General features: G+C 72.8%; 55 protein-coding genes and 1 pseudogene (1 of these 56 running past the window's edge). 27 read left to right on the top strand and 29 right to left on the bottom strand.

The features are described 5' to 3' along the window. Together treZ and ACFVGS_RS31915 are read left to right on the top strand one after the other, a co-directional pair. Positions 1 to 178: the 3' portion of a malto-oligosyltrehalose trehalohydrolase gene (treZ, locus tag ACFVGS_RS31920; RefSeq protein ID WP_384420437.1), read on the top strand. The gene continues 1574 nt to the left of window position 1, outside the view; only the last 178 of its 1752 coding nucleotides appear in the window; its start codon lies beyond the left edge, outside the window; its stop codon occupies positions 176 to 178. 259 nt (positions 179 to 437) lie between these two features. Beyond that, a complete protein-coding gene (locus tag ACFVGS_RS31915; RefSeq protein ID WP_384420438.1) occupies positions 438 to 2513 on the top strand; it encodes a restriction endonuclease in 2076 nt (691 codons plus the stop codon). A 109-nt stretch (positions 2514 to 2622) separates the two neighbouring features. Here the strand turns inward: ACFVGS_RS31915 and ACFVGS_RS31910 are convergent, their stop codons facing one another. From ACFVGS_RS31910 to ACFVGS_RS31895, 4 genes are all read right to left on the bottom strand, one after another. After that, a complete protein-coding gene (locus ACFVGS_RS31910) occupies positions 2623 to 3756 on the bottom strand; it encodes a M24 family metallopeptidase (RefSeq protein ID WP_385695404.1) in 1134 nt (377 codons plus the stop codon). Between the two features lie 223 nt (positions 3757 to 3979). Beyond that, complete coding sequence (locus ACFVGS_RS31905; protein WP_384420440.1) at positions 3980 to 4939, bottom strand: hypothetical protein; 960 nt, start codon at positions 4937 to 4939, stop codon at positions 3980 to 3982. 53 nt (positions 4940 to 4992) lie between these two features. Then, positions 4993 to 6087 (bottom strand): LysR family transcriptional regulator, encoded by a 1095-nt coding sequence (locus ACFVGS_RS31900; protein ID WP_385695401.1) that lies wholly within the window; start codon positions 6085 to 6087, stop codon positions 4993 to 4995. Positions 6088 to 6105: 18 nt separating this feature from the next. Further along, entirely contained in the window at positions 6106 to 6765 is a 660-nt protein-coding gene (locus tag ACFVGS_RS31895; protein WP_385695398.1) for a tetratricopeptide repeat protein, read from the bottom strand. 97 nt (positions 6766 to 6862) lie between these two features. Between ACFVGS_RS31895 and ACFVGS_RS31890 the strand changes: the two genes are divergently transcribed. After that, positions 6863 to 7600 (top strand): hypothetical protein, encoded by a 738-nt coding sequence (locus ACFVGS_RS31890; RefSeq protein WP_385695395.1) that lies wholly within the window; start codon positions 6863 to 6865, stop codon positions 7598 to 7600. A 102-nt stretch (positions 7601 to 7702) separates the two neighbouring features. Here ACFVGS_RS31890 and ACFVGS_RS31885 read toward each other — a convergent pair whose 3' ends face one another. Both ACFVGS_RS31885 and ACFVGS_RS31880 read right to left on the bottom strand, forming a co-directional pair. Continuing rightward, positions 7703 to 8302: an isochorismatase family protein gene (locus ACFVGS_RS31885; protein WP_385695392.1), complete on the bottom strand. Its 600-nt coding sequence runs from the start codon at positions 8300 to 8302 to the stop codon at positions 7703 to 7705. A gap of 38 nt (positions 8303 to 8340) precedes the next feature. After that, entirely contained in the window at positions 8341 to 8976 is a 636-nt protein-coding gene (locus ACFVGS_RS31880; RefSeq protein ID WP_385695390.1) for a nucleoside/nucleotide kinase family protein, read from the bottom strand. A 79-nt stretch (positions 8977 to 9055) separates the two neighbouring features. On the opposite strand from ACFVGS_RS31880, the gene ACFVGS_RS31875 reads away from it, so the two are divergent. After that, positions 9056 to 9502, top strand: a complete 447-nt coding sequence (locus tag ACFVGS_RS31875) for a VOC family protein (RefSeq protein ID WP_385695387.1) — start codon at positions 9056 to 9058, stop codon at positions 9500 to 9502. An 87-nt stretch (positions 9503 to 9589) separates the two neighbouring features. After that, on the top strand, positions 9590 to 9943 hold the full coding sequence (locus tag ACFVGS_RS31870) for a hypothetical protein (protein ID WP_384420453.1): 354 nt from the start codon (positions 9590 to 9592) through the stop codon (positions 9941 to 9943). A 170-nt stretch (positions 9944 to 10113) separates the two neighbouring features. Here the strand turns inward: ACFVGS_RS31870 and ACFVGS_RS31865 are convergent, their stop codons facing one another. From ACFVGS_RS31865 to ACFVGS_RS31855, 3 genes are all read right to left on the bottom strand, one after another. After that, a complete protein-coding gene (locus ACFVGS_RS31865; RefSeq protein WP_385695385.1) occupies positions 10114 to 11505 on the bottom strand; it encodes a hypothetical protein in 1392 nt (463 codons plus the stop codon). Beyond that, entirely contained in the window at positions 11502 to 11858 is a 357-nt protein-coding gene (locus tag ACFVGS_RS31860; RefSeq protein ID WP_385695382.1) for a hypothetical protein, read from the bottom strand. Before ACFVGS_RS31860 ends, ACFVGS_RS31865 begins: the two co-directional genes overlap by 4 nt. Positions 11859 to 11999: 141 nt before the next feature. Beyond that, on the bottom strand, positions 12000 to 12755 hold the full coding sequence (locus tag ACFVGS_RS31855) for an SDR family oxidoreductase (RefSeq protein ID WP_384420458.1): 756 nt from the start codon (positions 12753 to 12755) through the stop codon (positions 12000 to 12002). Between the two features lie 197 nt (positions 12756 to 12952). Between ACFVGS_RS31855 and ACFVGS_RS31850 the strand changes: the two genes are divergently transcribed. Beyond that, positions 12953 to 13702 (top strand): class I SAM-dependent methyltransferase, encoded by a 750-nt coding sequence (locus ACFVGS_RS31850; protein WP_385695381.1) that lies wholly within the window; start codon positions 12953 to 12955, stop codon positions 13700 to 13702. An 84-nt stretch (positions 13703 to 13786) separates the two neighbouring features. Here the strand turns inward: ACFVGS_RS31850 and ACFVGS_RS31845 are convergent, their stop codons facing one another. After that, complete coding sequence (locus ACFVGS_RS31845; RefSeq protein WP_384420462.1) at positions 13787 to 14173, bottom strand: DoxX family protein; 387 nt, start codon at positions 14171 to 14173, stop codon at positions 13787 to 13789. A 95-nt stretch (positions 14174 to 14268) separates the two neighbouring features. On the opposite strand from ACFVGS_RS31845, the gene sigJ reads away from it, so the two are divergent. Beyond that, the gene (gene sigJ, locus ACFVGS_RS31840) at positions 14269 to 15240 is read left to right on the top strand and encodes an RNA polymerase sigma factor SigJ (protein WP_384420464.1); all 972 of its coding nucleotides are present in this window, start codon (positions 14269 to 14271) and stop codon (positions 15238 to 15240) included. Positions 15241 to 15342: 102 nt separating this feature from the next. Further along, entirely contained in the window at positions 15343 to 15918 is a 576-nt protein-coding gene (locus ACFVGS_RS31835) for a DUF4291 domain-containing protein (RefSeq protein ID WP_385695377.1), read from the top strand. On the opposite strand, the gene ACFVGS_RS31830 is transcribed toward ACFVGS_RS31835, so the two are convergent. From ACFVGS_RS31830 to ACFVGS_RS31820, 3 genes are all read right to left on the bottom strand, one after another. After that, on the bottom strand, positions 15915 to 16445 hold the full coding sequence (locus ACFVGS_RS31830) for a GNAT family N-acetyltransferase (RefSeq protein WP_385695375.1): 531 nt from the start codon (positions 16443 to 16445) through the stop codon (positions 15915 to 15917). The genes ACFVGS_RS31835 and ACFVGS_RS31830 overlap by 4 nt on opposite strands. 18 nt (positions 16446 to 16463) lie before the next feature. Continuing rightward, positions 16464 to 17156 (bottom strand): DUF4232 domain-containing protein, encoded by a 693-nt coding sequence (locus ACFVGS_RS31825; RefSeq protein ID WP_385695373.1) that lies wholly within the window; start codon positions 17154 to 17156, stop codon positions 16464 to 16466. A 149-nt stretch (positions 17157 to 17305) separates the two neighbouring features. Continuing rightward, on the bottom strand, positions 17306 to 17743 hold the full coding sequence (locus ACFVGS_RS31820; RefSeq protein ID WP_385695371.1) for an ATP-binding protein: 438 nt from the start codon (positions 17741 to 17743) through the stop codon (positions 17306 to 17308). 129 nt (positions 17744 to 17872) lie between these two features. On the opposite strand from ACFVGS_RS31820, the gene ACFVGS_RS31815 reads away from it, so the two are divergent. From ACFVGS_RS31815 to ACFVGS_RS31805, 3 genes are read left to right on the top strand one after another with little or no spacing between them, the layout of a single operon-like run. Beyond that, the gene (locus ACFVGS_RS31815; protein ID WP_385695368.1) at positions 17873 to 18700 is read left to right on the top strand and encodes a helix-turn-helix domain-containing protein; all 828 of its coding nucleotides are present in this window, start codon (positions 17873 to 17875) and stop codon (positions 18698 to 18700) included. Then, positions 18697 to 18942 (top strand): DUF397 domain-containing protein, encoded by a 246-nt coding sequence (locus ACFVGS_RS31810; protein WP_385695365.1) that lies wholly within the window; start codon positions 18697 to 18699, stop codon positions 18940 to 18942. Before ACFVGS_RS31815 ends, ACFVGS_RS31810 begins: the two co-directional genes overlap by 4 nt. Beyond that, a complete protein-coding gene (locus ACFVGS_RS31805) occupies positions 18942 to 19718 on the top strand; it encodes an SDR family NAD(P)-dependent oxidoreductase (RefSeq protein ID WP_384420478.1) in 777 nt (258 codons plus the stop codon). The genes ACFVGS_RS31810 and ACFVGS_RS31805 overlap by 1 nt, the downstream gene beginning before the upstream one ends. Before the next feature lie 70 nt (positions 19719 to 19788). Here ACFVGS_RS31805 and ACFVGS_RS31800 read toward each other — a convergent pair whose 3' ends face one another. From ACFVGS_RS31800 to katG, 6 genes are all read right to left on the bottom strand, one after another. After that, positions 19789 to 20064 (bottom strand): hypothetical protein, encoded by a 276-nt coding sequence (locus tag ACFVGS_RS31800; RefSeq protein WP_385695362.1) that lies wholly within the window; start codon positions 20062 to 20064, stop codon positions 19789 to 19791. Between the two features lie 18 nt (positions 20065 to 20082). Further along, positions 20083 to 20847: a hyaluronoglucosaminidase gene (locus ACFVGS_RS31795; RefSeq protein ID WP_384420481.1), complete on the bottom strand. Its 765-nt coding sequence runs from the start codon at positions 20845 to 20847 to the stop codon at positions 20083 to 20085. 56 nt (positions 20848 to 20903) lie between these two features. Beyond that, positions 20904 to 21932, bottom strand: coding sequence for a TolB family protein (locus tag ACFVGS_RS31790; protein WP_384420483.1), 1029 nt, complete (start codon positions 21930 to 21932; stop codon positions 20904 to 20906). After that, entirely contained in the window at positions 21929 to 23194 is a 1266-nt protein-coding gene (locus tag ACFVGS_RS31785; protein ID WP_384420485.1) for an MFS transporter, read from the bottom strand. The genes ACFVGS_RS31790 and ACFVGS_RS31785 overlap by 4 nt, the downstream gene beginning before the upstream one ends. Positions 23195 to 23302: 108 nt before the next feature. Then, entirely contained in the window at positions 23303 to 24715 is a 1413-nt protein-coding gene (locus tag ACFVGS_RS31780; protein ID WP_385695359.1) for a DNRLRE domain-containing protein, read from the bottom strand. 250 nt (positions 24716 to 24965) lie between these two features. Next, complete coding sequence (gene katG / locus ACFVGS_RS31775) at positions 24966 to 27200, bottom strand: catalase/peroxidase HPI (RefSeq protein WP_384420490.1); 2235 nt, start codon at positions 27198 to 27200, stop codon at positions 24966 to 24968. Between the two features lie 142 nt (positions 27201 to 27342). Between katG and ACFVGS_RS31770 the strand changes: the two genes are divergently transcribed. Continuing rightward, positions 27343 to 27780, top strand: coding sequence for a Fur family transcriptional regulator (locus ACFVGS_RS31770; protein WP_384420492.1), 438 nt, complete (start codon positions 27343 to 27345; stop codon positions 27778 to 27780). Positions 27781 to 27870: 90 nt separating this feature from the next. Here ACFVGS_RS31770 and msrB read toward each other — a convergent pair whose 3' ends face one another. The 4 genes from msrB to ACFVGS_RS31750 all read right to left on the bottom strand — a co-directional run bounded on the left by msrB (position 27871) and on the right by ACFVGS_RS31750 (position 31239). After that, positions 27871 to 28278: a peptide-methionine (R)-S-oxide reductase MsrB gene (gene msrB / locus ACFVGS_RS31765; RefSeq protein WP_384421924.1), complete on the bottom strand. Its 408-nt coding sequence runs from the start codon at positions 28276 to 28278 to the stop codon at positions 27871 to 27873. 10 nt (positions 28279 to 28288) lie between these two features. Further along, positions 28289 to 29680: a UDP-N-acetylmuramate--L-alanine ligase gene (gene murC, locus ACFVGS_RS31760; RefSeq protein ID WP_385695355.1), complete on the bottom strand. Its 1392-nt coding sequence runs from the start codon at positions 29678 to 29680 to the stop codon at positions 28289 to 28291. A gap of 151 nt (positions 29681 to 29831) precedes the next feature. Beyond that, positions 29832 to 30302 (bottom strand): indole-3-glycerol phosphate synthase, encoded by a 471-nt coding sequence (locus ACFVGS_RS31755; protein ID WP_384421928.1) that lies wholly within the window; start codon positions 30300 to 30302, stop codon positions 29832 to 29834. Positions 30303 to 30408: 106 nt separating this feature from the next. Continuing rightward, positions 30409 to 31239 (bottom strand): pyrimidine reductase family protein, encoded by an 831-nt coding sequence (locus ACFVGS_RS31750; RefSeq protein WP_384421930.1) that lies wholly within the window; start codon positions 31237 to 31239, stop codon positions 30409 to 30411. 51 nt (positions 31240 to 31290) lie between these two features. Between ACFVGS_RS31750 and zapE the strand changes: the two genes are divergently transcribed. The 3 genes from zapE (at position 31291) to ACFVGS_RS31735 (ending at position 34408) form a co-directional block, all read left to right on the top strand. After that, entirely contained in the window at positions 31291 to 32367 is a 1077-nt protein-coding gene (gene zapE / locus ACFVGS_RS31745; RefSeq protein ID WP_384421932.1) for a cell division protein ZapE, read from the top strand. A 34-nt stretch (positions 32368 to 32401) separates the two neighbouring features. After that, positions 32402 to 32830: an OsmC family protein gene (locus ACFVGS_RS31740; protein WP_384421934.1), complete on the top strand. Its 429-nt coding sequence runs from the start codon at positions 32402 to 32404 to the stop codon at positions 32828 to 32830. 219 nt (positions 32831 to 33049) lie between these two features. Further along, complete coding sequence (locus ACFVGS_RS31735) at positions 33050 to 34408, top strand: alkaline phosphatase PhoX (RefSeq protein ID WP_384421935.1); 1359 nt, start codon at positions 33050 to 33052, stop codon at positions 34406 to 34408. 7 nt (positions 34409 to 34415) lie between these two features. Here the strand turns inward: ACFVGS_RS31735 and ACFVGS_RS31730 are convergent, their stop codons facing one another. Continuing rightward, positions 34416 to 35348, bottom strand: a complete 933-nt coding sequence (locus tag ACFVGS_RS31730) for an oxidoreductase (RefSeq protein ID WP_384421936.1) — start codon at positions 35346 to 35348, stop codon at positions 34416 to 34418. A gap of 155 nt (positions 35349 to 35503) precedes the next feature. Here ACFVGS_RS31730 and ACFVGS_RS31725 point away from each other — a divergent pair, with 155 nt between their 5' ends. The 4 genes from ACFVGS_RS31725 (at position 35504) to ACFVGS_RS31710 (ending at position 40045) form a co-directional block, all read left to right on the top strand. Further along, positions 35504 to 36109: a TetR family transcriptional regulator gene (locus tag ACFVGS_RS31725; RefSeq protein ID WP_385695418.1), complete on the top strand. Its 606-nt coding sequence runs from the start codon at positions 35504 to 35506 to the stop codon at positions 36107 to 36109. 26 nt (positions 36110 to 36135) lie between these two features. Beyond that, a complete protein-coding gene (locus ACFVGS_RS31720; protein WP_385695350.1) occupies positions 36136 to 37008 on the top strand; it encodes a PPK2 family polyphosphate kinase in 873 nt (290 codons plus the stop codon). A gap of 143 nt (positions 37009 to 37151) precedes the next feature. Then, positions 37152 to 38072 carry a polysaccharide deacetylase family protein gene (locus ACFVGS_RS31715; protein WP_384421940.1) on the top strand — a complete coding sequence of 307 codons (921 nt, stop codon included), beginning with the start codon at positions 37152 to 37154 and terminating at the stop codon, positions 38070 to 38072. A 107-nt stretch (positions 38073 to 38179) separates the two neighbouring features. Next, a complete protein-coding gene (locus tag ACFVGS_RS31710; RefSeq protein WP_384421942.1) occupies positions 38180 to 40045 on the top strand; it encodes a DUF6528 family protein in 1866 nt (621 codons plus the stop codon). 7 nt (positions 40046 to 40052) lie between these two features. Here ACFVGS_RS31710 and ACFVGS_RS31705 read toward each other — a convergent pair whose 3' ends face one another. From ACFVGS_RS31705 to ACFVGS_RS31695, 3 genes are read right to left on the bottom strand one after another with little or no spacing between them, the layout of a single operon-like run. Next, positions 40053 to 40703 carry an ABC transporter gene (locus tag ACFVGS_RS31705; protein WP_384421944.1) on the bottom strand — a complete coding sequence of 217 codons (651 nt, stop codon included), beginning with the start codon at positions 40701 to 40703 and terminating at the stop codon, positions 40053 to 40055. After that, the gene (locus tag ACFVGS_RS31700) at positions 40700 to 41617 is read right to left on the bottom strand and encodes an ATP-binding cassette domain-containing protein (protein WP_384421946.1); all 918 of its coding nucleotides are present in this window, start codon (positions 41615 to 41617) and stop codon (positions 40700 to 40702) included. Before ACFVGS_RS31700 ends, ACFVGS_RS31705 begins: the two co-directional genes overlap by 4 nt. 25 nt (positions 41618 to 41642) lie before the next feature. Next, on the bottom strand, positions 41643 to 42317 hold the full coding sequence (locus ACFVGS_RS31695) for an AIM24 family protein (RefSeq protein WP_384421948.1): 675 nt from the start codon (positions 42315 to 42317) through the stop codon (positions 41643 to 41645). A gap of 72 nt (positions 42318 to 42389) precedes the next feature. On the opposite strand from ACFVGS_RS31695, the gene ACFVGS_RS31690 reads away from it, so the two are divergent. The 5 genes from ACFVGS_RS31690 to ACFVGS_RS31670 all read left to right on the top strand — a co-directional run bounded on the left by ACFVGS_RS31690 (position 42390) and on the right by ACFVGS_RS31670 (position 48316). Further along, positions 42390 to 43082, top strand: a complete 693-nt coding sequence (locus tag ACFVGS_RS31690; protein ID WP_384421950.1) for a peptidyl-tRNA hydrolase — start codon at positions 42390 to 42392, stop codon at positions 43080 to 43082. 96 nt (positions 43083 to 43178) lie between these two features. Continuing rightward, positions 43179 to 44690 carry a DUF692 family multinuclear iron-containing protein gene (locus tag ACFVGS_RS31685; protein ID WP_385695414.1) on the top strand — a complete coding sequence of 504 codons (1512 nt, stop codon included), beginning with the start codon at positions 43179 to 43181 and terminating at the stop codon, positions 44688 to 44690. A gap of 7 nt (positions 44691 to 44697) precedes the next feature. Further along, positions 44698 to 45720 carry a TIGR04222 domain-containing membrane protein gene (locus ACFVGS_RS31680; RefSeq protein ID WP_384421952.1) on the top strand — a complete coding sequence of 341 codons (1023 nt, stop codon included), beginning with the start codon at positions 44698 to 44700 and terminating at the stop codon, positions 45718 to 45720. 49 nt (positions 45721 to 45769) lie between these two features. Then, complete coding sequence (locus ACFVGS_RS31675; RefSeq protein WP_384421954.1) at positions 45770 to 46507, top strand: TIGR04222 domain-containing membrane protein; 738 nt, start codon at positions 45770 to 45772, stop codon at positions 46505 to 46507. 96 nt (positions 46508 to 46603) lie between these two features. Beyond that, entirely contained in the window at positions 46604 to 48316 is a 1713-nt protein-coding gene (locus ACFVGS_RS31670) for an alpha/beta hydrolase (protein WP_385695345.1), read from the top strand. 22 nt (positions 48317 to 48338) lie between these two features. On the opposite strand, the gene hemQ is transcribed toward ACFVGS_RS31670, so the two are convergent. Both hemQ and hemG read right to left on the bottom strand, forming a co-directional pair. Next, positions 48339 to 49052: a hydrogen peroxide-dependent heme synthase gene (gene hemQ / locus ACFVGS_RS31665; RefSeq protein ID WP_384421958.1), complete on the bottom strand. Its 714-nt coding sequence runs from the start codon at positions 49050 to 49052 to the stop codon at positions 48339 to 48341. Positions 49053 to 49069: 17 nt separating this feature from the next. Next, positions 49070 to 50716, bottom strand: a complete 1647-nt coding sequence (gene hemG, locus ACFVGS_RS31660) for a protoporphyrinogen oxidase (RefSeq protein ID WP_385695340.1) — start codon at positions 50714 to 50716, stop codon at positions 49070 to 49072. Positions 50717 to 50859: 143 nt separating this feature from the next. Here hemG and ACFVGS_RS31655 point away from each other — a divergent pair, with 143 nt between their 5' ends. The 3 genes and pseudogenes from ACFVGS_RS31655 (at position 50860) to ACFVGS_RS31645 (ending at position 54017) form a co-directional block, all read left to right on the top strand. After that, the gene (locus ACFVGS_RS31655; RefSeq protein WP_385695337.1) at positions 50860 to 51921 is read left to right on the top strand and encodes a DUF4349 domain-containing protein; all 1062 of its coding nucleotides are present in this window, start codon (positions 50860 to 50862) and stop codon (positions 51919 to 51921) included. A 216-nt stretch (positions 51922 to 52137) separates the two neighbouring features. Then, a pseudogene (locus tag ACFVGS_RS31650) lies at positions 52138 to 53457 on the top strand (FAD-dependent oxidoreductase); the annotation flags it as partial. A 65-nt stretch (positions 53458 to 53522) separates the two neighbouring features. Continuing rightward, a complete protein-coding gene (locus tag ACFVGS_RS31645) occupies positions 53523 to 54017 on the top strand; it encodes a hypothetical protein (RefSeq protein WP_384421966.1) in 495 nt (164 codons plus the stop codon). Positions 54018 to 54161 lie beyond the last annotated feature (144 nt).

Raw genomic sequence — 54161 nt, 5'->3', positions numbered from 1 at the left:
GTTCCGCCGCGGCGACATCAGGGTCGCGGTGAACCTGGGCAACCAACCGGCGGACATCGCCCTGGGCTCCAACGGCCGCGACCGCGTCCTCGCGTCCTGGGACCCCACGAAACCCCCGGGCCGAGACGGCCTGCTGACCTTGCCGGCGGAGTCGGCGGTCATCCTGACGGACGGCTGAACACGGCTCGGGCCGAGCACTGCCCGTGCGCTGAGCGCTGCTCTTACAAAGCAGACGTCGACGGTCCGAAACCGCCCGCGCCCACCAGAGCGAAGGCCCCCAGTCCAGCTGTCCGCACAACGACACCGTCCTGGGGAACCGTCTGTGGCAAGTGGCTGGGCGGGGTGACGGATGCCCACTAGAGTCGTCTCGCTACTGCTGGTTTTGTGGCCAGAACTCCTGGTGACGCTGGGGTTCTGGGGGGAGGGGCCTGTAACGCATGAGTCGTCGCTCTAATGGATTGGTCGGCATTTGGGCTGAGGCTCAGCGCCAACAGCAACGTCAGTTTGAGGCACAGGCCAGACAGCAGCGGGAATTCGAGCGGCAGCAGCGCGCCTATCAGCGGGACCTGGCACGCAGTCATCGCGAACAGCAAGCAGCCTATAGGCAGCAGCGAGATGCCGATGCCAGGCGGCGGACCGAGGAGCTGGAAGCGCGAGTCGAGTCGCTGCAAGGTTTGTTGGCCGCTGGATGTCGGGCACCAGCGTTCAAGGCTGCCGCACTTACCCGTCGCGAGGAGATCGAGCCGTTCTCCCCAGGACAACTCGCCCACCCGGTGCGGATGCCAGATCCGAATCAGTACCAGGCCCAGAGCGGTTGGACGGCCAACCGACGAGCTCAGGCCCAGGCGGAAGCGCGGGCCCGGTTCGAGCGCGACTGGCAGGCCGCACAGGCTGCGGAGACACAGCGTCAACAACAGCTGGCGGCCTATCAGCAGCAATACAACCAGTGGGCCGAGTCCCAGATGGCGGAAATCCGTCGGCACAACGACGGAATCGCCGAGATGACAGCGGCACTTCGCAATGGTGATGCAGACGCCGCCGTGGAGTACTTCTCGGCTGCTCTCTACTCGTCTGCTGCCTGGCCGGAAGGCATGCCTCGACAGCTTTCCGCTGCATACGACTCGGCCGCGCGTCAGCTCGTACTGAACTGGGAGCTGCCCAAATTCGACGTCGTTCCCGAAGCGAAATCGGTCCGCTACATGCCATCTGCGGACCAGGACAAGGAGACTGCTCGTCCCGCCGCCCAGCGTCGAGCGCTCTATCGGGACGTGCTCGCGCAGTGCATGCTCCTTGTCCTGCACGACCTCTTCGCAGCCGATGAGTTCGGCGCTCTGGAATCGGTTGCCCTCAACGGCTTCGTGGACGACCACGACCCGGCGACGGGCAGGCAAGCACAGCTTTTCCTGGCCACGGTCATGGCTTCGCGTGCGACGTTCACAGGTCTCCACCTGGAGCAGGTGAATGCTCACGATTGCCTAGTGGACGGTCTCCGAGGCCAGCTGTCCACCCGCCCCGATCAGCGAGCAACCGTGCGACCCGGCCGAGTGCCTGAGGAGGTCGGCAACGGCGTCGTCACACACGGCGGAGACGAAGAGCCGGATCTGTACGAAATGGATCCGATTGCTTTCGAGTCGTTGGTCGCCGACCTGTTCCGCGCCATGGGTATGCAGGCTGTCACGACTCAGCGGTCAAACGACGGCGGTGTCGACGTCGACGCTCTGGACCCGACTCCGATCCGGGGTGGAAAGATCGTCGTGCAAGTGAAGCGCTACCGAAGCACCGTGCCACCCACAGCGGTGCGCGACCTGTACGGCACGGTTCAGGACGCCGGTGCAAACAAGGGCGTGCTGGTCACCACTTCCGGATTCGGCCCCGGCTCGCAGACCTTCGCCAACGGCAAGCCCCTGGAGCTGGTGTCCGGCAGCGAATTGGTCGACCTGCTCCATCGACACGGGCTGCGTGGGCGACTCGGCAGCGGGGGACGCTCCGTTCCTGCCCAGCGAACCGAGCCGACTCCTGCGGCCGAGTCAGACCACAACATCCTGGGAATGTCCTGGTCGGGAAGCGTCGCATTGGACGTGTGCGCGCTCGTCTGCCGTGGCAACCGGGTTCTGGACGATGACCATTTCGTCTTCTACAACAACCCCCAGACACCGGACGGCACTGTCCGCGCGTGCTCTGCTGTCACGCCGGACAAGGCTGCGATCCAGGTGTCCTTCGATGCGCTGCCCGAGAGATCCGATCGACTCGTCCTCGTAGCTGCGATCGACCCCGCTGTGAACCCCGACGCGGACCTGTCCGGGTTCACCGAGGCCTGCATCCGACTGTTGGGCCCGTCGGGGACCGAGCTCGGCAGACTAGAGGTGTCCGACGGCCGCCCCCACGAGACGGCCTTGGTGCTCGGGTCCTTCCGACGCCGCTCGAGCGGAGACTGGGAATTCGTCATCGGAGGCAAGGGGTACAGAGGCGGTCTCGAGGAGCTGATCCGGGAGTACGGCATCGACGTGGCCTGACAGCGGCTCGCCCTCGTGGCCGATGGGCCAAAGGCTGCCACGCAGGGGGCGTCTCGACGACACGGCTTGTGGCGCCGGCAGAGATGCGACTGAGTGCGAGAACGGTCACTCACTCCACGATCGCCATCTCGCGTGGGGTGTTGTTGAAGCGGTGGCCCATGCCGGCTTCTGTCAGGGTGACGATGTCCTCGATGCGGACGCCGAAGCGGCCCGGGAGGTAGACGCCCGGTTCGATGGAGAAGCACATGCCGGGGACGATGGGGCGGGTCTCGCCCTCGATCATGTACGGGGGTTCGTGGGTGGTGACGCCGATGCCGTGGCCGGTGCGGTGGATGAAGTACTCGCCGTAGCCCGCGTCCGTGATGACCTTGCGGGCCGCACGGTCCACGTCCTGGCAGGCGGCCCCGGTGCGTACGGCCTCGAAGCCGGCCTGCTGGGCCTCGCGGACGAGGTCGTGGACGCGGCGCTCCTCGTCCGTCGGCTCGCCGACGTGGACGGTGCGGGTGGTGTCGGAGCCGTAACCGTGCTTGAGGCCGCCGAAGTCGAGGACGACCATGTCGCCGTGCTCGATGGTGCGGTCACCGGCCTCGTGGTGCGGGTTGGCGCCGTTGGGGCCGGAGCCGACGACGGTGAAGTCGACCTGGGAGTGGCCGAAGTCCAGCAGCAGCGCGGCCAGGTCGGCGGCCACCTCGGTCTCCTTGCGGCCGGCGAAGCGGACCTTCAGGATCTCGCCGTACGCCTGGTCGGCGGCGGCTCCCGCGGCGGCGATCCGGGCCAGTTCGTGCTCGTCCTTGACGGCCCGCAACATCGGCAGCGCCTCGGTGAGCGAGACGTACGAGGTGCCGGGCAGGGTCTGCTGGAGGCCGAGCAGGTGCATGGCCCAGGCGTTGTCGCTGACGCCGAAGCGGCCGTCCACGTCGAGCAGCGGGGCGGTGACGGCGTACGGGTCCTTGCCGTCGGTCCAGTCGCGCAGGGTGAGCGCCGCGGCGCCCGCGGCCTTCTCCGCGTCCGGCGCCTCCAGGGTGGGGACGACGAGGACCGGGTCCTGGCCGGGGGCGATCACGAGCACGGTGAGCCGTTCGGTGATCGCGGTGGGCTGGTAGCCGGTGAGGTAGACCAGATCGGGGCCGGGCGCGACCAGGACGCCGGCGAGCCCGGCCTCCGCGGCGGCGTCGGCCGCGCGGGCCATCCGGGCACGGTAGTCCTCGGCGGTGAAGGCGACGGGCGTGGCGCTCTGGGACATGGTGGTCTTCTCCTCCTCCTCGACGTACAGCATCCTGCCGGGCGCGGGTACCGGCCGCGACCTGCCGGGGGCCCGCAGTTGCCGGGCGGGGGTCCGTGACCTGGCGGGAGGGGTGCATGACCTGGCGGGCCGGGTCGCGACCTGGCCGGGCCGGGTCGCGACCTCGCCGGCGCGGGTAGGGCCGACCGCTCGGCCCTTGTCGGGCTGCGGTTCCCGCCCTGTCTCAGCCCTGGTCCGGGTTCCGGACGATGAGGCGTTCGAGCAGGGCCTGGAACTCGTCGCCGACGACGATCCGCAGCTGGCCGTCCTCCTCGGCGTGCTCGCTGAGCTGGGTGAGCGTGCCGGCCCGCCACCAGAAGACGTACGGGCTGATGGCGCCCGGCGTGTCCTCGTAGCCGGAGGCGGCGAACGACGCCATCGCGCCGAGCGCGGGCACGATCGTGGTGTCCCGGATGGCGTGGAAGGCCAGCTGGTGCCGGAACGGCATGGCCACGAGGGCGCCGTCCTCGGTGAGCGGTCGTCCGGTCACACGGCGGACGACGGCGTCCAGGTCGAGGACCCGGCTCGCCGTGTAGAACGAGTCGCCGAGGATGACCTCGAAGCGCATGCCGTCGGCGTCCTTGACGGTCTCGTGGCCCTCGACGGGCAGCCCGCGCAGGTTGTCGATGGCCCGCTCCCGCAGTCGTACGGGGTCCCCGAGCCGTTCCAGCGCCTCGTCAGTGAGCGTCATGACGCTTTCCGGCAGATCGAGGGCGAGGACCTCGTAGAGGCCGGGCGCGACGGTCCGCGCGTAGCCGAACGTGCCGGGGTCGATGCCCTCTCCGCTGACGACCCGCGGGTAGAGCTGGGCGCGGATCTGTTCGGGCGGCAGGGTGTCCAGGGCGGAGGGCCCCTCCAGGGCGCGGACCACGAGCCGCACGTGACGGTCGATCAGCCGCGGCCAGATGCGGGTGCCGCGCGGGTCCTGATGGCAGACGGCGGCGAGGTTGCCGAGTCCGAAGCGGCGGCCGGCGTCGTCGGTCACGGAGTCGGCGTAGACGGTGACCTCGAGGCCGAGCTCGGCGAAGGCCTCGCGGACCTGCCTGCGGAAGAGCGCGGCCTCGCGCTCGGAGAAGTACGTGAACTCGGGGTCCCGCGGCGCGTCCTCGTGGTCGCGCCTGGGCCCTCGCCGGAACCACCCCACGTCGTCCCGCCTTTCGTCGCCGTTCCCGCCGTTTCGGTCCCTGGGTGGCCAGATTAGCGACCGGCCGCCGTACGGGTGCCGAGTCGCCGGGCCAACTCGGCTGCGGGCCCGGCCGGTTCGCGCCCACCGTGCAGCAGCTCGGTGCGGTGGACCAGACGCGGCGCGGCGAGCGGGACGAAGGCGGCGCCGGGGACCCCGAGGCCCGCGGCGGAGGCCGGCAGCAGGGCGAGGCCGTGGCCCGCGGCGGCCAGCGCGGTGAGGGTACGGGCGTCGGTGCCCTCGTAGCGCAGTGCCGTGCGGAAGCCGCGCCCGGCGGGGCCGCCGTGGGCCGCGCGCAACCGGTCGAGCGGGAAGCCGGCGTCGGGTGCGTCGAGCCAGCGGGCGTCGACGAGGTCGGCCAGGTCGAGGCCGGGGAGGCCGGGGAGGGCGGGGAGGGCGTCCGGGAGGCCGGGGACGCCCGGGTCGCCGGAGCTGCTGGAGGTGGTGGAGGTGCTGGAGCGCACTGAGGTGCCCGAGATGCTGTCCGAGCTGCTAGCCGAGCTGCTTCCGTAGCTGCCCGAGCCGCTCTCCGAGCTACCCGCGCGGCCTGCGCCGCCCGGGGCGCCGGCGCCCCCGCGGCCCGCGAGCGGATGGTCCGCGGGCAGGACCACCACCAGCTGCTCCTCCGCGACCGGGCGGGCCGTGAGCGGGGCGACGTCGGGGAGTCGCAGCGGGTCGCTCGGCGCGGTGAGGCCGTCGACCAGGCCCAGGTCGGCGGCGCCGGTGGCGACGGCGGCCGGCACTTCGTCGCGCGGCAGCGTGCGCACGGTGACGCCCGTGGCGGGCAGGGCGGCGAGGATCCACGGGTGGAGCGCGAGCGGCGCTGCGGCGAGGGTGAGCGTCTCGCGCGGCGGCGCGGCGAAGCGGGCGAGGTCGGCGCGGGCCGCGTCGAGCCGCAGCAGCAGCGAACCGGCGTGTTCGAGCAGCCGCTCGCCGGCCGGGGTGGGCGCGACGGGCCGGCGGCTGAGCAGCGGCATGCCGAGGTCGGCCTCGAGCGCGGCGACGTGCTGGGAGACGGCCGACTGGGTGTAGCCGAGTTCCCGGGCCGCCGCGGAGAAGGAGGCCAGCCGGGCCACGGAGACGTACGTACGGAGCAGGTGCGGGTCCACCGGTGGAGTCAGACCTCCTCAGGAGCCCTGTCGGGTCTTCAGCAGGTCCTTGGCATAGAAGGCGAGGGACCGGTTGTAGCGGGGCAGCAGCGGGGCGAGGGCGCCGAGCGCGAGGGAGGCGGCTTCGCGGTCGCGGCCGGTGTCGGCGAGGGCGAGGGCGAGGAAGGCGTCGACGGCGGAGGTCAGGGCGGTCTCGTCGGCGTCGAGCCGGTCGGCGGGGATCGCCCGCTCCTCGGTGAGGAGTTCGACGCTGACATCGGGCCGGCCCAGGTTGCGCAGGCTGCTGGCGAGCTGGATGACGGCGCGGCGGCGGCGCAGTCCGGTGAGGCCGCCGTCGAGGGCGCGGCGGTAGAGGCGTACGGCCTGCTCGGGCTCTCCGGTGGAGTCGTGGGCGGCGCCCTGCTCGAAGAGGGCGACGGGGTCGTCGGCGGGGCGTTCGGCGGCGAGCTCCGCGATCCGGGCGCGGAAGCCGGCGGGGTCGCTCTCGTAGGAGTCGAGCTCGGCCCAGGCGGCGGCGAGCCGCAGTTCCCAGTCGCTGGCGGTGCCGGTGCCGGTGGTGCCGGCACTGCTGCCGGTGCCGGCGCTGCTGTCGGTGCCGGTGGTGCCGGCGCCGCTGCCGCCGCCAGCGTGACCGCTCGTCTCGCTGCTGCTATCGCTGCTGCTATGGCTGCTGCTCATGGCGGCACCCTACTCCCGTAACCCATAAGCATTCGCGATGGATAGTCCATGAATCATCGTTGGACGTGAACGGCCGGGGCTGCCCAGGATGGTCGGCATGAACACGCACATCCCCCGGATCGCCCTCGTCGGCGACCGTTCCCCGCACGTGAAGTCCCATGTCCGTATCCCGATGCTGCTCGACGCCCTGGCTGAGCGGGACGGACTCGTCCTCGACGCGTACTGGATCCCCAGCGGCAACGCCGAGGCGCCGGACGCGGTCAAGGGCTTCGACGCCGTGTGGCTGCTGCCGGGCAGCCCGTACGCGAGCGAGGCGGGCGCGCTGGCCGCGATCCGTACGGCGCGCGAGGACGGGATCCCGTTCCTCGGGACCTGCGCGGGCTTCCAGCACGCGCTGCTCGAGTTCGCGCGGGACGTCTGCGGCCTGGAGCGGGCGGCGCACGCCGAGAACGACCCGGAGGCCGACGAGGCCGACCTGCTGCTCGCGCCGCTCGCCTGCTCGCTGGTGGGCCACGAGGGCGGGGTACGGGTGACCCCGGGCTCCCTCGCGGAGTCGGTCCTGGGCGCCGAGCTGACGACCGAGCGCTACCACTGCAACTACGGCCCCGACAGCCGCCATCTGGACACGCTGGAGGCGCACGGCCTGCGGTTCACGGGCGTGGACGAGGACGGCCAGGTACGGATCGCGGAACTGCCGGGCCACCCCTTCTTCCTGGCCACCCTCTTCCAGCCGGAACTCGCGGGCGACGGCACGCGCCCGCACCCGATCGTCCGGGCCCTGGCGCGGGCGGCGGTCACACGGGCGGACGTCACGCGGACGGCGGGTGCCGCGTAGACGGCGGAGGCCGGCTGACGGCGGCGGACGCCGCTGGACGGCGGGTGCCGTGGGGGACGGCGGCGGACGCCATGCGGCATGACGCCGCGTAGGCCCCGGCGGTCACGAAGAAGCGGCAGGCCTCATACGGACACCGGACGCCGGACGCCGCGCAGGCGGCGGCCCGAAGTCCACGTCGGCGCCCGGCAGTACGCGGATGCTGCGGCCGGGGAAGTCCAGGTTGCGGAAGATCTCGTTGTGATGGGCGACGGACGCGTCGGGCTCGGCGTAGGGGCCGCCGCCCGCCTCCCGTACGGACGTGGTGTGACCGTCGGCGACGAGGACGAGGTCGTAGCGGCGGCTGAGGGCCTGGCGGGCGGTGGTGTCGACGCAGATCTCGGTGGCGAAGCCGGTGACGAGGAGTTCGGTGGTGCCGAGGGCGGTGAGAGCGCCGTCGAGGCCGGTGTCGAGGAAGCTGTCGGCGCTGGTCTTCGCGATGACCGACTCGCCCTCGGCAGGGGCGAGTTCGGGGACGACGCGCCAGCCGTCGGTGCCGGGTTCGAGGCCGTTGCCGTGGTGCTGGACGGTGATGACGGGAACGCCGGCGGCGCGGGCGCGGGCCTGGAGCCCGGCGATGACGGCGACGGTCTCGCGGGCCCGGTGGGCGAAGGCGGCGAGGGCGTTCTGCATGTCGATGACGAGGAGCGCCGGCGCGTGCTTCATGGCGCACACGCTAGCCGTCCCGCTTCCGGCGGGGCGTGTCAGTCCATCCGTACGACGAGATGGGCGCGGTCCCGGCCGAGTGCCACGAGACGGGCGTTGGCCTCGTCGGACTCGGCGACCCAGCGTTCGGCGTGGGCCTGCTCCTTGCCGAAGCGGACGTGCCGCGCGACGAGCCGGGGCACGCGGCGCCGGTCGTCGAGGTCCACGTACCAGGCCTCGTCGAGGAGCGGGCGGACGGCGGCCCACGGGCCCTCGTCGTGGAGCAGGTAGTTGCCCTCGGTGATCACGAGCGGGACCTCGGGCGGTACGGGTATCGCGCCGGCGACCGGCTCCTCGAGGGCGCGGTCGAAGGCGGGCGCGTAGACGGTGACGCCGGGTTCGGCGGCGCGCAGCCGCGCGAGCAGGGCGGTGTAGCCGGCGGCGTCGAAGGTGTCGGGCGCGCCTTTCCGCCCGGCGCGCCCGAGTCGTTCCAGCTCGGCCTGCGCCAGGTGGAAGCCGTCCATGGGGACGAGCGTGGCGAGCCCGTCGAGCCGCGCGACGAGCCGCGCGGCCAACGTCGACTTCCCGGCCCCGGGCGGCCCGGCGATCCCGAGCACGCGCCGCCGCCCGTCCGCCACGAGCCCCCGCGCCCGCCCGACGAGCCGCTCCACTTCCCGCGCGTCCATGCGAGGCATTCTCCCACCGGACCGCCGAGCCGGGCAGGCCGCTCGACATCCGTTGGCGCCGCACCGTCATACGTATTACGTTGATCCCATGTCCGCCACTCCCCCGCCTCCGCCGCAGCCCGGGCCGCAGCCCACCCGGCCCGCGCTTCCCGCACTCGCGCTCGTCACCCTCGTCGTGCGTGACTACGACGAGGCCGTCGACTTCTACACCCGCGCCCTCGGCTTCGAGCTCGTCGAGGACACCGACCGGGGCGACGGCAGTCGCTGGGTGGTCGTGCGGCCGCGGGGCGGGGCGGGCGGCACCGGGTTGCTGCTCGCTCGCGCCAAGGGGGAGGCGCAGGTGGCGGCTGTCGGGGCGCAGACCGGCGGGCGGGTCGGGTTCTTCCTGCACACCGACGACTTCGCGCGCGACCACGCCCGGATGACCGCCGCCGGCGTGCGCTTCCTGGAGGAGCCGCGCCACGAGCCGTACGGCTCGGTCGCCGTCTTCGAGGACCTGTACGGCAACCGCTGGGACCTGCTCCAGCCCGCCTGAAAACCCGTGGCCCCGCACCCGGGGCCGCCGATACGGTCACGGCTCCGACTTCCGGACTCCGTCTTCACGGCAAGAGAGAGCGAAGCCATGACCAGCCGCCGCGCGACCACCACCCTCTGGCGACCCACCGGTCCCGAGGAACTGGAGCTCGTGCGCGCGGCGGAGTGGCGGGCGTGGCCGCCGCGGCTGCCGGAGCAGCCGATCTTCTATCCGGTCCTCGACGAGGACTACGCGATCCGGATCGCCCGCGACTGGAACGTGAAGCACAGCGGCGTCGGCTACGTGACCCGCTTCGAGGTCGACGCCGCCTTCCTGGCCCGCTATCCGGTCCGGCAGGCCGGCGGCCGGACGATCCTGGAGCTGTGGGTGCCTGCAGAGGAGCTGGACGAGTTCAACTCCCACATCGTCGGCACCATCGACGTCGTCCACGAGTTCCGCTAGGCGGACGTCGTGCAGCGGCTCCGGCCCCCCGCACCCGGCCCAGCACCCGGTCCCCGCACCTGCACCCGTACCCGGCCCCCGATCCCGGTCCCAGCACCCGGCCCCCGCACCCGGCCCCCGCACCCGGTCAGGCCCCCCAATCCCGGCACCGGGGCCAAGACGGAGACGGATCACGGTCCGTTCAGTGCCTGCCTCGCCTCGTCCAGAGTTCTCGCGAACCGTCCTCCGTACGCCTGCGCCTCCTCGCTCCGCCAGTTCGGACCGCCGTTGTAGCGGGCAGCCAGTTCCCGGTACTGCTCGGGCGTCATCTGCTCGGGCGGTACCAGCGCGAACTCACTCTCCGCCTTCAGCTGCGCCAGATACTCGGCCGCGATGTAGATGTTGGTGCCCGGGTTCTGGGTGGCGCGCTCGATCTCCGCGCGCTGGGTCTCCGTCAGATTCTGCGGGTCGTAGCCGAGGACTTCCGCCGAGCGCCGGATCTGGATGGCGATCGGACCCATCGACGTGGCGTCCGCCTCGCCGCCCATCCCGAGCTTCTCCGCCGCCCACCGGACCCAGGGGGTGAAGCGCTCCTGGTTCTGGCGGTAGGTGTCGGCGATGTCGTCCACGATCTTCGGATCGCCCTCGACCTCCTGCCAGGCGATGCCGGCCAGCACGTCCGGCGGGATGCCGGTGGAGGCGGCGGCGTCCAGCAGGTAGCCGCGGTTGGCCTCGATCCAGTCGCGTCGCCTGTCGTCGGAGGCGGACGGCCACCACTTGTTCTGGTCCTTGGCCGACGGCAGCCCCAGCCCGTCGATCCGGGCCCGGATCTCCGCCAGCTTCGGGGACACCTTGTCGGTGCCCGGGAGCGAGGAGATGTCTTCCGCCTTCGGCCCGGTGCCCGCCAGCTGGACACGAGGGTCCAGCCGGGCCTGCGCGGCCTCGGCGGCGAAGGAGGGCATCCCTGCGAGCAGGGTCGCCGGGTCGGGAACCGCGCCCCGGTAGACGGGAACGGACGTCCGCGCCTGCCACAGGTCGGCGACGCAGAACGTCCGCGCCTCCCGCTCGATCCGCTCGGCGTCGCCGTACGCCTGCCGGGTCTGCGCGTAGTAGCTCTCCGCCTCGTCCCGGATGGAGTCCACGTCGGCGGTGGCCTCGGCGATCGTGTCGAAGATGCCGGTCCGTTTCCGCAGGTCCTCCCACTGCCGCAGCGGCTCCGCCCGGCGCGCCCGGTCGGTACCGGCCTCGGCGACCCGGGCCATCGTCCCCGACAGCAGCCCCTCGGTGTGCCGCCCGTCCTCGTAGCGGCGCTTCGCCGAGGCCACGGCATCGGCGTACGTCACCAGCGCCTGCCAGGCGGTCTTGTACGCGCCCAGGAGCGACGTGAGCAGGTCGTGGGCCTCGCCGAGGCGTTTCCCGTACCGCTCCGCCGCCTGGCTGTCCCAGGAGCTGCCGGACGCTTCGAGCATGCCGCCGTCCACGGAGGCGATCAGCAGGTGCATGCGGCGGAACTCCTCCCCGTTCTGCTCGATCAGGGCCGGGTTGCACAGCTCCAGGAACTCCACGTCCTCCCGGTACGTCATGGTGTCGGCCTCCACCTGTCAGGGGCGGGAACGTACGTGCCGATGTCCAGAAGCGCGTCCAGCGCGGCCCTGGTCTGGAGGTCGACCTCGACGTACGCGCCTTTGGCGACGCGGAGTTTGGTGGAGAGGGCGGCGATCAGCGAGATCGCCCTGAGGAACTGGTCCCGGCTGTCGCGCGCGAAGAACTCCACGGCGTGCCCGACCTCGTAGTGGGCCCTCGGCTTGCGGGCCAGGACCGAGAGCTCTCCGTCGGGCCTGCCCTCGTGGAGCAGGACGGCGATCTCGAACAGCAGGTGCGCACTTCTGTCGAGCGAAGCGGGCTGAACTCCGTATCCCTCACCGTCGATTGTCATGTCTCCCCCAAGCAGACAGTCCTCCGAGCATAGGGCCGCGAGGCCGTCCGCATCAGAGGGCGAACGGGGGCGAACGGGGCGGCCTGGCCCGGTCCGACCGGCGCCCGGCGTCCAGGGCGCGGCCACGAGGGGGTCAGGGGGTCAGGGAGCCGAACGCGCCGTCAGGAAGTCCTCGAACGAGGTGCGGCCCACCGCCCGTTCCGGTGCCAGGTGGCCGCCCTCGCGGAAGCGCGCGAAGGTCCTGCCCGGGAGACGTACGGGCAGGAGGGTGCGGCGGCGGCCGGTCGCGGTCAGGTAGGTGCGGGCCAGGTCGGTGAAGGTGCGGATCTCGGGGCCGCCCATGTCCGGGACCCGGCCCGCGGGTTCGGCGGCGGCCAGTTCGCAGAGGCGGTCGGCGACCTCCGCCACGTCGATCGGCTGGTCGGAGACCCCGGAGGGGACCGGCATCAGCGGGACCTTCGCCAGGGTCTCCAGGATCTGGACGACCAGGTCGTGGAACTGGGTGGTACGCAGGATCGTCCAGCCGAGGCCCGACTCCTCGACGATCCGCTCGACGGCGAGCTTCGCCCGGTAGTACGGGAGCGGCACCCGGTCGACGCCGACGATCGAGATGTACACCAGGTGCCGCACCCCGGCCCGGCGGGCCGCGTCGACGAGCACGCGCGCCGCCTTCTCGTCCCCTCCGCTCGGCGTGGACGCGCAGTGCAGGACCGTGTCCACGCCGTCCATCGCCGTGTCGAGGACCCGCCCGCCCTTTCGCAGGTCGACCGCGTACGGCTGGGTGCGCCTGCTCAGCACCCGCACCTGGTGCCCGTCCCCGCGCAGCCGCTCGGTGACGAGCCGGCCGAGGGTGCCGGTGCCGCCGGTCACCAGGATCGTGCTCGTGGTCGTGGTCATCGTGGATCGCCCCTTTCCTTCTCTCGCGGCGTCGGGCCGCCGAGAAGGGACGGACGCGAGGGCCCGGACTGTGACATCGCCACGGGCGACCTCCGGATCTTCGTGTCTTCTGCCAGTACGGGCGGTCGCCGCGGCACGTAGAGACTGCCGACACGAGTCGGACACGACCCGACGACCGAACACGGGGAGGCGGCACCATGAGCGTGCAGCAGTACGACGAGATCGGTGAGGCGTTCGAGGGCTTCAAGTCCCTGCCACTGACACAGTACGGGGAGGTGCCGAGCTTCCTCGCGATGGTCGGGGACGTGCGCGGCAAGTCCGTGCTGGACCTGGCGTCCGGCACCGGCTTCTACAGCCGGGAGTTCAGGCGGCGCGGCGCCACGGAGGTGTTCGGCGTCGACATCTCCGGTGAAATGGTGGCCGCGGCACGGGCGTTCGAGGAGAGCGAGCCGCTGGGCATCACCTACGAGGTGGGCGACGTCGCCGAACTGCCCACCCTCGACCGGGCCTTCGACATCGCCCTCGCCGTCCAGTGTCTCAACTACGCGCCGGACGTCGCCGCCATGGAGCGGATGTGCCGCAACGTGTACAAGAACCTGAGGCCCGGCGGCGAGTTCTTCGTCTTCGCCCAGTCGCCCGACTTCCGTTTCGACGGGCCGCCGCTGGACAAGTACGGCTTCCGCTGCGAGCCGACCGGCGAGGCGATCGAGACCGGTCCGCGCGTGCGGATCACGGCGCTCCTCGACCCGCCGATCTCGTTCGTCGGCGCGGCGCCGCGCCGCGAGGTGTACGAGCAGAGCCTGCGCGCGGCCGGGTTCACCGACCTGACCTGGGTCCCGCTGACGATCTCCGAGGCCGGCGTGCGCGCGTACGGCGAGGAGTTCTGGGCGGACTTCCACGGCAACCCGCCGCTGGAGATGCTCCGCTGCCGCCGCGCCACCGCCTGACGGACTGCCTACGGCCCGGGCCGTGCGGGGCCCCCGGCGACGAGCCCCGCACCACCCCACACCGCCCCCGCCCGCGGTCCGGTCTCACGCTACGAAGGACTCCGGTCCGAAGCGGCCCCACGCCACGAAGAGCAGCAGCACCAGGTACACCACGTCCACCACCACCAGCCGGTACTCACGCCGCCGCAGACGTACGACCGCCGCTCCCACCATCACCAGGGCCAGCCCGGTCGCCGCCACCGGTACGAGGCCCGGGGCGATGTCGAGGACGGCGGGGAGGATCAGGCCCAGCGCGCCCAGTACCTCCAGGACGCCGATGCCCTTGATGCTCGCCGCGGCGAAATCCTCGACCCACGCCGCGGAAGGCCCCTGGGCGGCTATCTTCTCCTTCGTCATGATCAGCTTCAGACCGCCGCCGAAGAAGAAGGCGGTGGCAAGCAGTCCGGTCACGATCCACAGTGCGATGTTCATGGGAGTCCACTCTCTTCCGGAGCCGTTGTCGCCCTTACAGACAGAGCAGCCCCGCGCGTTGTGACAGATCGAGCCCCGAGATGAGGAAAAAAGTGGTGGAGACGAAGCACGACACGGCCGTGGCGGCGGCCGCCGGCTACCGGCCGCTGTTGTTCTCCCTCGCCTACGGCATGACCGGCTCGGTCGGCGACGCCGAGGACATCGTCCAGGACGCCTTCCTCGGCATGACCCGCGCCCACAACGCCGGCACGGCCATCGCCGCGCCCAAGGCGTATCTGACGACGGCCGTGACCCGCCTCGGCATCAACCACCTCGGCTCGGCCCGCGTCCGCCGCGAGACGTACGTGGGCGACTGGCTGCCCGAGCCGGTCGTGGTGCCCGCCGACGGGACGGCCGGCGGCCAGGGACCGGCCGAGCACGCCGAGTTGGCCGACTCGCTCTCCCTGGCCTTCCTCGTGCTCCTCGAAGCGCTCTCGCCCGTCGAACGGGCGGTGTTCGTGCTGCGCGAGGTCTTCGGCCACGACTACGCGGACATCGCCCGCATCACCGACAAGTCCGAGGCGAACTGCCGCCAGATCTTCGCCCGCGCCCGCCGACGCATCCCCGCCGACGCCGAGGCCCGCGCCCGGGCCGGAGAGGGCGCGGCACTCCCCCGCGAGCGAAGGGCCGAGGGCGCCGAACTGGCCCGCCGCTTCTTCACCGCCGCCCAGGGCGGCGACCTGGACGCGCTGCTCGGCATGCTCGCCCCCGACGTCGTCTTCCACGGCGACGGCGGGGGCAAGGCTCAGGCCATCAGCCGTTCGGTGCGCGAGGCCGAGCAGGCCGCCCGGCTGCTGCTCGGCGGCTTCCGCCGCATCCGCTCGCTCGGCGCGAGTCTCCGGCCCGCGTGGATCAACGGCAACCCCGGTGCGGTCCTCCACGACACCGAGGACCGTGTGCTCAGCGTCATCGAACTCCACGTCGTGGACGGCGAGATCCGGACGATCCACTCCCTCACCAACCCCGACAAGCTGGCGCACCTGGGCCCGGTCTCCGACCAGGGCCTGCTGCCGGGCCACAGGGCCTGAGCCGTGGCCGCCTGCCGGCGCGTGCGAACCGGCCTCCCGCCGGGGGCGGGTAAGACGAAATCCGCTCGCCGCGCCGGCGGACCGGGTGGCAGGGTGCGGCGCATGACGCCGCAGTATCAGATCCGTGCCGACTACGACGCTCACACGATCGTGGTCTATCAGGCGTACGCGCCTGCCATCGCCGACGCGGCACTGCGGGCGGGCCGCTTCGTCACGCCGTTCTCGTTCGGCCGGATGACGTGGATCAAGCCGTCGTTCATGTGGCTGATGCACCGCAGCAACTGGGCCCGCAAACCGGGCCAGGAACGTGTTCTCGCGGTGCGGATCACCCGGGAGGGCTGGGAGGAGGCCCTGTCCCGGGCCGTGCTGACGACCGCCGACCCGGCGGCGCTGGCCCAGGCGGCCGTACACGTCCAGTGGGACCCGGAGCGCTCGCCGCGCGGAGCGGCACTGAACCACTACAGCGTCCAGGTCGGCATCGGCCGCCACCTGATCCGCACGTTCACCGACGACTGGATCGTCGGTCTCACCGACCTGACCCCTCAGGTCCGCAAAGCCTCGGCACTGATGCAGACCGGGCACCTCGCCAAGGCCCAGCGGCTGTTTCCCACGGAGCGCGCCTACCCGCTGCCGCAGTCACTGCAGAACGTCGTTTCCCCGGGCAGACACCTGGCCTAGGACCACACCCCGAACCACTGGTCGGCGCCGTACTCCTCGAACCTGTCCGCCTCCGCGAACCCCAGCTTCGCCGCGAGCCGCATCGCCCGGTCGTTGGCGAGCCGGGTGGTCAGCACCACGGGCTCGCCGGGCCGCGCGGCGGCGAACCAGTCGAGCACCGCCGCGCACGCCTCGGCGGCGTAGCCGCGTCCCCACGCCTCCGGCAGGAACATGTAGCCGAGTTCGGCCTCGCCGCCGTCCGGCCGGACGTGCCCCGGACGCCCGGCGTCTCGCCGGTCGAGCGTGATCATGCCGATCATCGCTCCGTCGAGTTCGGCCACGAAGAGCCCGGGGCGTCGCCCGGGCACCTCGGGCATCGCGCGTTCGAGCTCGTCGCGCGGCCGCGCGCCACCGACGTGGGCACCCACCTCCGGTGAGGCGAACAGCGCGACGAACGCCGCGCGGTCGCGGGCCTCGGACTCGCGGAGCACGAGCCGTCCGGTCTTCAGCGGAGCAGGGGGCCAGACGTCCGGGCCGAGTTCGGTCATGGCGGGCAAGCTGTCCCGTCACCTGGACATGATGAAGTCGAGGGCCGCGCCCTCCGCGGTCGTCCAGTACGTGACGAGCTGGCCGTCGTCCGCGTACAGCTTCGCGACGGGCATCGGCACGTCGATCGGCTTGCTCGCCTTGGTGCCGGGCTTGCGGCCCTGGAGGGTGAGCGTGATGCTCCGCGCCTCGTACTCGTCCCGCTTGCCGCCGGCGACGAGGAAAGCGGCGTACGCCTCCTCGCCGGGTGCGATCGTGACGGGCCTGCCCGGGTCCGGGTCGCTGTCCTTGATGACCGGAGCCGTGGCCTGGGCGTCCGCGCCGACCAGGACGTACGGGAAGTTCCAGAGGTTGCACTTCTTGTCGCCGGCGTTCTGGACCGTGATCAGGAGGTGCCGGGACTCCTTGCTGTCCGCGGGCTCCTTCACGGCGGAGACCCCGAGGTCGGCGGCCGTGCAGTCGGCGACGGTGTCCGGCTTCGACGACGCCGTCGCGCCCGGCTTGGACGAGGGCGTGGCGCTCGGCGCGTTCGACTCGGACGGCGCCCCGGACGGCGTCGCGGACGGCGAGCCCGTCGTCGGCACCGACGTCGGCGCCGTCGTGGGCTTGCCCTCGCCCGCTCCCTCGTCGCCGCTCGGCCCGCACGCCGTGGACGTGAGCAGCGCGCCGACCACCGCGGCGCCCGCCATGTAGGACTTCCAGCCAGTGTTCATGAATGTTTCCCCCGTCAACTCTTGCCTCGAGCAGAGTGTGCACCGGGAACTCCCCTGGAATTCCTGCCGTACGGAGCTGTTACGGAGCAAATACAGGGAACGGTCGATTCCGGCCGCCGACGCGCGACGGCCGCCCTCGTGCGGGGCTCCTAGAGGTCGATCTCCGCCCGGACCGTCTTGCCCACGGGCAGGCGGTCCACGACGTCCCAGCGGCTCGCGAGCGCGTTCACCAGGAGCAGTCCGCGACCGGTGCCGGAGAGCGGGGCGGTGGGCGGTACGAGGGCGGGGCGGCGTTCGGTACGGGTGTCGGCGACGTCGATGCGGAGGCGGACGCCCGGCTCGTACGCGAGCGTCAGCTCGAAGTCCCGGCCTGGCACGCGGCCGTGGGTGACGGCATTCGCGGCGAGCTCGGCGACGATCTGCGCGACCGTGTCGGCGAGCTCGCTGCCGTACGGCGCGAGGCCCCAGCGTTCGAGCTGGTGCAGGGCGAGCCGGCGGGCCAGGCGCGCGCCGCGCGGCGTCGAGCTGAAGCGCTGGGTGAACACACGTACGGTGACTGACACTTGAGGGGCCTGAGGGGGAGTCATGGGGCCAATGTGGCGGCCCCGAGGGCCGGTTCCCAGGTCAGAAACTCGTACGCTCCGTAAGCGTACGAGCTCGGAGGGTGGACAGTACTCGTCACCGCCCGTGACCATGCGGGGTGGGAGGTGTGCGTGATGACATCGGACGACAACACGGAACCGGAGACCTCGGACAGCCTGAAGGCGTTCGGGGAAGTGCTCAAGGCGTTCCGCAGGCGGGCGCGGCTCACCCAGGAGGAGTTCGCACCGGCGGTGGGGTACTCGGTGGAGACGATCTCCTCCGTCGAGCAGGGCCGGCGGTTCCCGTCGCCGAAGCTGGTGGAGAGGTCGGAGGAGGTCCTGGACGCGTTCGGGGCCATCAAGGGCGCGTCAAAGCATCTGTCGCGGGAGCCGGGCCTGGCGAACTGGTTCCGGCGATGGGCGGCGCTGGAGAAGAACGCGCTGTGCCTCTACACGTACGAGAACCGGCTGGTCCCCGGTCTGCTCCAGATCGAGCCGTACGCGCGGACGCTCTTCGAGGAGCAACTGCCGCCGATGGGCGACGCGGAGATCGAGGAGAACCTGGTCGCCCGCATGAAGCGGCAGAAACTGCTCACCGAGCGGCCCAACACGTCGTACAGCTTCATCATCGAGGAGCACGTGCTGCGGAAGGGGACGGGCGGGCCGGAGGTTCACCGGGCGCAGATCGAGCACATTCTGCGGATGTCGGAGCGGCGCAACATCGAGATCCAGGTGATGGAGCAGAGGCGGGGGCATCACGCGGGTCTCGACGGGCCCATGCGGTTACTTGAGACTCCCGAGAACCGCTGGTACGGCTACGCCGAGGGACAGGAAAGCGGCGTGCTCATCTCCGACGCCAAAGTCGTCGGCATCCTCAAGATGCGGTATGCCAGGATGCGGTCACAGGCTCTTACCCTGGAAGACTCCCAGAGCCTGTTGCGGCAGATGCGAGGAGCTACATGAGCACCACAGACCTGGCCTGGTTCAAGAGCAGCTACAGCGGCGGTTCCGGCGACGACTGTGTCGAAGTCGCCCTCTCCTGGCACAAGTCGACCTACAGCAGCGGCGACGGCGACGACTGCGTCGAAGTCGCCGCCTGCCCCACCACCGTCCACGTCCGCGACTCCAAGCGGCCCGAGGACGCCCGGCTCGCGCTCGCTCCGGCCGCCTGGCGTGCGTTCGTCAGCGGTTGCGAGCAGCTGTAATGGCCTACCTGGACGACCTGTTCTCCCTCTCCGGGCGCAACGCCCTCGTCACCGGTGGCAGTTCGGGGATCGGCAAGGCCATCGCCCGTGCGCTCGCCCGGGCCGGTGCGTCCGTCGTCGTCGTCGCGCGGCGCGAGGCGGAGTTGAAGGAGACGGTCGACGAGCTGACCGGGCTCGGTGCCACGGCGGCCTGGGTGAGCGGGGACCTCTCCACCCGGGACGGCGTACGGGCGGCCGCCGAGGGAGCCGTTCGGGCGCTCGGCGGCGCCGAGCCGGACATCCTCGTCAACTCGGCCGGGATCAACCTGCGTCCGCCGCTCTCCGAGCTCACGGACGACGTGTGGGACCGGACCATGGCGGTGAACCTGGAGGCGCCGTTCCTGCTCGGGCAGCGCTTCGGGCCGGGGATGGCCGAGCGCGGCTTCGGGCGGATCATCCACGTGACCTCCCAGCAGGCGCACCGCGCGTTCGTGCAGTCCGGGGCGTACGGGGTGTCGAAGGGCGGCCTGGAGTCGCTGGCGCGTTCGCAGGCCGAGGCCTGGTCGCCGTACGGCGTGACCGTGAACACCCTCGTGCCCGGCTTCGTGATGACGCCGCTCAACGAGCGGCTGTCCTCCGATGCCGCCAGGGTCGCCGAGCTGGCCGCCCGCACGATGGTCGGGCGGAACGGGCTCGCCGAGGACTTCGAGGGCGCGGCCGTCTTCCTGGCGAGCCGCGCCTCGGCGTACGTCACGGGGCAGGCGGTCTTCGTGGACGGCGGCCTTTCCGTCCACTGACAACCCCGAAGGCCGTCCACTGACAGCCCCGAAGGCCGTCCAGTGACGGCCCCCGCGGGAGCCGGTGGTGCTACTGCCCCGGCTCCCCCGGCCCCGCCCCGCCCGAGAACCACTGCTCGCCCGCCGCGTCCGCGGCCTCGTGGGCGGCGTCCTGGGCGGGCGTCGCCTCGACCGGCATCTCCTGGGGCGGGACGGCCTGCGGGGGCACGCCCGCCGGCACGGCGAGCCGGGCCTTGAGGGCGGAGTTCTCGGCCTCCAGGTTCGCTATGCGCTTGCGGGCGAAGTAGAGCTCGACGACCGCGTCCTGGAACTCGGCGATCAATTCGTCCGGGGTGAGCTGCACCATCTGTGCGGTTTTCCTCTCCTATGCGGGGGCGATACGGGTGGGGGTTCCGGCGCCGCCGCGCCACCACAGTTCGCCGTTCACGGCGTACAGGGTGCCACCCCCGGCCGCGGAGACCGTCTCGGTGGGTGGGGTGGCGGTGTTGCCGATCTCGACGGTGCCGTCGACGAGGAGGCCGGGCTTCGCGGTGCGCTGCACGATGTGGACCTGGCCGCGCGGGGTGGCGCCGCGGTCGATGCCGATGCCGATGAGGCCGGTGCCCTTCACCGTGAGGTCTTCCAGGCCCGCGTTGTTGCGCAGGACGAGCAGGGCGCCGGAGGTCGGGCCCTGCGTCGCGGTGAGGTAGATGCCCTGGGAGGCGGTTCCCTTGGTCTGGAGGTCGATGGAGAGCGCGGAGGCGCCGGTGTCGGAGCCGTCGGCCTGGCCGACGTGGGCGATCTTGAGGGTGCCGCGGCTGGTGCGCTCCTTGCCCCTCAGGTACATCGCGGAGCTCTCGGTGTTGTCCGAGATGACGTTGAGGGCGGAGCCGCCGCCGGTCGCGGCCTCCAGGTAGACGGTCGCCGCGTGGTCGACGGTGTTCGTCGACTTCACGTACAGGCCCTCGCCGGTCGTCGACGCGTGGAACCGGGGCGCCGTCACCTGCCCCTGGGCGACCACCGGGCCCGGGAACGTCGTCGTCTCCCCCGCCGCCTCGGCCGCCTCGGCCGCGGGCGAGGTCGCCCCGACGGCCACGGTCACGGCCCCGGCGGTGAAGCCGCCCATGAACAGTCTCCTGCTGACGCCCATGCGTCGCCCCTCCCCTGTCGACGGGACGATCGGCTGATCGTTTCCCGGGGCGTCATTCAAGCAGGGGGCAGCACCGACGGGGAGTTGGCCCCCGGGACCAGCATCCGCGGGCGGCCGGTGCCGTCCGCGGCGACGGTCCAGACGTCGTTGGTGCCGTCGCCGCGCTGGAGGGCGTACGCCACGGTGCGGTCGTCCAGCCAGGCCGCCTGGTCGTCGACGTTCCGGGTCTCGGACAGTTCCGTGCGGCGGAGGGTGGCCAGGTCCAGGACGGCGAGCCGCCAGCCCTTGGCGGGGTCGGCGCCGACGGCCTGCTTGAACGCGATCCGCCTGCCGTCGGGCGACAGCGAGGGGCACTCGACGTTGTCCGCGAGCGTCCGCAGGGTCCCGGCGGCGAAGTCGCCCTCCACCAGGGAGCGGACGCCGGCGCTGGACACGGTCGCGTAGAAGCGGTTGTCGTCGGCGGCGAAGGTGACGCCCCAGACGTTGATGTCCGCGGCCCGGTAGCGGCGGCCCTGCTTGTAGACGGCGAACTCCTCCAGGGAGGTGACGAGTCGGCCGGTGCGCGTGTCGAGGATGCCGGTCCGGGTCGAGAAGCCGCCGCCGGCGTACGAGTCGCCGCCCACGAACAGGGTCCAGGCGATCATGCGGCCGTCGGCCGAGACCCGGGTCCGGTTGGGCAGGCCGGTGAGCGGGACGGTGCGCCGGGTGCGCCGGTTCTCGTCGAGGACGAGGAGGCGGGGGCCGCTGAGCGCGCCGGTGGGCGTCAGGCAGGCGGTGGTGCCGCCCGCCGTGTAGGCGCGGTCGCAGCGCTGCTCGGTGACGGTGCGCGGACCGGTGGGATCGGCCAGGGACAGGGTGGAGAGCAGGCCGTTGCTCAGCACGCGCAGGCGCGGCCCCGCGGCGGGCTTCCGGCCGGCTCCGTCGGCGGGGCCCGCCGGGTCGGCGGCGACCGTCGGCGCTCCGGTCTCGCCGGAGGCGGCGCGGGCCCGTACGACGGCGGTCGTCGCCAGGGCGGCGAGCAGGACGGCGGCGATCACGGTGACGAGGATCTTGGTGCGCGGGGAGGTGTCGTGCGAACCGTTCACGAGGACGTACCGGTTCCTTCCTTGTCGAGGCCGAGCAGGAGCACCGTCGTCACGGCCGCCGCCACCGCGACGCCGGCCGCGACCAGGACCGCCGTCCCGGAGCCCCAGATCTGCCAGGCGACGCCGAACAGGGCGGAGGAGCCGAGGTAGGCGAGGGCCTGGCCGCTCTGGACGAGGGCGATGCCGGTGGTGCGGAGCCGTTCCGGCAGGACGGGGCCCGCGAGGGCCAGGAGGACGCCTTCGGTGGCGGCGTAGAAGAAGCCGTAGAGGCCGAGGACGGCGACCAGCAGGCCCGTCCCGTGCAGCGGGCCGTCGAGGAGCAGGTAGACGAGGACCAGGGCCGCGTAGCCGCCGAGCATGACGGGCACGCGGCCGATCCGGTCGGCCAGGGCGCCCAGCGGCGCGGCCAGGATCAGGTAGGCGAGGCTGGTGCCGACGGCGAGCAGCGGGAACCAGCCGACGGACAGGTCCTCGCGCCGCTGGAGCAGCAGGTAGACGAAGCCGTCGCCGATGGTGGCGAAGCCCAGGAGGCAGGCGGCGCCCACGAGTCGGCGTACGGGCGCGGTCCGCAGCAGGCCGCCGACGGCCTTGGCCGAGACGCTGCCGGCGGGTGGCCGTGGGCCCCGGTGGTCGCGGACGAAGAGGAGGAGGATCACGACGCCGAGTGCCGCGACGGAGAAGCTGGTGACGAAGACGGCGTCGAAGGACTGCCCGGCGAGCGCGAGCACGGCGAGCGCGGCCAGCGGGCCGGCGAAGGCGCCGACGCTGTCCATGGCGCGGTGCACGCCGAAGGCCCGGCCGAGGGCGTGGGCGGGCGCCGACAGGGTGATCAGGGCGTCGCGGGGCGCGGTGCGCAGGCCCTTGCCGGCCCGGTCGGCGGCGAGGACCAGGGCGATCGGGGTGGCGGAGCCGCCGGCCGCTGGCAGGGCGAGCTTGCAGAGCGCCGAGAGGCCGTAGCCGACGGCGGCGACCGCCTTGCGCCGGCTGATCCGGTCGGCGACGTATCCGCCGACGATCCGGAGCAGGGCCGTGGCGCCGGTGTGGAGGCCGTCGAGGACGCCGTACGCGGCCGGGGACAGGCTCAGGCCGACGACGAGGTAGAGCGGGAGGACGGCGGTGACCATCTCCGCGGAGACGTCGGTGACGAGGCTGACGGTGCCGAGGGCGAGGACGTTGCCGCCCACCGCCTTCCACCGGCCCCGGCGGCCCGGCCCGGCGGGGCCGGCCGGGGAGGCCTGCCTGCCGATGGTGGAGAGATACACGGGGAACGACCTCCGGACGGGGGCGCCGGGACGCCGCCCCGGCCGCGTGGTGAGGCGGCGGGGCGGCGTCCTGGCGGAAAGGCCTGGCGGAAAGGGGATGGCGGTGGCTCAGTGGCAGGTGCCGGTGCCGCTGTCGTTGTACGTCTTGCCCGACTGCGGGACGAACTGCCAGTCGTAGCTGCCCGCGTGGAGGGTGAGCTTCAGGACGCCGAAGGTGTCGTTGTTGCGGGCCTCGCTGTTCGGCTGGATGGTGCCGAAGCCGTAGAGGCTCGCGCCGCCCATGCCGGCGACGAACTGGCGCAGGCCGCGGGCGGTGTCGAGCTGTCCGCTGGGGTTCTGCGGGGCGAAGCGCTCGTACTGGTGGTTGTGGCCGGTGAGGATGACCTCGGCGTTGTTGTCGTACAGGGCCTGCACCAGCGGCCCGGTGGAGCTGTCGGGGCCGTGGGCGGAGCTGGACGTCCAGCGCGGGCGGTGCCAGTAGGCGAGGGTGCAGGACTTGCCGCTGGCGGCGAGGTCGGCGCGCAGCCACTGCTCCTGGGCCGAGCCTGCGGCCATGCTGATCTCGGAGTTGAGCGCGACGACGTGCCACGCGCCGAGGTCGTACGAGTAGTAGCCCTTGCCGGCGGTGCCGGCGTTGGCGCCGAAGTAGCTGTAGTAGGCCGAGGCGCCCGAGGTGACGTAGTCGTGGTTGCCCGGGGCCGGCCTGGTGCGGGCCTTGTGGCGGCCCCAGGTCGGCTCGTAGTACGTGCTGAAGTCGGAGGCGCTGCCGTTCGGGTAGGCGTTGTCGCCGATGGTGAACACGGTGCCGGGGATGCCGTCGAGCAGGGTGGCGGTGGCGCTGTCGCCGGAGCCGGAGGTGGCGATGTCGCCGGCGCCGACGAGGACCGGGTCGCCGGTCGGCGGCGGCGTGGTGGTGGTCGGGGTGGGCGTCGGTGTGGGCTCGCCGCCGGTCTCCAGGACGAGCTGCGGCCCGGTGGCGCCGGTCTCGCGGGAGTCGTAGTCGGCGCCGTTGCTGCTGGTGGACGTGACGCCGATGCTGAACGTGCCGTTGCCCTTGACGTACGAGGTCACGTCGACCTCGTACCAGGCGTTGCGGGCGACCGAGCCGAGCGAGCCGAGGACGGCCCCGTCGATGGCCGGTTTGTTGTTGTACGTGACGGACGTCTCGGACCAGCTGGTGTTCGACATGGCCCGGAAGGTGCCGCCGCTGCTGCTCTCCGCGCCGGACACGTCGTCGGTGTGGAGGCGCAGCGTCGCCCGGGTCACGGCCTGGGTGACGCCGGAGACGTCGAACTTCAGCAGCGTCTGCTTGACGGGGCTGTTGTCGACGCCGAGCTGCTGCGAGGCGCCGTAGTTGGTGGAGGCCAGGCTGCTGTCGACGTGGGTGTCGGCGGTGGCCGTGAACGTGGTGCTCGCGGCCGCGGCCGTGGGTGCCACGTCGGTCAGTGCCGTGGCGACCACGGCGGCCGAGGTGAGCACGCCGAGCAGGGCCACCGTGGTGGTGGCCTGACGAGTGGGCATGAGATCCCCTTCTCATGAGGGACGAGGGCGCCACGCAAGGTAAGGGTGCCGGGGTGCCGTCGCGTGTTGCCCCGACGTGGTGGGGGTTGCGTGCCGGTGAACGTCTGGCCATGAGCACATCAAGACGATTCCGGCCACCGCATCCTGACGACCCGTCATGCCTCCCGGAAGGCGAAAACGCGCCAGCCCCCCGGCGGAATACCGCCGGGGGGCTGGCAGAGGGCAGCGAGAGCCGGTCAGCTCGGGCGCATCAGCGCAGGTCGAACCGGTCCAGGTCCATGACCTTGGCCCAGGCCGAGACGAAGTCCGACACGAACTTCTCCTTCGCGTCGTCCGAGGCGTACACCTCGGCGACGGCGCGCAGCTCGGAGTTCGAGCCGAAGACCAGGTCGGCGCGGGTGCCGGTCCACTTGACCGCGCCGGTGGCCAGGTCGCGGCCCTCGAACGTGGTCTGATCCTCGGAGGTGGACTTCCAGGCGGTGCCGAGGTCGAGCAGGTTGACGAAGAAGTCGTTCGTCAGCTTGCCCGGGGTCTCGGTGAACACGCCCAGCGAGGTCTGCGGCTGGGTCACGCCCAGGGCGCGCAGACCGCCGACGAGGACCGTGGTCTCGGGCGCGGAGAGGGTGAGCAGGTTCGCCTTGTCGATCAGCAGGTACTCGGCGGGGAGGCGGTGGCCCTTGCCCAGGTAGTTGCGGAAGCCGTCGGCGGTGGGCTCCAGGGCGGCGAAGGACTCGACGTCCGTCTGCTCGGCGGAGGCGTCCACACGGCCGGCCGAGAACGGCACCTCGACGTCGAAGCCGGCGTCCTTGGCCGCCTTCTCGACGGCCGCGCTGCCCGCGAGGACGACGAGGTCGGCGAGGGAGACCTGCTTGCCGTCGGTGCGGCCCGCGTTGAAGGACTCCTGCACGCCCTCCAGGACGCGCAGCACCTGGGCGAGCTCGTCCGGGTTGTTGACCTCCCAGTTGCGCTGCGGCTCCAGGCGGATGCGGCCGCCGTTGGCGCCACCGCGCTTGTCGCTGCCGCGGAAGGAGGAGGCGGCGGCCCAGGCGGCGGAGACCAGCTGGGTGACGGTGAGGTCCGAGCCGAGGATCTGCTCCTTGAGGGAGGCGATGTCCGCGGCGTCCACGAGCTCGTACGTGCGGGCCGGCAGCGGGTCCTGCCAGATGAGCTCCTCGGAGGGGACCTCGGGGCCCAGGTAGCGCACGACCGGACCGAGGTCACGGTGCGTCAGCTTGAACCAGGCGCGGGCGAAGGCGTCCGCGAACTGGTCGGGGTTCTCGTAGAAGCGGCGCGAGATCTGCTCGTAGACCGGGTCGAAGCGCAGCGACAGGTCGGTGGTGAGCATCGTCGGACGGTGCTTCTTCGACGCGTCGTGGGCGTCGGGGATGATCTCCTCGGAGTCCTTGGCGACCCACTGGTGGGCGCCGGCCGGGCTCTTGGTGAGCTCGTAGTCGTACTCGAAGAGGTGCTTGAAGAAGTCGTGGCTCCACGCCGCCGGCGTGGTGGTCCAGGTGACCTCGAGGCCGGAGGTGATCGCGTCGGCGCCCTTGCCGGTGCCGTACGAGTTCTTCCAGCCGAGGCCCTGCTGCTCCAGCGGGGCGGCCTCGGGGTCGGCGCCGACGTTGTCCGCCGGGCCGGCGCCGTGCGCCTTGCCGAAGGTGTGGCCGCCGGCGATGAGGGCGACGGTCTCCTCGTCGTTCATCGCCATGCGGCGGAAGGTCTCGCGGATGTCGCGGGCCGCGGCGACCGGGTCCGGGTTGCCGTTGGGGCCCTCCGGGTTGACGTAGATGAGACCCATCTGCACGGCGCCGAGCGGGCTCTCCAGCTCGCGGTCGCCGGTGTAGCGCTCGTCGCCGAGCCAGGTGGTCTCGGGGCCCCAGTAGACGTCCTCGTCGGGCTCCCACACGTCGGCGCGGCCGCCGGCGAAGCCGAAGGTCTTGAAGCCCATGGTCTCCAGGGCGACGTTGCCGGTGAGGATCATGAGGTCGGCCCAGGAGATGTTCTGGCCGTACTTCTTCTTGACCGGCCACAGCAGACGGCGGGCCTTGTCGAGGTTGCCGTTGTCCGGCCAGCTGTTCAGCGGGGCGAAGCGCTGCTGGCCGGCGCCGGCGCCGCCGCGGCCGTCGCTGATGCGGTACGTGCCGGCGCTGTGCCAGGCCATACGGATCATAAGCGGGCCGTAGTTGCCGAAGTCGGCGGGCCACCAGTCCTGCGAGGTGGTGAGCACCTCGGCGATGTCGCGCTTCACGGCCGCCAGGTCGAGGGCCTTGAAGGCCTCGGCGTAGTCGAACTCCTCGCCGAGCGGGTTCGCCACGGCGGGGTTCTTGGCGAGGATCTTCAGGTTGAGGCGCTCCGGCCACCACTGGCGGTTGCCGCCGCCCTGCGTCGGGTGCGCGGCGCGGCCGTGCGCGACCGGGCAGCCGCCCTTGCCTTCCGCCGCCGCCTCGTCCTCGGTGACCAGGGGATCGTGCTTCTGCTCAGACATCGGTGTTTCCTTCCGCGCCCTCTTGGCTACTACTGGAGTCGATCCTATGGTGGACTCAGTCCAAGTCAATACGACAGCCGGACTCGTACGGAATACCGCACGGAGTACTCGAAGGCTTACTCGCACAGCAAGGCTGGTGACCATGAGCGATCTGCTGGAACGGCTGCGCCGACGCGGCTGGCGGATGACCGCGCAGCGGCGGGTGGTCGCCGAGGTGCTCGACGGCGAGCACATCCACCTCACGGCGGACGAGGTGCTGGCCCGGGCCACCGCGCGGCTGCCGGAGATCTCGCGGGCGACGGTCTACAACACGCTGGGCGAGCTGGTCTCGCTCGGCGAGGTGATCGAGGTCTCCAGCGTGGGCCGCGCCAAGCGCTACGACCCGAACGCGCACCGGGACCACCAGCACCTGGTCTGCGCGGGCTGCGGCACGGTCCGCGACGTCCACCCGGAGGGCGACCCGCTGGCGGGCCTGCCGGAGGAGGAACGCTTCGGCTTCACGGTGACGGAGGTGGAGGTCACGTACCGGGGGCTGTGTCCGGTGTGCGGCGCGGCGGAGGCGGTGGCCGGAAACGACTGAGCCGGACGCGGCGGTGGAGACCGTGGCCGGAAACGTCCGAGCCGACCGGCGCGCCAGGCGCCGGTCGGCTCGGGTGGTGGAGCGGGAGGCTCAGCTCTCGTCCGGCTCCAGCCGCAGCGAGATCGAGTTGATGCAGTACCGCTGGTCGGTCGGGGTCGGGTAGCCCTCTCCCTCGAAGACATGTCCGAGGTGGGAACCGCAGCGTGCGCAGCGGACCTCGGTGCGGATCATGCCGTGGGAGGTGTCGGCGACCAGCTCGACGGCGGAGCTGTCCTTCGGGTCGTAGAAGGACGGCCAGCCGCAGTGCGACTCGAACTTCTCGCGGGACGTGAAGAGCTCGGCGCCGCACGCCCGGCAGGAGTAGACGCCCTTGGTCTTCGTGTCCGTGTACTCACCGCGGAAGGCGGGCTCGGTGCCGGCCAGCCGGAGCACCTGGTACTCCGACGGGGTCAGCTCGGCCTGCCATTCCTCGTCGGTCTTCTCGACCTCGTACGCCATCGCTCGCTCCTCAGCTCGACAGGCGGGCCAGGATCTCCGGACCCAGGTCCGTGACGTCGCCCGCGCCCATGGTGAGAACGAGATCGCCGGGCTTCGCCATTCCCGCGATCACGTCCGCCACCTCGGCCTTGTCGTGGACGGCGGTGACGTCGGCGCCGGCCGCACGGGCGGCCTCGATGATCAGCTCGCTGGTGACGCCCGGGATCGGGTCCTCGCGGGCCGGGTAGATGTCCAGGACCACGGAGCCGTCGGCGAGTGTCAGGGCCTCGCCCATCTCGCGGCCGAGCTCCTGGGTGCGGGAGAACAGGTGCGGCTGGAAGACGACCAGCAGGCGCGAGGCCCCGGCGGCGCCGCGCATGGCCTCCAGGTCGGCCGTCATCTCGGTCGGGTGGTGCGCGTACGAGTCGATGACCTGCACGCCCGCGGCCTCGCCCTTGAGCTGGAGGCGGCGGCCGACGCCGGTGTACGCGGTGAGGGCCTGGGCCAGCTCGGCCGGGTCGACGCCCGCGCGGGCACCGGCGGCGAGCGCGGCGGCGGCGTTGTGCGCGTAGTGGCGGCCGGGCACGGAGACGGTGAAGACGTGCTCGACGCCGTCCATCACCACGGCGACCTCGCTGGTCATGCCCTTCGGCGTGATCCGGCGGATCCACACGTCGGCGGCCTCGTCCTCGCCGACGGTCAGCACGAGCAGGTCCTTGTTCCCGGAGACCCGCCCGGCCAGCTCGCGGGCGCCCGCGTGCTCGCCGACGACGAGGGTGCCGCCGGGGCGGATCTTGGCGGCGAAGGCCTCGAAGGACTCGTAGATCTCGTCCATGGAGGCGTAGTTGGCGTGGTGGTCCAGCTCGACGTTGAGGACGATCGCCACGGCCGGGTCGTACTTCTGGAAGCTGCGGTCGCTCTCGTCGGCCTCGGCGACGAAGATCGCGCCCTCTCCGTGCCGGGCGTTGGTGCCAGGGCCCGCGAGGTCGCCGCCGATGGCGTACGAGGGGTCGAGGCCGAGCTCGCCGAGCGCGACGGCCAGCATCGAGGTGGTCGTGGTCTTGCCGTGCGTGCCGGCGACCGCGACGGCACGCAGGCCGTCCATGAGCGAGGCGAGCGCGTCGGAGCGGTGCACGACCGGGATGCCCAGCTCGGCGGCGCGGGCCAGCTCGGGGTTGTCGGCGCGGATGGCGCTGGAGACGACGACGGCGGACGCGTCGTCGGCGAGGTGCTCGGCGGCGTGGCCGATGTGGACGGTGACGCCGAGGGCGCGCAGGGACTCGGCGGTCGCCGACTCCTTGGCGTCGCTGCCGGCGACCTTGGCGCCGCGCTGGGCGAGGATCTTCGCGATGCCCGACATTCCGGCACCGCCGATGCCGATGAAGTGCGGCCGTTCCATGGCGGCAGGGATGGCGGGTGCCATGCGGTTCTCTCCCCTGGTACGTGACGGTGGTGAGGCTCCAGCCTAGTGGTTCGGTCCGGCCGGACCGGGCACGGCGCCCGGGCCGGCCGGACCGTGGCGGGTCACGCGCCGCGGGTCGCCCGCGGCGTCGCCCGAGGCGACACTCGCGGCGTCACTCGCTGTGAGCGAAGAGCTTCAGGACGGGCACGCCGACCTTGTGCCGGGCCCGGGAGGCCCAGTCCCGGTGGAAGAACTCCTCCACGTAGTGCGGCGCGGTCAGCACGATCACCTCGTCGGCGTCGGACTCCTCGACCACGGTCTTCATCCTGTCCAGCGGATGGTCCTCGACCACGTGTCCGACGGCCTCGCAGCCGGCGTTTCTCAGTGCCTGCAGGGAGACGTCCAGGGCCTGCTCGGCGAGCGGCCTGGCCTCCTTGCCCTCGGGCTCGTCACCCTCGTGGGCCGCTTCCTTCAGCTCACCCATGGCGACGTCGTCGATGGCACGCAGCAGTACGTCCGCCTGGTCACCACGCGGCTGCATCAACACGATGAACGCGACCCGCTCGTCACCGTGCAGGGTGGTGACGAAGTCCACGTCGACGGACGTGAGGGGCTTCTCGATCATCAGAACGCTTGTGAACACCTCAGGAGCCCTTCTGCGGAAACCATCCTTCCCCGTGGCCCCACGGGGACTGCGAGAGTAAGTGTGCCCAGCGGACGCTAAGCGGAACGACAAATTCCGCCGATTGTCAGATCCGACGGTAGCGGGTGAAGAGGAAGCCGTCCTGCTCCAGCACCGACGCCACGGCGAAGCGCTTCGGAACCTCCACCGAGGGCCCTCCGGCGATCCGCTGCGCGGTGCCCGCCGTCATGGTCGGAGACACCGTCAGACACAGCTCGTCGAGCACGCCCGCGGCCACGAACTGGCCGAGGAGACGGGGCCCGCCCTCGGTCAGCAGGCGCCGCATTCCCCGCTCGGCGAGGGCCGCCACCGCGCGCTCCGGCTCCACGCCCGGCCCGTCGCCCGCGATCACCACCTCCGCGCCCGCCCGCTCGGCCTCCGCCCGGCGCTCCGGGGAGGACGCGGCGCCGGTGAGGACCAGGGTCGGCACCGGCGCCTCGGTGAAGAGCGGAAGCGAGAAGTCCAGGTCCAGCGAGGCGGTCACGACCGCCATGGCGGGAGCCGGGGTCTGCCCCGCCGCCGCCCGGCGGGCCGCGAAGACCTCCCGCTCCCGGGCCGGGCTGTAGTCCTCCAGCCGTACCGTCTCGGCGCCGACGACGACCACGTCCGCGAGCGCCCGCAGGGTCCCGAAGATCCGCATGTCGGTCTCCGAGGACAGCGGCTGGGAGTGACCGCCGTGCTGGCCGGCCCCGTCGAGCGAGGAGACCATGTTGGCCCGCAGCCAGGGCCCGGACTCCGCCTCGGGCGGGTAGGCGTAGGCGTCCGCCAGCTCGTCGAGGGACCACTTACGGTCCGAGGTGTCCATGGTCGGGTCCGGGTCCGCGTCCGGGTCCGTGCCCGCCGCGCCGCGGGCACGGTGGAGGGCTGTCATGTCCGTCACAGGGAACAGGCGTCGCATCCCGGCAGTCTGACACGGCGCTTACAGTGGATAACTGTGTCGACCCGTGCCATGACCCAAGCGGCTTCCACCGGAGCCGCCCCGCTCTCGCTCTGCTCCCGAGAGCCCCACGTCCCCGCCGACCGTCTGGTGGCGGAGATGGTGCCGCCCCCGCGGTTCGACTCCGTGCGCTTCGACACGTACATACCGGACCCGAACCAGCCCAGCCAGATCGACGCCGTCAAGGTGCTCGGCGGCTTCGCCGAGACCCTGGGCGGCGCCCACGCCACCGGCGCGGGCAAGCGCCGCTGGTTCTCCAAGGCCCCCAAGAAGACGGTGCCGGCGGGCCCGCGCGGCGTCTACCTCGACGGCGGCTACGGCGTCGGCAAGACCCACCTCCTCGCCTCCCTCTGGCACGCCACCCCGGCCGAGCCCGCGCTCAAGGCCTTCGGCACCTTCGTGGAGCTGACGAACCTGGTGGGCGCCCTCGGCTTCCAGCAGACCGTGCAGACCCTCAGCGGACACCGGCTCCTCTGCATCGACGAGTTCGAGCTGGACGACCCGGGCGACACCGTCCTCGTGTCCTCGCTGCTCAGCCGCCTGGTCGAGAACGGCGTGGCGCTCGCCGCCACCTCCAACACGCTGCCCGGCAAGCTCGGCGAGGGCCGGTTCGCCGCCGCCGACTTCCTCCGCGAGATCCAGGGCCTGTCGGCACACTTCCGGCCGCTGCGCATCGACGGCGAGGACTACCGCCACCGCGGCCTGCCGGAGGCCCCGGCCCCGTACGACGACGAGACCGTCGCCAAGACGGCGTACGCGACGCCCGGCGCCTCCCTCGACGACTTCCCGCACCTGCTCGAACACCTGGCCAGGGTTCACCCGAGCCGGTACGGCGCGCTGACCGACGACCTGACCGCGGTCTGCCTGACCGACGTCCGGCCGGTCCCCGACCAGTCGACGGCGCTGCGGCTCGTCGTGCTCGCCGACCGCCTCTACGACCGCGAGATACCCGTGCTCGCCTCCGGCCTGCCCTTCGACAAGCTGTTCAGCGACGAGATGCTGAACGGCGGGTACAAGAAGAAGTACTTCCGGGCGATCTCCCGGCTCACCGCCCTGGCGCGGGACGCGAAGGGACTCGTGGAGCAGTAGCTTGGGGGCCATACCCGATCGAAAGGGATGCACCATGGCCGCTACGCGTACCGCCCACAACGTCTGGCAGGGCGACCTGCTCAAGGGATCCGGCGTCGTGTCGCTCGACTCCTCCGGCATCGGCTCGTACCCGGTCTCCTGGCCGGCCCGCACCGAGGAGCCGAACGGCGTGACCAGCCCCGAGGAGCTGATCGCCGCCGCGCACTCGTCCTGCTACAACATGGCGTTCTCGAACATCCTCGCCAAGAACGACACCCCGCCGACCCGTCTTGAGACCAAGGCCGAGGTCACCTTCGTGCCCGGCAAGGGCATCACGGGCAGCCACCTCACCGTGCGCGGCGAGGTGCCCGGGGTGGACGCCCAGCAGTTCCAGGCGCTCGCCGAGGACGCCAAGAAGAACTGCCCGGTGAGCCAGGCGCTGACGGGCACGACGATCACGCTGACGGCCGAGCTGGCTTCCTGAGCCGCTTCCCCGTCCCGGGGTCCTCCCGCTCCACCGGTTCCACCAGCTCCACCGGCTCCTCCCGCTTCTCCTGAGGCAACGTGGACCCGCATGGTTCACGCGTCACCACCGTGCGTGATACACACATGCGGGTCACACGTCACACCACACATGCAGTCCTGGAACATCCGGTCCTGACACATGCACAGTCCTGTCCGCCAGCAGGAAGTGGGTTGCCTCATGTCCGCAACACGACGTCAGATGCTCGCCGCCACCGCCGGCATCGCCTTCACCGGCGCGATATCCGAACTCTTCACGGGAAGCGCCGCCGCCTCCGCCGCGCTCGGCCGCCACGCCGGGTACGGCCCGCTCGTCCCCGACCCGCACGGGCTGCTCGACCTCCCGGCCGGCTTCCGCTACAAGGTCCTGTCCCGGCAGGGCGAACCGCTGCGCTCCGGCGAGGGCCTGGTCCCCGGCAACCACGACGGCATGGGCGCCTTCGCCGGCCGCGGCGGCCGGGTGCACCTCGTGCGGAACCACGAGAACCGCGTCACCGGGAAGATCGGCGTGCCGGTCGTCGACGGGCTGACCTACGATCCGGCCGCCAAGGGCGGCTGCACCGCCCTCACCCTCGACCGCCGGGACAACGTCCTCGACGAGCGCGTCGCCGTCGCGGGCACGGCCGTCAACTGCGCGGGCGGGCCCACCCCGTGGCGCACCTGGCTGACCTGCGAGGAGACCGAGGACAAGGCCGGCACCAACGGCTACACCAAGGACCACGGCTTCGTCTTCGAGGTCGACGGCGCCGACCCGCGCCGCACCGGGGCCGTCCCGCTCACCGCGATGGGCCGCTTCCAGCACGAGGCCGTCGCGGTCGACCCGTACAGCGGGATCGTGTACGAGACGGAGGACGCCTTCCAGCATCCCTTCGGCCTCTTCTACCGCTTCCTGCCCGAGAAGCCGCTCGGCGGCACCGGTTCGCTGCGCGCGGGCGGTGCCCTGGAGGCGATGCGGGTGCCGGGCGTGCCCGACCTGTCGGTGGTGCAGGAGGCGGGCACGCGCTTCGAGGGCGTCGAGTGGGTGCCCGTACCCGACCCTTCGGCGGCCGTGACCCCGATCAGACTTCAGGACTTCGGCCCGAAGGGCATCACGCACGCGCAGAAGCTGGAGGGCTGTTACTGGGGCGGCTGTTCCGTGTACTTCGTGTCGTCGTTCGCCCGCGTCAAGGACGGCTCGGGCGCCACGCACTTCGGCCAGGTGTGGAAGTACGAGCCGGACCGGCGCCGCCTCACGCTCGTCGTCGTCTTCGGCCCGGACACCGACCTCCAGCTCCCGGGCGAGTCCCCGGACAACATCTGCCTGGCGCCGACCGGCGGCCTGATGGTCTGCGAGGACGGCGACGGCGCCCAGCACGTCTTCGGCGTGAGCCGGAAGGGCGAGGTGTACGCGGTCGCGCGCGGGGCTCAGAACATCGGCACCCCGGAGGCGCCGGAGTGGGGCGAGTTCGCGGGCGTCACCTTCTCGCCGGACGGCACGACGATGTACGTGAACTGCTACACGCCGGGCACGACGTTCGCGGTGCGGGGCCCGTGGCGCTGATCCGCGGTCAGCCCAGCTCGTAACGGACGTCGGTGAGCCGTTCGGACAGCTCCCACAGGCGGCGGCCGGTCTCCGGATCGGTCGCCGCCGGCGCGTACCGGACCGGCTTCGGCGCGCCCTTCAGCTCACCGGGGCCGTCCGGCCCGAAGAAGGCGCCGCCTTCGACGCCCGGTGCGGTCGCCGCGTACAGCTGGGGCAGGGCACCGTCCTCCGGGGCCTGGGCGAGCAACGGGCCGAGCACGCGCCCGAACACCCAGCGGACGAGGGCGACCGGCGTCTCCTTCTGGAGGTTCGTGCTGGTGTAGCCGGGGTGCGCGAGGACGCTGCGCACGGGACTGCCCGCGGCGGTCAGGCGCCGGTGCAGCTCGTGGCCGAAGACGGTGTTGGCGAGCTTGGACTGGTTGTAGAACCGCATGGGCGCGTAGCGGCGGGCCCCGTGGATGTCGTCGAAGCCGATCCGGCCCTTGCGGTGCTGGAGGCTGCTGACCGTGACGACCCGCGGGTCGCGCCCGGCGGCGAGGCGGTCGAGCAGGAGCCCGGTGAGGGCGAAGTGCCCCAGGTGGTTGGCGGCGAACTGGAGCTCGTGGCCCTGGGCGCTGAGGGTGCGGGGCGGCGCCATGACGCCCGCGTTGTTGACGAGCACGTCGAGGCGCGGCTGCTCGGCGCGCAGTCCGCCGGCGAACTCGCGTACGGAGTCGAGGTCGGCCAGGTCGACCCGCCGCACGTCGAGCCGGGCGCCGGGCACCTCGGCGGCGATGCCGCTCGCGGCCGTGCGCCCCTTCGCCTCGTCGCGGACGGCGAGGACGACGTGGGCGCCGTGGCGGGCGAGTGCGCGGGTGGTGGCGAGGCCGAGGCCGCTGTTGGCGCCGGTGACGACGACGGTCCGCCCGGTGAGGTCGGGGATGCGGTCGGCGTTCCACTGCTCTGTCGGGTGCGTCATGTGGCACACGCTGCCGTGCGTGTCACTCGGTGTCAAGCTGTTCTCCGGGTGACAGGCTCGGGGACTACCATCGCCCCATGACCACCGATTCCACCGACGCCACCGACTCCGCCGACTCGACCGGCTCGACCAGCTCTTCCGGCGCGTCGGGAACGATCAGCCTGGCGGAGCGCAAGCGCCTGCTCGTCGCGACCGAGCTCACCGAGTCGGCGCTCCAGCTCCTGGCGCTGCGGGGCTTCGACGCGGTCACCGTGGACGAGATCGCCACCGACGCCGGGGTCTCGAAGCGGACCTTCTTCCGCTACTTCGCGTCCAAGGAGGACGTGGTCGTCCGCTTCCTGTCCGGGATGGGCAGCGACATCCACGCCGCGCTCGCGGACCGCCCGGACGGCGAACCCGTCTCGGCCTCGCTGCGGCACGCCGTCGCCGTACCCCTGCTGGCCTGCACCGAGCAGCACCCGGACCACGCGGCCCGCGCGCTGCGGGTGGTCCAGCTGATCCTCCGCACGCCCGCGCTGCTCGCCCGCCTGCTGGAACGGCAGGCCGAGTGGCGTGAGGCCCTGGCCCGGGAGCTGGCCCGCCGACACGGCCTCGATCCGGCGGCCGACCTGTATCCGCGCCTCGCGGCGGGCACGGCGCTGGTCGCGTTCCACACGGCGCTGCAGCGCTGGAGCGACAGCGACGCGGCGGAGGACCCGCTGGAGCTGCTCGACCGGGCGTTCGCGGTGGTGCGACCGGCGCTGGACGCGCAGGATCGATAGCAGGATCAGCGGCGGGAGGCGGGCGGATGCCGAAGAAGAAGCGTGCGGGCGAGGCGGGGCGGCAGTCGCTGCGCAAGCTGCTGCGGCTCCCCGTCGGCGAGCCCGTCGACCTCTCGGCGTACGACGCCGCCGGCACGCCCGGCGGCCCCGCCGACAAGAAGGCCGGCCTCGCCGCCGTCGCCGGCTTCGCCCCGCGCCTGGCGGACCTCCAGGAGCGGCTGTACGCGGCAAGCACGGCGGGCGACCGGCGCCGGCTGCTCCTCGTCCTCCAGGGCATGGACACCAGCGGCAAGGGCGGCACGGTCAAGCACGTCATCAGCCACTTCAACCCGTCGGGCTGCCGCATCCGCGCCTTCAAGGCGCCGACGGAGGAGGAGTCGGCCCACCCCTTCCTGTGGCGCGTCGCCCGGGCGCTCCCCGAGCCGGGCGAGATCGGCATCTTCGACCGCTCCCACTACGAGGACGTCCTGATCGCCCGGGTGCGCGAGCTGGCCCCGCGCACCGAGATCGAGAACCGCTACGGCGAGATCGCCGGCTTCGAGAAGTCCCTCGCGGACGGCGGCGTCACCGTCGTGAAGGTCTTCCTCCACATCTCGTACGAGGAACAGCGCGCCCGCCTCCTCGAACGCCTCGACAACCCGGAGAAGCACTGGAAGTTCAACCAGGGCGACATCGAGGAACGAGCCCTGTGGCCCGCGTACCAGGAGGCGTACGAGATCGCCCTGCAACGGTGCGCGACGGACCGGACGCCGTGGTACCTGGTCCCGGCGGACCGGAAGTGGTACCGGAACTGGGCGATCAGCAGACTGCTGCTGGAGCACCTGGAGGAGCTGGATCCGGCGTACCCGAAGGGGAACTTCGACGTGGCGGAGTCCCGGGCGAGGCTCCTCGCCACGTGAGGCGCGCCGGCCGGTCGGCGTGCCTTCCGCGCGACCGCGCCGCGCATGCTCAGGCCATGGTGCGTCAGCTCACGGCGTGGACTCGGGCGCTGCTGCTGTCGAGCCGCGAACGATAGGCCTATCTGATCGGATATTTTCCGTGGGTGACCATTCCTGCACGAAAGCTGTCGGCGCTCGCTCTGCTGGGCGCCGTACTCGTCGGCTGCGGCGGGGGCGCGGCCGACTCACCGGCGCCCGCCACGCCCGCCTCGCCGGCCTCGGCGAAGCCCGCCTCGCCGGCGAAGCCCTCCTCCGCCGGGCCCGGCGCGCAGCCCGCGCCGCCCGCCGCCGGCCACCAGGCCGCGCCCGCCCGGCCCGCCCGCAAGGCGCCGCCGACGCTCGCCCCGGCCGCCGGCGGCCTCACGGCCGTCTACAGCCACCGGGCGAAGAGTGCCGAGAAGGTCGTCGCGCTCACCTTCGACGCCGACATGACCGCCGACCAGGGCCCGCGCGCGGCCCGCGGCGAGCGCTTCGACAACCCGCAGCTCATCGCGACGCTGCGCCGGCTGAAGGTGGACGCGACCGTCTTCATGACGGGACGGTGGGCGGAGGAGTACCCGGACCAGGCCCGGTCCATCGGCAACGACCCGCTCTTCGAGATCGCCAACCACTCCTACAGCCACTACGCCTTCGCCGAGCCCTGCTACGGGCTGCCGACCGTCGCCCGGCCCGACATGGCGGCCGACGTCCAGCGGGCCTTCGACGCCTTCCGCGACGCCGGCGCCACCAACGTCGTGCCGTACTTCCGCTTCCCCGGCGGCTGCTACGACGACGACGCCCGCCGCGCACTGGCACCGGCCGGCGTCACCGCCGTCCAGTGGGACGTGGTCAGCGGCGACGCCTTCGCGAAGGACGCGGACGCGGTCGCCGACCAGGTCCTCGACGGCGTCAGGCCCGGCTCCCTCGTCGTCATGCACTGCACCCGCAGCGCCGCCCCGGTGACCGAGCAGGCGATCCGCCGCATCGTCCCGGAGCTCCGGGCGAAGGGCTACCGCTTCGTGAAGGTCTCGGAGCTGATGTCCTGACCCCGCCGCACGTGTGATCGAAACCCGCTGTACAAGTCCGGGCCCCGGTGTGAGGGTGTTCCCTCTTCACTTCCGACGAACCGAGAGCTCGAAAGGCGGACCTTCACGTGCGTCGCTCCACCCGGCCCCTCTTCACGAGGGGCCTTCTGGCGACCGGGGGCGGGGTGGCGCTCCTCGCGTCACTGCTCGTCCCGTCCTCCCAGGCCGCGATACCCGGGGAGACCGCTCCCCCGCCGGCCGCGGTCACCACCACCGAGGCGCCCCCGGCGGTCTCACCCATGGCGCAGACCGGGCCGCGCAACATCATCAAGCGGCTGTCGGACACGTACATCAAGAGCACGGACACCGCGAACCACTCGCAGGAGCACCTGCTGCACGTCGGCACGCCGGACAACGGCGCCACGAAGTACCGCAGCTTCCTGCGCTTCGACGTGTCCAAGCTGCGCGGCGCACCCATCAAGAGCGCTTCGCTGCGCGTCTACAACTCCTTCGTCTCCGACTGCGCCGCCAAGGCCGGGATGAGCGTCGAGCCGGTCAGCGAGGCGTGGGACCAGGCCACGATCACCTGGGCCAACCAGCCGGCCGTCGTCGCGGGCCGGAGCTACGAGTTCGGCCTCGGCCACCCGACCTGCCCGGACGTGCCGAACAAGACCAACCCTGCCGCGTCCAACGGCATCTACCGCATCGACGTCACCGACTGGGTCACGGGCTGGGCCAACGGCACCCTCCCCAACCACGGCGTTCGCTTCAGCGCGCAGGAGACCGGCTCGTCGAGCTACAAGGACTTCTGCTCGATGAACCCGGTGTCGACGGACTACGCGTGCCACGCCGCGTACAACGCGCCGACGCTCGAGGTCGAGTTCAACGACGGCCACACGCCGATCGTCACCGGCAACTCCTACGGCCCGGCCTACCCGAACAACTACCCCACCGCGCACGCGGCGCTGGAGTTCTTCGACTCCACCAAGCCGTCCGTCTGGCCGGGGTCCGGGCCGTACCAGCGCTGGATCCCCGACGCGTACCACTCCGTCTTCGACACGAGCCTGAAGGGCGACACCTGGGCCGGCGGCACCTCCCACAAGCTGCGCCCCGGGGGCGTCTACGGCGACGGCAGTGTCCTGGTCACTGGCGACGGCGCCAGCGGCTTCGTCGGCGTGATCCCCTACCCGTCCCTCGCCGGCTACCACTGGGCGATCAACGTGGGCCCGGGCGACCTCCACGGCGTCGAGCTGCTGGACGACGGGAACGTCCTCGTCGCCTTCGCCTCGCGCAAGCTCAACGGATCCCCCACCGTCACCGGCGGCCTGGCGCTCTACACCAAGGCCCAGGGCACGCCCGGTTCCTGGAACGCCACGCCCGCCCAGGAGATCCCGCTCGGCGAGGCCCACGAGGTCCTCTACGACCCGGCGGCCAAGGCCGTGTGGGCCATCGGCGGCAAGGAGCTGGTGAGGTACCCGTACGTCGCCGGCAGGCTGGACACGGCCGCCGCCCAGGCCTTCCCGCTGCCCAAGCAGCAGGTGAGGAACGCGGACGGGACCTACCGGGACGCGGAGGCCTGGGGTCACGACCTCTCGCCGGTGTACGGCAACACCGACCGCCTCTGGGTGGGGACCAACGGCGGCATCATCCAGTTCTCGAAGAGCGCCGCTGCCCCGTGCTACACCGACAAGGGCCGCTGGCCGCTCGGAAAGTACGTCACCGGAGCGGCGCAGTCCCGGTGGTGCAACGACTTCACCAACGAGCCGACGATCAACAGCCGCCCCATGATCAAGAGCATCGGCAACGACCCGCGCACCGGTACCGCGGCCTCCATCTGCGCGCAGAGCTGCAGTGAACAGCCCGACATCAACGACTACACGTCTCCGTACATCCGGTTCATCACCACCGCCACGGAGAACGCCGAGTCCCTGGGCAGCGCGAACTCGGCCGACCAGCACTACCGCGCCACCTGGGCCGTACCCGCCTACAAGTAGGACGGGTTCAGCCGCGCCAGGCCGTGGCCCTGCACGCCAGGGCCACGGCCGCCGACGTGAGGGCCACGGCGCCCGCCAGGGCGGGCCAGGGGTACGGGACCGTGCCCGAGCCCGCGGCCGTGACCAGGGACGAGACGGCCGAGGCGGCCGGGGAGCCCGTCGTCACCAGGCCGAGGAGCGAGGCGAGGAGCAGGGTCGTCAGGGACCAGCCGCGGGCCCGGATCAGCGGACGGGTGGTCAGGGCGCCGACCGCCGTGCCCGTCAGGACGCACACGGTCGCGCCCAGCACGCCCGCCACTGCGGCCGGGAGCGGCGCGACCTGGCGGTGGTCGCTCATCCCCGTGACCGCGAGGACGGCGATGACGGCGACGAGGAACGTGGCGCCGACGGCGGTGAGGACCGCCGCCAGATGAGCCCTGGCGCGGCCGGCCGCCGCCGCGGTCACGGCGCGGGCGGCCGGCGGCTCCTGGTTCAGACAGACGCGGACCGCCCAGGCGGTCACCGGGACCAGGCCCGCCACCGCGTAACCGAGGGCGCCCAGGACCGGTTCGCCCGCCTGGACGCCGATGCCGACGAAGACGGCGTAGAGGAGGAAGGGCGCGAGCCAGCGCTGGGAGCGCAGCAGCAGCGCGGCCTGGTAGCGGAGCAGCGCCGTCATCTCCGTACGCCTTTCGTGACGCGGGCGGTGCCGTCGGCAGGGCCGGTGACGTCGGCAGGTCGGGTGCCGTCGGCAGGGCCGGTGCTCTCGGTCGCCCGCAGGTCCTCGACGTGCCAGCCCGCGTCGAGCAGCGACCGCAGCACCGCGTCGGAGCGGGCGGCGTCGGCGGTGACGGTCAGCCGGCCGTCACCGCCCGGATGTCCGACCGCGAGGTCACCGATCCCCGGAGGCGGCTCGGTGCCCCCGGACGCGGTGATGCGGACCCGGGGGCGCGGAGGTCCCGCGACCGGACCCGCCGTCGGTTCCGCTCGTCGCACGCGGCCCGCCGCGACGGCGAACTCCGCGTCCGCCTCGCCCGCGAGCCGTCGTGGGTCGTGGTCGACGAAGACGACCCGGCCGCCCGCCGCGACGCGCTCGCGCACCGCGCGGTCGAGTTCGGCGCGGGCTCCGGTGTCGAGGCCGGTCCAGGCCTCGTCGAGGACGAGCAGCCCCGGCGCGGCGAGCAGCGCCTGCGCGACGGCCACCTTCTGGCTCGTGCCCTTGGAGAGTTCGGCGAGCGGCGTGTCCCGGTACGCGGCTGCGCCGAAGCGCTCCAGCCACTCCCCCGCCCGCGCCCGGGCCTCCCGTCCGCCGAGGCCCTGGATCCGGCCGAGGTGGACGAGGTAGCCGGCCGCGGTGAGCGGCAGCGCGGCGGGAAAGCGCTCGGGGACGTACGCGGTACGGGCCGGGCGGCCGCTGATCCGGCCCGCGCTGGGCGCGTCGACGCCCGCGACGAGACGCAGCAGGGTCGACTTGCCGGTGCCGTTGCCGCCGGTGAACCGGGCCAGGGTGCCCGCGGGCAGGGTGAGCCCCACCTCGCGCAGCACCCATGGCCCGCGCGGGCCGTAACGCCGGCCGACGCCTTCGAGGATCATGCCGGGTTCCGGTCCGGTGCCGCGGTCAGTTGGAGACCTTCTGCGGGACGGCCTCGCTCGGGCGGACGATGACGAAGCCCTGGCCGTCCAGGCGCAGCTGGACCGCCTCGCCGGAACCGCCGCGCATCATCGAGCCGAAGGACTGCGAGCGGTGCAGCGAGGTCTGGAGCTGGGCGCTCCAGCCGACGACGGCGTCGGTGTCGACGCACACCGGGGCCTGCGGGCTGACCGGTATGACGATCGGGTTGCCCTCGCACATCAGGGCGAGCTTGCCGTAACCGGTGAAGACGCTGTTGAACAGACCGCCGCCGGTCATGCCGGCGCCCTTCACCGTCTTGATCTCGTAGTGCAGGGTCGGGTCGAAGCAGAGCACGTTGCGGCCGTTGACGGTCAGCGCGTCGCCCTGCTCGATCTCCACGATGAAGCAGTTCTGCGCCTCGTGCGCGAACCACGCCTCGCCCTGGCCGCGCACGGCCATCAGGGCCAGGCCCTCGCCGGTCACCGCACGCTTGAGCAGGCCGCCGAGGCCCTGGCTCTTGTGCTCGAACTGCAGGTTCCCCCGGAAGGCGATCATCGAGCCCTGTCGGGCGTGCATCTCCCCGTTCACGGTGTACTTGACCGACTTGGCGTTCTGGAGGGTCATCCCCGGTACCGGCGCCGCCTCGGCGAGGTGTTCCTTGTTGAAAAGATCGCTCTTCATGAGGGGCATCCTGTCCCGGAAGGTCCCGTTCCGACAAGGAACGCGTCTCCGGGGCAATGGCAGACTTGCCGGGTGAGCAGCAACGACCCCCGTGACGAGAAGCCGCAGTACGTCCTCCCGCTCGTGGTCCGCATCGAGCGGGCCGCGCCCCCGGCCCGTACCGACGCCCTGGAGACCGCCGCCCGTGCGGTCCTGGAGATCCTGGCCGACGAGCGGTCCCTCGGCGAGGGCGAGTGGGCGCAGGCCATGACGGACTGGCAGGACGCCCGGATCCGCAAGGTGGTGCGGCGGGCGCGCGGCGCGGAGTGGCGCAGGGCCTCGGCGCTCCCCGGCATCACGGTCACGAGCCCCCAGGACACGGAGGTACGGGTCTTCCCGCCGGTCCCGCTGGACGGCTGGCCCAAGGAGCTCGTCAAGCTCCAGGTGTCGGGCACCGATCTGGACGACCCGGCCGAGCCGGGGCCCGTTCCGGAGGGTGCGGCCGTGCTGTGGCTCAACCCGGAGCTCGACATGTCGGCGGGCAAGACGATGGCGCAGGCCGGGCACGGCGCCCAGCTGCTGTGGTGGGAGCTGTCGGAGGCCGACCGCAAGACCTGGCGCGCGGCCGGCTTCCCGCTCGCGGTCCGCACGGCGGACCCGGAGCGCTGGGCGCGGCTCACGACGAGCGGGCTTCCGGTCGTACGGGACGCGGGCTTCACCGAGATCGCGCCGGGCTCGTGCACGGTGGTCTCGGAGTTCCCGGCCTTCGGGTTCCTCGCGCGCTGAAACCTCAAATCAAGCTCTGAACGTCTCCCCGGCCGGATTCGAACGGCCGCTTCGGGGCCATCACGTGAGGGACCGAAGGAGGGGGACATGGGGGACATGAAAGAACTCGGGGTCGGCATCGGCTGGCGGCCGGAGATCGCGGACGCGGTCGAGGCGCTGCCGGGAGTCGACTGGGTCGAGGTCGTCGCGGAGAACGTCTGCGCCGACCACCTGCCCGACTCCCTGGCACGGCTGCGGGCGCGCGGGGTGACCGTCGTGCCGCACGGGGTCTCGCTGGGGCTCGGCGGTGCCGACCGGCCCGACGCCGGCCGGCTCGCCGCGCTCGCGGCGAAGGCGGAGGCGCTCGGCGCGCCGCTGGTGACGGAGCACATCGCGTTCGTACGGGCCGGCGGGCCGCTCACCGCGACGCCCCTGCTCGAGGCCGGGCACCTGCTGCCCGTGCCCCGCACCTGGGACGCCCTCGACGTGCTCTGCGAGAACGTGCGGATCGCGCAGGACGCGCTGCCGGTGCCGCTGGCCCTGGAGAACATCGCCGCCCTGGTCTCCTGGCCGGGCGAGGAACTGACGGAGGGCCAGTTCCTGACGGAGCTGGTGGAGCGCACGGGGGTGCGGCTCCTCATCGACGTCGCCAACCTCCACACCAACCGGATCAACCGGGGCGAGGACCCGGCGGAGGCGCTGTCCGCGCTGCCCGTCGAGGCCCTCGCGTACGTGCACGTGGCGGGCGGTGTGGAGCGCGACGGGGTCTGGCACGACACCCACGCCCACCCGGTGCCGCGTCCGGTCCTGGACATCCTGGCGGACCTCGCGTCCCGGGTCTCGCCGCCGGGCGTGCTCCTGGAGCGGGACGACCGCTTCCCGGCTCAGGAGGAACTGGCCGCCGAACTCGACGCGATCCGTACGACCTTGGCCACCGCCGCGCCCGCCGCCGAGCGCGCCGTCGTCGCGCCGGCCACCAGCGCCACCGCCGAGCCTGCCGTCGCCACCGTCGAGGCGCCCGCGCGGCCCCGGCCGCTGCTCATCGGCGCGGGCGCCCGGGTCTCGGGCGGCGTGATGCCGGTCCGGTCGCCCGAGCCGGTCCCGGCACAGGCCTCCGCGCCGGCACCGGCGCCGGCACCCGCACTGACAACGGCACCCGCACCGGCGCCGGCCACCGCCCCCGCCGCGCGACCGTCACCTGACGCCCGCCCCTCCCTCGACGCCGCCCGTCAGCGGGTCGGCGTCGCCGAAGTGGCGCTGCTCTCCGCCCTGGTCGCCGGGACGCCCGCGCCCGAGGGCTTCGACGTGCGGCGGCTCGGCGTGCAGCGGCGCGCTCTCGCGGCCAAACGGGCCGACGTGGTGGCGAAGGTGGCGCCCGAGCTGCCGGAGATCCTGGGCGAGGGCTACCGGCCCGCGTTCCTCTCGTACGCCAGGAACCGGCCCATGACGGACGGCTACCGGCACGACGCCCTCGACTTCGCCGAGGGACTGCTGATCGCCGGGCGGCCCGAGGACCCGGCGGCGCGCAGGCTGCTCACCGACTGGTGGCGGGAGCGGGCGGGCGTCCGGCCGCCGGGCCCGGCGGCCCGGCTCGGGCACCGGATCCGTACGGCCCTGGGAAGGGGATGAGGCAGCCATGACCGGTTTCGTGCTCTTCTACTACCTGATCGGCGTGCCGGCCGCGGCCGTGCTCTTCGTCAAGCTGAGCCGGCTGGGGCGCGGTCCCGGCGGTCGGATCCACGACCGTTACGAGGCCGCGTTCCTGAACGGCGGCCCCGCCCGGGTCGTCGACACCGCGATCGCCTCGCTGCACGGCGACGGACGTCTGGCCGTCGGCGGGCCCGGCATCGTGCGGGTGCTGCGGCCGACCGCGCACGACCCGGTCGAACGGGCCGTGCTCCAGGAGCTGGCCGGCGCCGCGAGCGGGGCGCTCGGCCCGCTGCGGTTCGCCGTGATGCGGCACCCGGCCGTGCAGGAGACCGGCGACGCCCTCGCGGCACGCGGGCTGCTCATGGAGCCCCGGCCCCGCCGCTCGGCGCTGACGTGGAGCTCGTTCCTCGGGATGCTCGGCGGGATGGCCACCCTGTTCGCCCTGGTGTTCACACTGCCGGACCTCATCGACCCGGGCCGGAACCTGCCGTTCGTCGTGCTGGTGCTGCCGGTGCTCGCCGCCTGGCTGACCGGCGCGATCCTGTGCGGGGCCAGGGCGCGGCGGCGGATCACCCCCGCCGGGCACGCCGCGGTGGCGGCGTTCGGGCGGGCCCAGGCCCACGTGGACCCGGGGCTGCTCGTCGCCCTGCAGGGACTGCGCTCGCTGCCGGACCCGGAGCTGCGCGAGCAGCTGGCCACAGCGGCGCGGACCTACCGGCCGGCTCGGCCGGTCACCCGCTCCTCCGTCCCCTCGTCGTCCTCGTCCTCCTCGCAGGACGCGGCCCTGCTGCCCGTCATGTGGTGCGCGGCGGCGGCCGGCGGCGAGGGCGGCGGAGGCGGCTGCGGGGGCGGCAGCTCGTGTTCCGGGAGCAGCTCGTGCTCCGGAGGCGGGTCGTCGTGCTCCTCGTCGTCGAGTTCCTGTTCCTCGTCGTCGAGTTCCTGCTCCTCCTCGTCCAGCTCCTGCTCCTCCTCCAGCAGCAGTTCCTGCTCGTCCAGCAGCAGTTCCTGAGGCCGTCGTTCCGGTGGCGTACGGGTCCGCCCTCCCGTACAACCGGATCATGGTGTGGGTTCCCTTGCTCCTGGTCTCGCTCGTGGTCACCGGCGTCGCCTGTGCGCGGGTGTGCCGGGACGCGGTCCTGGTCGACGCGCGGGAGCCGGCCGAGGGCGGGGAGGAGCTGACCGTCGTCGAGGCGGCGTATCTCGCGGGCGGGCCGCTGCGGGTGGCCGACCTGGCACTGGTGAGCCTGCACCAGGCCCGGCTGGTGCTGCTCGCGCACACCGGCTGGGCGACGGTCGTGGACGGGACCGGCGGGCGCGACGAGCTGGAGCGGGCGGTGCTCCGGGCGATCGGGCCCGGCGGCCAGTCGCCGATCCCGGAGGTGCGGCCGCTGGTCGCGGGCACCGCGTGCGTACGGGAGCTCGCGGACGGGCTGGTGGCGCGCGGGCTCGCGCTGCCGGAGGCCGAGCGGCGCACCACGGCGGCGGGCGGCCGCGCGCTGTCCGGCGCGTTCCTGCTGACCCTGGGCCTGGCTGCGGCCGCGGTGCTGCTCGTGCCCGAGGGCGTGCGCGTACCGGTGGCGGCCTGGTTCGCGATGCCGCTGCTGGCGGGCGGGCTGTGTCTGCTGGTCGCGCGGGCCGGCGGAACCGGCTGCTGGGCCTCGCCCGCCGGGCGGCGACTGCTCGCCGGACTCTCGCCGGCCGACCCGATGACGGCGCTCGCCCGGCGGGGCACGGAGGTCCTGGAGCCCGCGCTTCGTGCCGCCTTTCGGGGACATGACAGCCGACACCCGTCGTAGTTCCTTTACTTGACCGCGTCGGCCGCCAACCATCCCCTTTGTCGCCCCGTGCCGCCCCCGCCCCGCCCGGGCCCGCCAAGAGAAGGGGACGCGCAGATGAAGTCCGTCGCCCTGCTGCTGTCCGCCCTCGTCACCCCCACCGCCCTCCTCGGCCCCGCTCCCGCCGCCCCGGCGGCCGTGGCTCCCGCGGCCGACGCGCCGCCCGCCGAGAGCCGCGGCGTCGCCGCCGCGGCGAGGACGGCCGCCGCCGAGGGCATCCGCTTCGGGCCGTGCCCGGCGGTCGAGCGGCTGCCCGCTCCGGTGGAGTGCGGCACCGTGCGCGTGCCGCTCGACTACGCGCGTCCCGAGGGCACGCGCATCCCGCTCACCGTGAGCCGGGTGCGGGCCTCTGGCCCGGCGGCCGGCCGGCAGGGCGCGCTGGTGCACAACCCCGGCGGCCCCGGCGCCTCCTCCACCTGGTTCCCGCTCGCGGCCGAGCTCCCCGCCTGGCGGCGCATCGCCGCCGCGTACGACCTCGTCGGCTACGCGCCGCGCGGGGTGGGCCGCTCGGCGCCGGTCTCCTGCCAGGACCCGGCCGACCGCGCCAAGGGCCCGACGCTCGCGCCGACGGTGCCCTCCGAGGTCTTCAAGCAGGAGCGGGTCGCCCGCGCCAGGACGTACGCGCAGGGCTGTGCCCGCCGCACCGGTCCGGCCCTGCGGCACTACCACTCGCTGAACAACGCGCGCGACCTGGAGGTGCTGCGGGCCGCGCTCGGCGAGCGGCGCCTGACGTACATGGGCGCCTCCTACGGCACGTACTTCGGCGCGCTGTACGCGACGCTGTTCCCGCACCGGGTGCGCCGGATGGTCTTCGACGCGCCCGTGAACCCGGCGCCGCGGCAGATCTGGTACGTCAACAACCTCGACCAGTCGCTCGCCTTCGAGCGCCGCTGGGCGGACTTCCGCACCTGGGCGGCGAAGCACGACAAGGTGTACGGCCTGGGCGCGACGCCCGGCGAGGTGGGCGAGAACTACGAGAAGGTGCGGGCCGAACTGGCCGCGGCACCGGCGGGCGGGAGGGTCGGCTCCGGGCAGCTGCACGCGGCGATGCTCCAGGCGCTGTACGACGACCGGTTCTGGCCCGCGCGGGCGGGCGCCCTCGGGGCGTATCTGAAGGGCGATCCGAAGCCGCTGGTCGCCCAGGCCGCGCCGGTCACGCCCGCGTCCGGTCCGGCCCGCGACCAGCAGGCCGAGAGCACCGACCCGGGCAACGGGCAGGCCGTCTACACGGCGGTGGAGTGCAACGACGCGCCCTGGCCCGAGGACTTCGCGCTGTGGGACCGGGACAACACCCGGCTCGCGAAGCTCGCCCCGTTCGAGACCTGGGACAACGTGTGGGCGAACCTGCCCTGCGCGTACTGGAAGGCGCCCCGGCAGAAGCCGCTGGACGTGCGGACCGGGCCGGGGGTGCTGCCGCCGGTGCTGATCCTGGCGGCCGAACGGGACGCGGCGGCGCCGTACGAAGGAGCCCGGGAGCTGCAGCGCCGGCTGTCGGGCGCGGCGCTCGTGACCGAGCGGGACGCCGGGACCCACGGCATCGGGGGCGGGGCGAACGCCTGCGTGAACGGCTACCTGGAGCGTTATCTGCTCACGGGTGCCGTGCCGCCCGCGGGGAAGGCGGGCGAGGAGGGAGGGACGCCGGTGCGGCGCGCGTCATGCGCGCCGCACCCGGAGCCGGACCCGGTGTCGCTGGAGCGGCGGGCGGAACTCCGCCTGCCGTCTGATCTTCCGGGTCGAGGGATCACCGCCCGGCTGGGCGCCGGACGGTGACCGGGTCGGGGACGGCGGGCCGTCAGGCCAGGCCGGCCACCAGGTCCGCCACGCTCTTGCGGCGGCCGGTGTAGAACGGGATCTCCTCGCGGACGTGCATCCGCGCCTCGGAGGCCCGCAGGTGGCGCATGAGGTCGACGATCCGGTAGAGCTCGTCGGCCTCGAAGGCCAGGATCCACTCGTAGTCGCCGAGCGAGAAGGAGGCGACCGTGTTCGCGCGCACGTCCGGGAAGCCGCGGGCCATCTTGCCGTGGTCGGCGAGCATCCGGCGGCGGTCCTCGTCCGGCAGCAGGTACCAGTCGTAGGAGCGCACGAACGGGTAGACCGAGACGTAGTCGCGCGGGGTCTCGTCGGCCAGGAAGGCCGGGATGTGCGACTTGTTGAACTCGGCGGGGCGGTGCAGCGCCATGTTCGACCAGACCGGCTCCAGGGCGCGGCCCAGCTTCGTGCGGCGGAAGAGGTTGTACGCCTCCTGGAGCTGGTCGCTCGTCTCGGCGTGCCACCAGATCATGACGTCGGCGTCGGCGCGCAGACCGGAGAGGTCGTACGTGCCGCGGATCGTGATGTCCTTGGCGGCGAGCTGGTCGAACAGCTCCTGGACCTCGTCGGCGTAGCCGGCACGGTCCTCGGGCAGGTTGTCGCGCAGCTTGAACACAGACCACAGGGTGTAGCGGATGACCTCGTTGAGGTCCTTCGCCTTCTTACCGGCGTTCGGGATCTTTTCGGGCGCACTCATACGCCTATTCTCGCCCGTCACGGACAGTGCCCCGCACCAGGGTCGGCCTTTTCCGACGTGGCGATGATCTCGTCCGTGCTCGCGTCCCTGATCTCGTCCAGGATCGCGTCGGCCGCGCGGTGCGCGGAGGCGATGCAGGCGGGGATGCCGACGCCCTCGTAGACGGCGCCCGCGAGGGCGAGGCCGGGCAGGCCGGAGACGGCGGCGCGGATCCGCTCGACCCTGCTCAGGTGACCGACCGGGTACTGCGGCAGGCCGCCGAGCCAGCGGGTCACGGTGGTGGCGACCGGCCGGGCGGCGAGGCCGGTGGCCGCGCCCAGGTCCTTGAGGGAGACGTCGACGAGGTCGGCGTCGTCGCGGTGGACCTGCTCCTCCTCGCCGTACCGCCCGACGGAGGTGCGCAGCACGAACAGGTCGGGCGCGGCGTCGGCGATCCACCGCCACTTCTGGCTGGCGAAGGTGGAGGCCTTGATGGTGTGGCCGTCGACGGGCGGCACGAGGAAACCGGAGCCCGGCAGGGCGGGGAGCTCCGCGCCGGGCAGCCCGGTGCCTTCGGGCAGGTCGGCGCGCCGGAAGGCGAGGGTGATCAGCGCCATCGAGGCGTACTCGACGCTGCCGAGCTCCGCTGCGGCGGCGGGCGCGTGGCCGGCGAGGAGCGCGGCGGCGGGTCCGGCGGGCGTGGCGACGACGACGGCGTCCGCGTCGTACGTACGCTCCGGCGTCACGACCTGCCAGCCGTGCGGGCCGGTGCGGCGCAGGGCGGTCACCGGGGCGCCGGTGCGGATCTCGCCGCCGGCGGCGCGGACCGCGTCGGCGACGGCGAGCGGCAGGGTGCCGACGCCGCCGCGCAGGCCGGCGAAGGCGGCGCCGCCGAGGCCGGTGCCGGCGATCCCGGTGCCGGCGCCCGCGGCGTCCGCCGGGGTGGCGGCGCCGGCGCGCTGGACGGCGCGGACGGCCTCGGCGAGCGTGCCGTGGGAGCGGGCGGCCTGGAAGAGGGCGGGCACGGCGGCCTTCATGGAGATGCGGTAGGCGTCGCCCGCGTAGACGCCGCCGAGGAGGGGCTCGACGAGCCGGTCGACGACCTCGTGGCCCATGCGCTCGGCGACGTACGCGCCGATGGCGATGTCCTCGCCGATCTCGGTGGGCGGCAGCTCGCGGTCGCGGTCGATCCGCGCGACGGCCTCGGCGGAGAGCAGCCGCTCGACGGCCCGGCCGTCGCCCGGGACGCCCATGACGTGGCCCTTCGGCATGGGCACGAGCTCGCCGCGCGACCACACGGAGGCGGTGGTGGTGGCGGGTGCCTGGATCCGGTCGGCGAGGCCGACCCGTTCGGCGAGCGCGACGGCCTCGGGGCGGCGGGCGAGCAGGGACTCGGCGCCGAGGTCGACGGGGGCGCCGGCGATCTCCCCGGCGAGCAGCTTTCCGCCGAGCCGGTCGCCGCCTTCGAGGAGGGTGACCCGGGCACCGGCGGTGACGAGCCGGTGGGCGGCGGCGAGGCCGGCGATGCCGCCTCCCACGACGACGACGTGCGATCCGGCGGGCGGGCGGGCGGTCGTCTCCCGTCCCCGCGTCGTCCGGCCGTCCGTGGTCCGGCCGTGCGTGGTCCGCCTGTCCGTCGTCCGGCTGTCCGTGCTCTGCGCGTTCGCGTTCATGGGGCCGCTCATGGGACCACTCTCTCAAATCGCCCGTGCGCTCCCGATCCGAGGCCGGACCGTGACCGCTTCGCTACCGCCGGACGAAACCCGCTCCCGCACCCTGACGTCCAACGGGCACCACGGCACACACCGAGAACCTTGGGGGGTTACGGATGCGAAGAGGGCGCACTGCCGCCGCGGCGGCGCTGCTGACGGTCTCACTCGTCCTGACGGGCTGCGGGGCGGGCGACGCCGACGCCGGCTCGAGCGCGGACGCCAAGGGGGGCACGAGCGCGGAGAAGCCCGCGTACGCGGGGCCCGAGTCCGCGGCCGACGGAGCCGCCGGCACCGGCTCGGCGGCGGACAAGGCCTCGGCGGCCTCCACCACACCGCCGAAGAACTCCGCCCCGGCGGCGGCCCGGCAGCACGTGATCCGCACCGCCGAGCTGTACGTCGAGGTGAAGGACGCGACGAAGGGGGCTGCGGCGGCCCGCCGGGTGGCGACGGCCGCGGGCGGCCACATCCAGAACGAGACGACCGAACGGGTCGACGACACGCACGTCGTGTCCCGGCTGGTGCTGCGCGTGCCGCAGGAGCGGTACGACTCCGTCCTCGCCGAACTCGCGGGCGCGGGCAGGCTGCTGTCGCGCAAGGCGGACGCCAAGGACGTCACCGAGCAGGTGGTGGACGTCGAGAGCCGCATCGCGACCCAGCGGGCGAGCGTGGCACGGGTGCGCGCGCTGATGGACCGGGCCACCCGGCTGAGCGACGTGGTGACCCTGGAGGGCGAACTGAGCCGGCGTCAGGCGGAGCTGGAGTCGCTGCTCGCCCAGCAGGCCTCCCTGAAGGACCGTACGACGCTGGCCACGGTCACCCTCGAACTGTCCGAGCCCGAGGGCCCGCACGCCGTCGAGGAGGACGAGCGGCCGGGCCTCGGCGACGCCCTGCGCGGCGGCTGGGACGCCCTGGTGGCGGCCGTCGCCTGGATCCTGGTCGTCCTCGCCGCGCTCGCCCCGTGGCTCGCGGTCGCGGCGGTGCTGTACGCGCTGTGGCGGTGGGCGCTCCGCCCGCGCCTGCGCCGCCGCCCCGGGCCGCGGCCCGCCCCGGAGTCGCTCCCGTGGGCGCCGCGCGCCGAGCGTGTGACGAACGCGGCGGGCGTGCCCGCGGCACGGGACGGGGAAGGGGAGGACACGGACGGCGCCGAGGGCACCGGCCGAACGGCCCCTTCGGCGTAGCGTGTTCGTATGACAGAGCGACTGGTGGTCATCGGCGGCCGGCCCCGCGGGCAAGGCCCCCCCGGGCACGGCCCCCCCGACAAGGGGGCCCGGGGACAAGGCCCCCCCGCGGGGGGCCGGGGGGCCCGGCCCCCCCGGCCCGGGGGGGTGTTGGTTTTTTTTCCCCCTGGGTGGGGGGGGGCCCGGGGGGGGCCGGGGGGGGCTCGGCCCCCGCCCCCCCAGGCCCGCAGGCTCAAGGGGCCCGGGGAACTGGAGATCGTCGCCTTCGAGCGCGGGCACTTCAGCTCGTACTCGGCCTGCGGCATCCCGTACTGGGTCGGCGGTGACGTCGACTCACGTGACGGGCTGATCGCCCGCAGCCCGGAGGAGCACCGGGCCCGGGACATCGACCTGCGGATGCGGACCGAGGTGACCGAGCTCGACCTGGACCGGCAGCGGGTCCGCACCAGGGACCTGGAGTCCGGCGCCGAGGGCTGGACGGGCTTCGACAAGCTGGTGATCGCGACGGGCGCGCGGCCGCTGCGGCCGCCGCTGCCCGGCATCGACGCGCCGGGCGTGCACGGCGTGCAGACCCTGGACGACGGTCAGGCGCTGATCGACTCGCTGGCCCGGGCGAAGGGCCGGCGGGCGGTGGTGGTCGGCGCCGGCTACATCGGGGTCGAGATGGCGGAGGCGCTGCTCGGGCACGGCTTCGAGGTGACGGTCCTGAACCGCGGCGAGCAGCCGATGGCGACGCTGGATCCGGACATGGGCCGGCTCGTGCACGAGGCGATGGACGGCCTGGGCATCACGACGGTCGGCTCCGCGCCGGTGACGAAGATCCTCACCGGTGAGGACGGCCGCGTGCGGGCCGTGGCGACGGACGAGGGCGAGTACCCGGCGGACGTCGTGGTGCTCGGCATGGGCGTGGTGCCGGAGACCTCGCTGGCGCGGGCGGCGGGGCTGCCGCTCGGCACGTACGACGGGCTGCTCACCGACCTGTCGATGCGGGTGCGCGGGCAGGAGAACGTCTGGGCGGGCGGTGACTGCGTGGAGGTCCTCGACCTGGTGTCGGGACGGGAGCGGTACGTGCCGCTGGGAACGCACGCCAACAAGCACGGCCAGGTGATCGGTTCGAACGTGGGCGGCGACTACGCGACCTTCCCCGGTGTGGTGGGGACGGCGGTGTCGAAGGTGTGCGACCTGGAGATCGCCAGGACGGGGCTGCGGGAGAAGGACGCCCGCGAGGTGGGGCTGCGCTACGTGACGGTCCGGGTGGAGTCGACGAGCCGTGCGGGCTACTACCCGGGAGCGGCGCCGATGACGGTGAAGATGCTGGCGGAACGGCGGACCGGGCGGCTGCTGGGCGTGCAGATCGTGGGCCGGGAGGGCGCGGGCAAGCGGGTCGACATCGCGGCGGTGGCGCTGACGGCGGGGATGACGGTGGAACGGATGACGGCCCTCGACCTGGGCTACGCGCCGCCGTTCTCGCCGGTGTGGGACCCGGTGCTGGTGGCGGCGCGCAAGGCGGTGGGAGCCGTTCGGGCGGCAGGTTGACCCGGGCGGACCACGACCCTCGGTGACGGCTTGCGAGCACATGCGCACCGTGTGTGACTGATCCCATGATCCGACACACCGCGCGAGCGCTCTGCGCCGCCTCTCTCCTGATAGCCCCGCTGGCCCTGAGCACGCCCGCCCAGGCCGCGACCACGTGCACCGTCAACGGCACCTCCGTCACCGGCACGACCATCAACGGAACGGCGGGCGCCGACTACATCACCTGCGCGACGGTCGCCGCCGGCGACGCCGTCAACGGCCAGGGCGGTGACGACTACATCGTCATCACCACCGGTGACCTCAACGGCACCGTCATCGGCAACGCCGGACGCGACTACATCCTGGTCGAGCAGGGGGTCGTCAACGGCACCGCGGGCGGCGGCAACGACGCCGACTACATCAACGTCAACAACAGGGTCTCGTCGACCGGGCGCGTCTTCGGCGACCTCGGCAACGACTTCCTGCGCGTCAACATCAACCAGAACGTCGTGAACGGCGGCCTCGGAGTCGACGTGTGCCGCGTCAGCTCCGGCAACCCGCCCGTGGGCTGCGAAGCCTGATCCGGCCGCCAGGCCCGATCCCGCCCGCTGTGGGCCCCCCGGGTCCGGCGGCGCACAGCGGGACGTGGGGACGCCCCGGCCCCGGGGGGGAGCGCTGTCTCTTATACACATAAGACGCTGGCGCCGAGTTTGGGGGTGTAGATC

It is taken from the genome of Streptomyces sp. NPDC127114, from assembly GCF_042677525.1.
Lineage (GTDB): Bacteria > Actinomycetota > Actinomycetes > Streptomycetales > Streptomycetaceae > Streptomyces.
This window is presented reverse-complemented; position numbering and strand designations above follow the sequence as displayed.

Excerpts from the sequence above, each read along its gene's own strand:
- ACFVGS_RS31915 (WP_384420438.1), top strand. The coding sequence starts at position 438 with ATGAGTCGTCGCTCTAATGGATTGGTCGGCATTTGGGCTGAGGCTCAG.
- ACFVGS_RS31910 (WP_385695404.1), bottom strand. The coding sequence starts at position 3,756 with ATGTCCCAGAGCGCCACGCCCGTCGCCTTCACCGCCGAGGACTACCGT.
- ACFVGS_RS31895 (WP_385695398.1), bottom strand. The coding sequence starts at position 6,765 with ATGAGCAGCAGCCATAGCAGCAGCGATAGCAGCAGCGAGACGAGCGGT.
- ACFVGS_RS31890 (WP_385695395.1), top strand. The coding sequence starts at position 6,863 with ATGAACACGCACATCCCCCGGATCGCCCTCGTCGGCGACCGTTCCCCG.
- ACFVGS_RS31885 (WP_385695392.1), bottom strand. The coding sequence starts at position 8,302 with ATGAAGCACGCGCCGGCGCTCCTCGTCATCGACATGCAGAACGCCCTC.
- ACFVGS_RS31880 (WP_385695390.1), bottom strand. The coding sequence starts at position 8,976 with ATGCCTCGCATGGACGCGCGGGAAGTGGAGCGGCTCGTCGGGCGGGCG.
- ACFVGS_RS31875 (WP_385695387.1), top strand. The coding sequence starts at position 9,056 with ATGTCCGCCACTCCCCCGCCTCCGCCGCAGCCCGGGCCGCAGCCCACC.
- ACFVGS_RS31870 (WP_384420453.1), top strand. The coding sequence starts at position 9,590 with ATGACCAGCCGCCGCGCGACCACCACCCTCTGGCGACCCACCGGTCCC.
- ACFVGS_RS31865 (WP_385695385.1), bottom strand. The coding sequence starts at position 11,505 with ATGACGTACCGGGAGGACGTGGAGTTCCTGGAGCTGTGCAACCCGGCC.
- ACFVGS_RS31860 (WP_385695382.1), bottom strand. The coding sequence starts at position 11,858 with ATGACAATCGACGGTGAGGGATACGGAGTTCAGCCCGCTTCGCTCGAC.
- ACFVGS_RS31855 (WP_384420458.1), bottom strand. The coding sequence starts at position 12,755 with ATGACCACGACCACGAGCACGATCCTGGTGACCGGCGGCACCGGCACC.
- ACFVGS_RS31850 (WP_385695381.1), top strand. The coding sequence starts at position 12,953 with ATGAGCGTGCAGCAGTACGACGAGATCGGTGAGGCGTTCGAGGGCTTC.
- ACFVGS_RS31845 (WP_384420462.1), bottom strand. The coding sequence starts at position 14,173 with ATGAACATCGCACTGTGGATCGTGACCGGACTGCTTGCCACCGCCTTC.
- ACFVGS_RS31835 (WP_385695377.1), top strand. The coding sequence starts at position 15,343 with ATGACGCCGCAGTATCAGATCCGTGCCGACTACGACGCTCACACGATC.
- ACFVGS_RS31830 (WP_385695375.1), bottom strand. The coding sequence starts at position 16,445 with ATGACCGAACTCGGCCCGGACGTCTGGCCCCCTGCTCCGCTGAAGACC.
- ACFVGS_RS31825 (WP_385695373.1), bottom strand. The coding sequence starts at position 17,156 with ATGAACACTGGCTGGAAGTCCTACATGGCGGGCGCCGCGGTGGTCGGC.
- ACFVGS_RS31820 (WP_385695371.1), bottom strand. The coding sequence starts at position 17,743 with ATGACTCCCCCTCAGGCCCCTCAAGTGTCAGTCACCGTACGTGTGTTC.
- ACFVGS_RS31815 (WP_385695368.1), top strand. The coding sequence starts at position 17,873 with ATGACATCGGACGACAACACGGAACCGGAGACCTCGGACAGCCTGAAG.
- ACFVGS_RS31810 (WP_385695365.1), top strand. The coding sequence starts at position 18,697 with ATGAGCACCACAGACCTGGCCTGGTTCAAGAGCAGCTACAGCGGCGGT.
- ACFVGS_RS31805 (WP_384420478.1), top strand. The coding sequence starts at position 18,942 with ATGGCCTACCTGGACGACCTGTTCTCCCTCTCCGGGCGCAACGCCCTC.
- ACFVGS_RS31800 (WP_385695362.1), bottom strand. The coding sequence starts at position 20,064 with ATGGTGCAGCTCACCCCGGACGAATTGATCGCCGAGTTCCAGGACGCG.
- ACFVGS_RS31795 (WP_384420481.1), bottom strand. The coding sequence starts at position 20,847 with ATGGGCGTCAGCAGGAGACTGTTCATGGGCGGCTTCACCGCCGGGGCC.
- ACFVGS_RS31780 (WP_385695359.1), bottom strand. The coding sequence starts at position 24,715 with ATGCCCACTCGTCAGGCCACCACCACGGTGGCCCTGCTCGGCGTGCTC.
- katG (WP_384420490.1), bottom strand. The coding sequence starts at position 27,200 with ATGTCTGAGCAGAAGCACGATCCCCTGGTCACCGAGGACGAGGCGGCG.
- ACFVGS_RS31770 (WP_384420492.1), top strand. The coding sequence starts at position 27,343 with ATGAGCGATCTGCTGGAACGGCTGCGCCGACGCGGCTGGCGGATGACC.
- msrB (WP_384421924.1), bottom strand. The coding sequence starts at position 28,278 with ATGGCGTACGAGGTCGAGAAGACCGACGAGGAATGGCAGGCCGAGCTG.
- murC (WP_385695355.1), bottom strand. The coding sequence starts at position 29,680 with ATGGCACCCGCCATCCCTGCCGCCATGGAACGGCCGCACTTCATCGGC.
- ACFVGS_RS31750 (WP_384421930.1), bottom strand. The coding sequence starts at position 31,239 with ATGCGACGCCTGTTCCCTGTGACGGACATGACAGCCCTCCACCGTGCC.
- zapE (WP_384421932.1), top strand. The coding sequence starts at position 31,291 with ATGACCCAAGCGGCTTCCACCGGAGCCGCCCCGCTCTCGCTCTGCTCC.
- ACFVGS_RS31740 (WP_384421934.1), top strand. The coding sequence starts at position 32,402 with ATGGCCGCTACGCGTACCGCCCACAACGTCTGGCAGGGCGACCTGCTC.
- ACFVGS_RS31735 (WP_384421935.1), top strand. The coding sequence starts at position 33,050 with ATGTCCGCAACACGACGTCAGATGCTCGCCGCCACCGCCGGCATCGCC.
- ACFVGS_RS31730 (WP_384421936.1), bottom strand. The coding sequence starts at position 35,348 with ATGACGCACCCGACAGAGCAGTGGAACGCCGACCGCATCCCCGACCTC.
- ACFVGS_RS31720 (WP_385695350.1), top strand. The coding sequence starts at position 36,136 with ATGCCGAAGAAGAAGCGTGCGGGCGAGGCGGGGCGGCAGTCGCTGCGC.
- ACFVGS_RS31705 (WP_384421944.1), bottom strand. The coding sequence starts at position 40,703 with ATGACGGCGCTGCTCCGCTACCAGGCCGCGCTGCTGCTGCGCTCCCAG.
- ACFVGS_RS31700 (WP_384421946.1), bottom strand. The coding sequence starts at position 41,617 with ATGATCCTCGAAGGCGTCGGCCGGCGTTACGGCCCGCGCGGGCCATGG.
- ACFVGS_RS31695 (WP_384421948.1), bottom strand. The coding sequence starts at position 42,317 with ATGAAGAGCGATCTTTTCAACAAGGAACACCTCGCCGAGGCGGCGCCG.
- ACFVGS_RS31685 (WP_385695414.1), top strand. The coding sequence starts at position 43,179 with ATGAAAGAACTCGGGGTCGGCATCGGCTGGCGGCCGGAGATCGCGGAC.
- ACFVGS_RS31680 (WP_384421952.1), top strand. The coding sequence starts at position 44,698 with ATGACCGGTTTCGTGCTCTTCTACTACCTGATCGGCGTGCCGGCCGCG.
- ACFVGS_RS31675 (WP_384421954.1), top strand. The coding sequence starts at position 45,770 with ATGGTGTGGGTTCCCTTGCTCCTGGTCTCGCTCGTGGTCACCGGCGTC.
- ACFVGS_RS31670 (WP_385695345.1), top strand. The coding sequence starts at position 46,604 with ATGAAGTCCGTCGCCCTGCTGCTGTCCGCCCTCGTCACCCCCACCGCC.
- hemQ (WP_384421958.1), bottom strand. The coding sequence starts at position 49,052 with ATGAGTGCGCCCGAAAAGATCCCGAACGCCGGTAAGAAGGCGAAGGAC.
- hemG (WP_385695340.1), bottom strand. The coding sequence starts at position 50,716 with ATGAGCGGCCCCATGAACGCGAACGCGCAGAGCACGGACAGCCGGACG.
- ACFVGS_RS31655 (WP_385695337.1), top strand. The coding sequence starts at position 50,860 with ATGCGAAGAGGGCGCACTGCCGCCGCGGCGGCGCTGCTGACGGTCTCA.
- ACFVGS_RS31645 (WP_384421966.1), top strand. The coding sequence starts at position 53,523 with ATGATCCGACACACCGCGCGAGCGCTCTGCGCCGCCTCTCTCCTGATA.